The 46,675-nt window shown below is 64.5% G+C and carries 45 protein-coding genes, 1 tRNA gene and 1 pseudogene (1 of these 47 cut by a window edge); 26 read left to right on the top strand and 21 right to left on the bottom strand.

All coding sequences use genetic code 11. From position 1 onward, the window contains the following. Window positions 1-127 precede the first annotated feature (127 nt). The 5 genes and pseudogenes from F9K20_RS12445 to ribB all read left to right on the top strand — a co-directional run. Window positions 128-1,108 (top strand): annotated as a pseudogene (locus F9K20_RS12445) (APC family permease); the annotation flags it as partial. A gap of 123 nt (window positions 1,109-1,231) precedes the next feature. Next, the gene (locus F9K20_RS12440; protein WP_291002001.1) at window positions 1,232-2,359 is read left to right on the top strand and encodes an aminomethyltransferase family protein; all 1,128 of its coding nucleotides are present in this window, start codon (window positions 1,232-1,234) and stop codon (window positions 2,357-2,359) included. Window positions 2,360-2,462: 103 nt separating this feature from the next. Beyond that, window positions 2,463-2,714 (top strand): hypothetical protein, encoded by a 252-nt coding sequence (locus F9K20_RS12435; RefSeq protein ID WP_291001999.1) that lies wholly within the window; start codon window positions 2,463-2,465, stop codon window positions 2,712-2,714. Window positions 2,715-3,002: 288 nt separating this feature from the next. Beyond that, the gene (locus tag F9K20_RS12430) at window positions 3,003-3,575 is read left to right on the top strand and encodes a GTP cyclohydrolase II (RefSeq protein ID WP_291002013.1); all 573 of its coding nucleotides are present in this window, start codon (window positions 3,003-3,005) and stop codon (window positions 3,573-3,575) included. 99 nt (window positions 3,576-3,674) lie between these two features. Next, window positions 3,675-4,799 carry a 3,4-dihydroxy-2-butanone-4-phosphate synthase gene (gene ribB / locus F9K20_RS12425; protein WP_291002010.1) on the top strand — a complete coding sequence of 375 codons (1,125 nt, stop codon included), beginning with the start codon at window positions 3,675-3,677 and terminating at the stop codon, window positions 4,797-4,799. Between the two features lie 27 nt (window positions 4,800-4,826). On the opposite strand, the gene F9K20_RS12420 is transcribed toward ribB, so the two are convergent. Further along, complete coding sequence (locus tag F9K20_RS12420) at window positions 4,827-5,621, bottom strand: type 1 glutamine amidotransferase (protein WP_291001996.1); 795 nt, start codon at window positions 5,619-5,621, stop codon at window positions 4,827-4,829. Window positions 5,622-6,016: 395 nt separating this feature from the next. Here F9K20_RS12420 and F9K20_RS12415 point away from each other — a divergent pair, with 395 nt between their 5' ends. The 3 genes from F9K20_RS12415 (at window position 6,017) to F9K20_RS12405 (ending at window position 8,339) form a co-directional block, all read left to right on the top strand. Then, a complete protein-coding gene (locus F9K20_RS12415) occupies window positions 6,017-6,736 on the top strand; it encodes a FadR/GntR family transcriptional regulator (protein WP_291001993.1) in 720 nt (239 codons plus the stop codon). Window positions 6,737-6,810: 74 nt separating this feature from the next. Continuing rightward, window positions 6,811-7,236 (top strand): GFA family protein, encoded by a 426-nt coding sequence (locus tag F9K20_RS12410; RefSeq protein ID WP_291001990.1) that lies wholly within the window; start codon window positions 6,811-6,813, stop codon window positions 7,234-7,236. Between the two features lie 272 nt (window positions 7,237-7,508). Continuing rightward, window positions 7,509-8,339 (top strand): TorF family putative porin, encoded by an 831-nt coding sequence (locus F9K20_RS12405; protein ID WP_291001987.1) that lies wholly within the window; start codon window positions 7,509-7,511, stop codon window positions 8,337-8,339. Between the two features lie 199 nt (window positions 8,340-8,538). Here the strand turns inward: F9K20_RS12405 and F9K20_RS12400 are convergent, their stop codons facing one another. Then, window positions 8,539-9,063, bottom strand: a complete 525-nt coding sequence (locus F9K20_RS12400) for a hypothetical protein (RefSeq protein WP_291001984.1) — start codon at window positions 9,061-9,063, stop codon at window positions 8,539-8,541. A gap of 533 nt (window positions 9,064-9,596) precedes the next feature. Here F9K20_RS12400 and F9K20_RS12395 point away from each other — a divergent pair. The 5 genes from F9K20_RS12395 (at window position 9,597) to F9K20_RS12375 (ending at window position 15,055) form a co-directional block, all read left to right on the top strand. Continuing rightward, on the top strand, window positions 9,597-10,904 hold the full coding sequence (locus F9K20_RS12395; protein WP_291001980.1) for an efflux RND transporter periplasmic adaptor subunit: 1,308 nt from the start codon (window positions 9,597-9,599) through the stop codon (window positions 10,902-10,904). 7 nt (window positions 10,905-10,911) lie between these two features. Further along, the gene (locus F9K20_RS12390) at window positions 10,912-11,631 is read left to right on the top strand and encodes an ABC transporter ATP-binding protein (RefSeq protein ID WP_291001977.1); all 720 of its coding nucleotides are present in this window, start codon (window positions 10,912-10,914) and stop codon (window positions 11,629-11,631) included. Further along, complete coding sequence (locus F9K20_RS12385; RefSeq protein WP_291001974.1) at window positions 11,631-12,836, top strand: ABC transporter permease; 1,206 nt, start codon at window positions 11,631-11,633, stop codon at window positions 12,834-12,836. Before F9K20_RS12390 ends, F9K20_RS12385 begins: the two co-directional genes overlap by 1 nt. A 379-nt stretch (window positions 12,837-13,215) precedes the next feature. Further along, the gene (gene dusA / locus F9K20_RS12380) at window positions 13,216-14,211 is read left to right on the top strand and encodes a tRNA dihydrouridine(20/20a) synthase DusA (protein WP_291001971.1); all 996 of its coding nucleotides are present in this window, start codon (window positions 13,216-13,218) and stop codon (window positions 14,209-14,211) included. A gap of 13 nt (window positions 14,212-14,224) precedes the next feature. Then, window positions 14,225-15,055: a sulfite exporter TauE/SafE family protein gene (locus tag F9K20_RS12375; protein WP_291001969.1), complete on the top strand. Its 831-nt coding sequence runs from the start codon at window positions 14,225-14,227 to the stop codon at window positions 15,053-15,055. A 3-nt stretch (window positions 15,056-15,058) separates the two neighbouring features. Here the strand turns inward: F9K20_RS12375 and F9K20_RS12370 are convergent, their stop codons facing one another. The 7 genes from F9K20_RS12370 to F9K20_RS12340 form a co-directional block, all read right to left on the bottom strand. Then, the gene (locus F9K20_RS12370; RefSeq protein WP_291001967.1) at window positions 15,059-16,258 is read right to left on the bottom strand and encodes a CHASE2 domain-containing protein; all 1,200 of its coding nucleotides are present in this window, start codon (window positions 16,256-16,258) and stop codon (window positions 15,059-15,061) included. A gap of 44 nt (window positions 16,259-16,302) precedes the next feature. Beyond that, window positions 16,303-16,479 (bottom strand): hypothetical protein, encoded by a 177-nt coding sequence (locus tag F9K20_RS12365; RefSeq protein ID WP_291001964.1) that lies wholly within the window; start codon window positions 16,477-16,479, stop codon window positions 16,303-16,305. 112 nt (window positions 16,480-16,591) lie between these two features. Continuing rightward, a complete protein-coding gene (locus tag F9K20_RS12360) occupies window positions 16,592-18,097 on the bottom strand; it encodes a phosphomannomutase/phosphoglucomutase (protein WP_291001961.1) in 1,506 nt (501 codons plus the stop codon). 118 nt (window positions 18,098-18,215) lie between these two features. Next, window positions 18,216-18,794, bottom strand: a complete 579-nt coding sequence (locus F9K20_RS12355) for a TIGR02281 family clan AA aspartic protease (RefSeq protein ID WP_291001958.1) — start codon at window positions 18,792-18,794, stop codon at window positions 18,216-18,218. 68 nt (window positions 18,795-18,862) lie between these two features. Continuing rightward, window positions 18,863-19,573, bottom strand: a complete 711-nt coding sequence (locus tag F9K20_RS12350; RefSeq protein WP_291001955.1) for a TIGR02281 family clan AA aspartic protease — start codon at window positions 19,571-19,573, stop codon at window positions 18,863-18,865. Then, a complete protein-coding gene (locus F9K20_RS12345; protein ID WP_367238277.1) occupies window positions 19,570-19,776 on the bottom strand; it encodes a DUF1289 domain-containing protein in 207 nt (68 codons plus the stop codon). Before F9K20_RS12345 ends, F9K20_RS12350 begins: the two co-directional genes overlap by 4 nt. A gap of 51 nt (window positions 19,777-19,827) precedes the next feature. Beyond that, window positions 19,828-21,495, bottom strand: a complete 1,668-nt coding sequence (locus tag F9K20_RS12340) for a HAMP domain-containing sensor histidine kinase (RefSeq protein ID WP_291001952.1) — start codon at window positions 21,493-21,495, stop codon at window positions 19,828-19,830. A 285-nt stretch (window positions 21,496-21,780) separates the two neighbouring features. Here F9K20_RS12340 and F9K20_RS12335 point away from each other — a divergent pair, with 285 nt between their 5' ends. After that, a complete protein-coding gene (locus F9K20_RS12335; protein ID WP_291001947.1) occupies window positions 21,781-22,524 on the top strand; it encodes an MBL fold metallo-hydrolase in 744 nt (247 codons plus the stop codon). Window positions 22,525-22,644: 120 nt separating this feature from the next. Further along, window positions 22,645-23,169, top strand: coding sequence for an Lrp/AsnC family transcriptional regulator (locus F9K20_RS12330; protein ID WP_291001944.1), 525 nt, complete (start codon window positions 22,645-22,647; stop codon window positions 23,167-23,169). Here the strand turns inward: F9K20_RS12330 and F9K20_RS12325 are convergent. The 5 genes from F9K20_RS12325 to F9K20_RS12305 all read right to left on the bottom strand — a co-directional run bounded on the left by F9K20_RS12325 (window position 23,137) and on the right by F9K20_RS12305 (window position 27,067). Continuing rightward, entirely contained in the window at window positions 23,137-23,535 is a 399-nt protein-coding gene (locus F9K20_RS12325) for an MAPEG family protein (protein ID WP_291001941.1), read from the bottom strand. The genes F9K20_RS12330 and F9K20_RS12325 overlap by 33 nt on opposite strands. 56 nt (window positions 23,536-23,591) lie before the next feature. After that, window positions 23,592-24,011, bottom strand: coding sequence for a secondary thiamine-phosphate synthase enzyme YjbQ (locus tag F9K20_RS12320; RefSeq protein WP_291001938.1), 420 nt, complete (start codon window positions 24,009-24,011; stop codon window positions 23,592-23,594). Between the two features lie 18 nt (window positions 24,012-24,029). Further along, window positions 24,030-24,917, bottom strand: coding sequence for an NAD(P)-dependent oxidoreductase (locus tag F9K20_RS12315; protein ID WP_291001935.1), 888 nt, complete (start codon window positions 24,915-24,917; stop codon window positions 24,030-24,032). 143 nt (window positions 24,918-25,060) lie between these two features. Then, window positions 25,061-25,255, bottom strand: a complete 195-nt coding sequence (locus F9K20_RS12310) for a hypothetical protein (RefSeq protein WP_291001932.1) — start codon at window positions 25,253-25,255, stop codon at window positions 25,061-25,063. Window positions 25,256-25,414: 159 nt separating this feature from the next. Continuing rightward, window positions 25,415-27,067, bottom strand: coding sequence for a thiamine pyrophosphate-binding protein (locus tag F9K20_RS12305; protein ID WP_291001929.1), 1,653 nt, complete (start codon window positions 27,065-27,067; stop codon window positions 25,415-25,417). 328 nt (window positions 27,068-27,395) lie between these two features. Between F9K20_RS12305 and F9K20_RS12300 the strand changes: the two genes are divergently transcribed. The 3 genes from F9K20_RS12300 to F9K20_RS12290 all read left to right on the top strand — a co-directional run bounded on the left by F9K20_RS12300 (window position 27,396) and on the right by F9K20_RS12290 (window position 29,265). Then, entirely contained in the window at window positions 27,396-28,571 is a 1,176-nt protein-coding gene (locus tag F9K20_RS12300) for a type III PLP-dependent enzyme (RefSeq protein ID WP_291001927.1), read from the top strand. Window positions 28,572-28,657: 86 nt separating this feature from the next. Then, on the top strand, window positions 28,658-28,891 hold the full coding sequence (locus tag F9K20_RS12295) for a hypothetical protein (RefSeq protein WP_291001924.1): 234 nt from the start codon (window positions 28,658-28,660) through the stop codon (window positions 28,889-28,891). Window positions 28,892-29,004: 113 nt separating this feature from the next. Then, window positions 29,005-29,265: a hypothetical protein gene (locus F9K20_RS12290; protein WP_291001921.1), complete on the top strand. Its 261-nt coding sequence runs from the start codon at window positions 29,005-29,007 to the stop codon at window positions 29,263-29,265. 655 nt (window positions 29,266-29,920) lie between these two features. On the opposite strand, the gene F9K20_RS12285 is transcribed toward F9K20_RS12290, so the two are convergent. The 3 genes from F9K20_RS12285 to F9K20_RS12275 all read right to left on the bottom strand — a co-directional run bounded on the left by F9K20_RS12285 (window position 29,921) and on the right by F9K20_RS12275 (window position 31,318). Next, window positions 29,921-29,995 (bottom strand) — tRNA-Val (locus tag F9K20_RS12285). A gap of 93 nt (window positions 29,996-30,088) precedes the next feature. Further along, on the bottom strand, window positions 30,089-30,367 hold the full coding sequence (locus tag F9K20_RS12280; RefSeq protein ID WP_291001919.1) for a hypothetical protein: 279 nt from the start codon (window positions 30,365-30,367) through the stop codon (window positions 30,089-30,091). A gap of 51 nt (window positions 30,368-30,418) precedes the next feature. Beyond that, entirely contained in the window at window positions 30,419-31,318 is a 900-nt protein-coding gene (locus tag F9K20_RS12275) for a hypothetical protein (RefSeq protein ID WP_291001917.1), read from the bottom strand. A gap of 341 nt (window positions 31,319-31,659) precedes the next feature. Here F9K20_RS12275 and F9K20_RS12270 point away from each other — a divergent pair, with 341 nt between their 5' ends. Continuing rightward, the gene (locus F9K20_RS12270) at window positions 31,660-34,032 is read left to right on the top strand and encodes an MMPL family transporter (RefSeq protein WP_291001914.1); all 2,373 of its coding nucleotides are present in this window, start codon (window positions 31,660-31,662) and stop codon (window positions 34,030-34,032) included. Here the strand turns inward: F9K20_RS12270 and gph are convergent. Then, entirely contained in the window at window positions 34,009-34,701 is a 693-nt protein-coding gene (gene gph, locus F9K20_RS12265) for a phosphoglycolate phosphatase (protein ID WP_291001911.1), read from the bottom strand. The genes F9K20_RS12270 and gph overlap by 24 nt on opposite strands. A gap of 139 nt (window positions 34,702-34,840) precedes the next feature. Between gph and F9K20_RS12260 the strand changes: the two genes are divergently transcribed. From F9K20_RS12260 to F9K20_RS12245, 4 genes are all read left to right on the top strand, one after another. Continuing rightward, window positions 34,841-36,286, top strand: a complete 1,446-nt coding sequence (locus tag F9K20_RS12260) for an NAD-dependent succinate-semialdehyde dehydrogenase (RefSeq protein ID WP_291001909.1) — start codon at window positions 34,841-34,843, stop codon at window positions 36,284-36,286. A gap of 89 nt (window positions 36,287-36,375) precedes the next feature. After that, window positions 36,376-37,098, top strand: a complete 723-nt coding sequence (rpiA, locus tag F9K20_RS12255; protein WP_291001905.1) for a ribose-5-phosphate isomerase RpiA — start codon at window positions 36,376-36,378, stop codon at window positions 37,096-37,098. 16 nt (window positions 37,099-37,114) lie between these two features. Then, complete coding sequence (gene gor, locus F9K20_RS12250; protein ID WP_291001903.1) at window positions 37,115-38,497, top strand: glutathione-disulfide reductase; 1,383 nt, start codon at window positions 37,115-37,117, stop codon at window positions 38,495-38,497. Between the two features lie 26 nt (window positions 38,498-38,523). After that, window positions 38,524-39,279: an SDR family NAD(P)-dependent oxidoreductase gene (locus F9K20_RS12245; protein ID WP_291001899.1), complete on the top strand. Its 756-nt coding sequence runs from the start codon at window positions 38,524-38,526 to the stop codon at window positions 39,277-39,279. Between the two features lie 131 nt (window positions 39,280-39,410). On the opposite strand, the gene F9K20_RS12240 is transcribed toward F9K20_RS12245, so the two are convergent. Next, window positions 39,411-40,544 (bottom strand): carboxylate-amine ligase, encoded by a 1,134-nt coding sequence (locus F9K20_RS12240; RefSeq protein WP_291001897.1) that lies wholly within the window; start codon window positions 40,542-40,544, stop codon window positions 39,411-39,413. A 169-nt stretch (window positions 40,545-40,713) separates the two neighbouring features. Here F9K20_RS12240 and F9K20_RS12235 point away from each other — a divergent pair, with 169 nt between their 5' ends. The 3 genes from F9K20_RS12235 (at window position 40,714) to gltX (ending at window position 45,286) form a co-directional block, all read left to right on the top strand. Next, window positions 40,714-42,114 (top strand): class II 3-deoxy-7-phosphoheptulonate synthase, encoded by a 1,401-nt coding sequence (locus F9K20_RS12235; protein WP_291001894.1) that lies wholly within the window; start codon window positions 40,714-40,716, stop codon window positions 42,112-42,114. Between the two features lie 66 nt (window positions 42,115-42,180). Then, window positions 42,181-43,851, top strand: a complete 1,671-nt coding sequence (locus F9K20_RS12230; RefSeq protein ID WP_291001891.1) for an NAD+ synthase — start codon at window positions 42,181-42,183, stop codon at window positions 43,849-43,851. A 70-nt stretch (window positions 43,852-43,921) separates the two neighbouring features. Then, complete coding sequence (gene gltX / locus F9K20_RS12225; RefSeq protein ID WP_291001888.1) at window positions 43,922-45,286, top strand: glutamate--tRNA ligase; 1,365 nt, start codon at window positions 43,922-43,924, stop codon at window positions 45,284-45,286. Between the two features lie 9 nt (window positions 45,287-45,295). On the opposite strand, the gene F9K20_RS12220 is transcribed toward gltX, so the two are convergent. Both F9K20_RS12220 and F9K20_RS12215 read right to left on the bottom strand, forming a co-directional pair. Continuing rightward, window positions 45,296-45,838 (bottom strand): GNAT family N-acetyltransferase, encoded by a 543-nt coding sequence (locus F9K20_RS12220; RefSeq protein WP_291001885.1) that lies wholly within the window; start codon window positions 45,836-45,838, stop codon window positions 45,296-45,298. Window positions 45,839-45,907: 69 nt separating this feature from the next. Next, window positions 45,908-46,675 carry the 3' portion of a DUF2865 domain-containing protein gene (locus tag F9K20_RS12215; protein WP_291001882.1) on the bottom strand. The gene runs 330 nt beyond the window's last position, so 768 of the gene's 1,098 nt are visible here — the last part of the coding sequence; the start codon falls outside the window, past its right edge; it ends in the stop codon at window positions 45,908-45,910.

The following is a 46,675-nucleotide window of genomic DNA, read 5'->3' as shown; positions in this document are numbered from 1 at the left end:
GCTCGCCAACAGGACGCCGGAGGAGTTCCGAGATCACCATCTGGCCCTTGCCGCAACGACCGGCTCGGGCCAAAACTTCAGCCCAGGACTCTACTCCTGATTGGAGGGAAGTCGGGTCTCAGGTCAGCCGCTGTTGCCGTTAAAGGCCGCCTACGCTCCTGAGGCTGGGGCCTGGGATATTCCTGGGTGGACTTTGGTTCTTGGCGGTTTGTTTATTGCCGCATGGTCGACATACGGCTTCGAGACAGCCGTTTGCTATACTGCCGAGTTCCGCAATCCGGCGAAGGATACGTTCAGGGCGATTTTCTATTCTGGTTTGCTTTGCTTGCTGCTGTACAGCCTTGTGCCGTTCACGTTCCAGGGCGTTCTCGGCCTTGAGGGCATGCTGGCCGCGCCAATTGTGGATGGGTCAGGCGTCGCCGAGGCCATGGCTCGAATGGTGGGCGGAGGCGCGTTCGTGACCAACTTGCTCGTGATGATGATGATCCTCGCGCTCATGCTGTCGATCATGACGGCGATGGCGGGTTCATCGCGCACGCTCTATCAGGCTTCGGTGGACGGATGGTTGCCGCGCTACCTGAGCCACACGAACGAACATGGCGCGCCGACTCGCGCGATGTGGACGGACCTGTGCGTCAACCTGGGCATTCTCGCCATTGCCTGCGCTGATGCAACGAGTTTCTTCTTTATCCTGGCTGTGTCGAACGTCGGCTATATCATCTTCAACTTCCTAAACCTCAACGCAGGATGGATACACCGTATTGACAATGCGCATATCCACCGGCCGTGGAGGGCACCAACAGTCCTTCTCGCGCTCGGGACGATCCTGGCATTCGTCAACGCGGTGTTTATGGGAGCAGGCGCGAAGGTCTGGAACCCTAACGCCTTGTGGGCCGGCCTGTTCACGGCAAGCTTGATCCTGCCTGTGTTCTGGTTCCGACACTACATCCAGGATCGGGGCAAATTCCCTGATCACATGTACGAAGATCTCAATCTTACCCCAGGTCAAATGGCCGTGCGCAAGGCCGGAGTGGCTCCATACTTGGTGCTACTTGCTGGCCTGGCAACAGTGCTCATTGCCAACTGGATCTTCAAAATGCCCAGTTGAGCTTGGAGCGGCTCAACTCGCCGATGCGCTCCACGCGCCTGTTCGAACTTTGTAGTCGAACAGGCGCGTGGGGTGACTCAAATCGCACCCTCTAGAGCACAGCATGGTACGGGAGGCTCAACAATGCTCGACGCACCCAAGGCGCGACACTCGATCCTAAATGATAGACATCGTGCCCTCGGATCGGATCTCTCTACGTCGTGGAACGGCATGCCCGTTCCCCAAAACTACTCTACCTGCCCGTATGAAGAAACTGCGGCCGTTCGATATCGCGCCGGTTTGTTCGATGTTTCGGCGTTGAAGATGATCAATGTTACAGGCCAGGATGCGACGGCGTTTCTGAACCACTTGCTCACCAGTGACGTTTCAAAAGCGGCCCCGGGCGATTCCCATATCAGCAACATTGTAAATGCAGACGGGGCCATAATCGACGATGTCCTCGTGTACGTCGACGGGCCGAACCAATACAGAGTTTCTCATGGAAGTGGTTCATTCGAGGAGGCTGCAGCTTCTGCCCAGAGCAAATTCGCCGTGAGCGTGAAGCATGACGACGATGTTCACATCCTGTCCTTGCAGGGTCCGCGAGCGATTGAAATTCTGGCTGCACATACGCCGATGAATCTCGGCGGCCTCGGATACTTCCAACACCAGAAAACGACACTTTTCGGTAAGCCGGTGGCGATCGCCCGTGGCGGTTACTCGGCCGAGCGCGGGTACGAAGTGTATTGCTCCAGCGCCGATGCGCGGCACGTCTGGGATTCCATCCTGGGCGCCGGCAAGCCAAGGGGTGTGATGGCCGCCTCATGGTCCTGCCTGGATATCATCAGGGTCGAAGGCGGCCTACTATTCTTTCCCTTCGATATGCCCCATGGCGATACGACCCCATGGGAAGTGCGGGCGGATTGGTCAGTTGACCTGACGAAGCCTGACTTTGTCGGCAAGCAGGCGCTCATCGCCAAAAAGGGTAAGGAACGATCCTTTATTACCGGAATTGAGGTGTGGCACTCGGAGACCGTCCAGCCTCTATCCAAGATCACCGCGAACGGCAAAGAAGTGGGCGTGGTGACGAGCTCCACCTATAGCCAGCATCTCATGAAATCGCTGGCCATGGCCCAGATAGACCCGGCCTTTACGAAGCTCGGCACCGAACTTGTCGTGCAGGACGGCGGCGCCCGCAACGCGATCGTTGTGCGCATGCCCTTCTACGATCCGATGCGACTTAGAACTCATCCTGTTCCCGAGCGCACTTAGGGCTCCCCAGAGTGCGTGAACTGGCCGGAGGCGGTGGCCTCCGGCCCTTTTTGGCCCTTCGGTGTTGAAGGTGAAGCTGGGTTAAGGGAGGGATTGGACGAGCATGGAAATGAACCCGGCCGATATCGGCGGCATGATTGGCGTTATGATGCTGCTTTGGGCCTACTTTCTCCTCCAAAGTCAGCAGGTGAAGTTTGACGATTATGCGTTTCTAGGACTAAACGCGACGGGATCGTGTCTAATCGTCATTTCTCTATTGAGGGAATTCAATATTTCTGCATTCCTTATCGAGGTCGCTTGGGTGGCGGTCAGTTTGTATGGCATCTATCGACGGTGGAGGAGAAATGAGGAATAGTATCAATAGGGGTGGCGATAAAAGTGCAGTCAATTGGCGGTCGATCACTCGACACCAATCGGGACCCGTTCAGGCGGCGAGCGAGACGCGGCAAATCAAGAGTCGGGCTTGCATTTCGTATTCTAGTGGCTGCGTGTCATGATGCAGAATTCAAACACGCCGTACTCGGAAACGCAGGAGGGGCGGAAGGTAGACGCTAGTAGGAGTCCTTGCCCTGGAAAGGGTGAACAGGATACATTAGCGGCGCCAGGCTCCGCGCGAGGACCATATTATACGGCTCTCGTTCAACTGCCCGCACTGGTCGATGGCCGAGAGATCGCTTTCCAGGCGCAGGGGTTCCGGTCGCGCATGACCGGCGCGGAGGCTTTATGCCTCACTCATAGGAACGAAAGCAAATCCGGCGAACCACCAATTGTACGGGTGCATTCCGGGTGTGTTACCGGCGACATTTTTCACTCGCTCAGATGTGATTGCCGCGAGCAACTTCAGTGCGCCTTACGGGTCATTGTGGCGGCAGCATATGGCGTCTTGATCTATTTGCCGGCGCATGAGGGACGCGGCATCGGTCTTTTCGAAAAGCTGCGGGCGTACGGTTTGCAGGAGAAGGGCCTCGACACGGTCGATGCGAATCTTGCTCTCGGGGCGCCAGTCGACGCCCGGGACTATACGCTCGCCGCGGAGATCCTTGGCTATCTCGGCCTAACGCGCCTGCGATTACTGTCCAACAATCCGGCCAAAGCGAACGCTCTCAGAGAGAAACAGATCACGATTCTCGAGTGCATGCCGATCGTTGTTGAGAGCAACCATCATAATGAACGATACATGCAAACGAAGCGCGATCGACTTTCACACGGGATTTGAGAGCAGGCGGCCTCACCATTGAATGGATGCAAGAGCATGCCCCTAACTGCTGATCTGGATAGCGACACCAAGTCGGGCAATCGCGCGAGCCGCTTGCGCGTGGGTCAGCTACAAGAACCGTTCGCGCCAACAGAGCAAGTGCTTGACGACCTGCGAAACGGCCGCATGGTCATAATCGTAGATGCGGAAGACCGAGAGAACGAGGGCGACCTTGTAATACCGGCGCAGATGGCCACACCGCAGGCGATAAACTTCATGGCGACGCATGGCCGTGGACTAATTTGCCTTGCAATGACGCGCGCTCGGGCCGAGACGCTTCATCTCAGCCACATGGTAAGAACAAACGGCTCAAGGCACCGGACTGCGTTTACGCAGTCCATCGAGGCGAGAGAGGGAGTGAGTACGGGGATATCTGCCCGAGATCGCGCGCGCACGATAGCGACTGCCATTGATACGACCAAAGGCGCTTCGGACCTCGTCAGCCCCGGCCATGTCTTTCCACTTATCGCGCGCGACGGCGGCGTGCTTGTGCGAGCTGGGCATACTGAAGCTTCTGTCGACCTTGCCCGACTGGCCGGATTGATGCCCGCCGCTGTAATCTGCGAGATCATGAATGCTGACGGTACGATGGCACGCGTACCAGACCTTTTGGCCTTCGCTAGGTATCATCAGCTCAAGGTCGGGACCATTGAAACCCTTATCTCATACAGGCTGAGGCATGAGCGTCTCGTCCGCCAGATCGCGGAGACAAAGGTCAATTCGTGCTACGGTGGAAGCTTCGATCTGAAAGTGTTTGCCACAACGGTCGAACCAGGCGAGCACCTTGCCTTGATCAAAGGGGACCTCTCCCAACCCGGTCCTGTTCTCGTCAGAGTGCACGCGTTCAATCCTATGACTGACCTTATCGGAGGTGGGCTTGAGTCAGGGGCTGACCCTGTAATCGCGAAAGCGCTGAGGGCCATTAGCAGCGAAGGGAGGGGTGTACTGGTCCTGATAATGGATGCCGGACGGGAGAGCATTTCAGAATGGATAGGGTTGCGATCAGATCAAACCTGCCGTGAGGCGAGTGGGCGACTACGCTTGCTGGAGACAGGAATTGGATCCCAGATACTTAAGAGTCTAGGAATCACCAATATGGCGCTCCTGACTAGCTCGGCGCTCCATGATTATGTCGGCGTCGAGGCATTTGGACTGTCAATTGTTGAAACCCGTCAGCTGGAATAGCCCCTCGAGCGTGCGGCGAATACAATTCTACAGGTCTTTGACCGAGCCATTGGTGACTGACCTATCAACTTCGCAGGCCCGCCGCGCGCCGTGTCGGAGCTGGGCGCGGGCGATCTTCATGAAGTTGTCGTAGAGGCGGCGGGAATTTGAATGTAGCTCGGGCATGGCTGCACTAACGTCTGCCTGAAGTCTTGTGGCAGCGGACGGGCCATGGAGACGCTCGAGAAGGGCCGAACTATCCGGATGTTCACACCAGGCGCCTACCGAACGAAGCGTTGCTTCGACGTGGTATTGCACTCCGAATGCGGTGGATCCGACCATGAAGGTCGAGATCGGGCAATCCACGGACGAGCCGAGCACCAATCCATCTTGCGGAAGCGAGATCACCTCTGCTCCATGCCACTGCACCGCACGCTTCTTCGTGCCGAATCCGGAGAATAGTGGGTGCTGTCGACCGGCGTCGCTCAACTCGATTTGAAGGAGCGCGACCTCCGGCTTGACGGCAGGCTCAACTCTTCCACCAAGAGCGTCTGCGAGCAGCTGATGGCCAAGGCAGACGCCGAGGTAAGGCCTATCTAGCTCTCCAACCCATCGACGGATTGCGTCTTTCTCCGCCGCAAGCCATGGATTTTCCGCCTCCTGCCATACGTCCATGGTTCCTCCCATAACCATCAGTATATCGAAGCAATTGAGGTCAGGGATTGCCTCGCCGCGGTTGAGTTCGACCACTTTCGGCTCGATGCCATCAGCGGCTAGATGGTCGCCGAGCGTACCTGGCGGGCAGTAGTGTCCATGCTGAAAGATCAGAACACGAGGTTTCATGGGGCTCCGGTCCGCGGGGGCTGGGCATGCTCGCTCGACACGGAAGCATACCAATTGGTGCCATTGTTGAGACCAACAATGCACCGCATGGCGCCAGATATCAACGTCCCTGAGGTGGAAAAGGGGGCTCAGCCGAGCAGATGGACTAAGCGCATACCGCAACATGGGCTTTGCATCGGGTCTGCCAGGGCGCCAAGACCGAGGGCCGTTGCACTATGAAAGGTCCGCAGATATGTAGTACTTCCTTCTCGGCGGACAAGTTGATCCGAACTCCTCTTGAACGATAGGTTCGAGAATTGGGTACTTTCGAGCCCGGGCGGCTGGTACCCGTCAACTGGAGTTGGCATCCATAAGCTGCCCTAAGTGCCCAATACGGCGTTTCTGCTATTCTAAGTGTGACCAACAACCTGGGTCTGACAATGAGATCTGCCGCTTCCTCCCCGCGGGGTGCGCGTTCCATCGCACGTGAACTCCAGGAAGCCATTACGAACGGCGCTTTTGGTTACCGCGAGCAGCTCCCTACCGAACGTCAGCTCGCTCAAAACTACGGTGCATCGCGGACAACCATCCGCAAGGCTTTGATGTGGCTTGAGGATCAAAGACTTGTCGAACGCAGGCCCGGCAGTGGCACATACGCAAGCTACGAGCCGGAAACGAGTAATCAAGACATCGCGGAGAGAACCAGCCCCCTCGAGCTCATAGAGGTGCGGGCGGCAATCGAGCCGCAGATGGCAAGGCTCGCCGTCCTTCACGCCACAGCGCGCGACCTCGATAAGGTGCAATCGCTATTGAAGGAACTCCAGACTGCCGAACAGGCACTTGACGCCGAGCGATACTCGTCGGCCGATGAGCAATTCCATTTGGCAGTGGCAACCTGCACTTCGAACCCGCTACTGGTCTGGCTGTATAAGCAGATCAACATCATCCGCACGCACGCGCAGTGGGCCGATATGCGAAAGAAGATCCTGACGCGTGAGAACATGCGCATCTACAATGAGCAGCATGCTGCCATCCTGCGCGCTATTCAAATGCGCGATGCCGCCGGTGCAGCCGACGTTATGGTCCAGCATATGGCCAAGGCGCGCGATGACCTAATTGGTGCACACAGCCTGTAGATCTTCACCCGATGTGAGCCTGGTCCAACGCTGACTGCGGCCGGCCTCAAGGAGACTGGAGAGAAATCATTGCGATGCAGCATGAGGTCCTTTCTGGGCGCTGCATGTGCGGCGTTGTGCGTTTTGAACTTGCGCCGCCGATCCGTGGCGTAATCGTCTGCCATTGCAGGCAGTGCGCACGTTGGTCCGGGCATGTGGTCGCAGCAACGGCTGTAGCGGCAGACCGCCTCACGATTCGTGCGGGCGGCGCCGAGATCAAGTGGTTCACCTCCTCATCGAAGGCCGAACGGGGCTTTTGCAGCGTGTGTGGTTCGAGCCTATTCTGGAAGCCGGCGGACTCAACGCGCATTGCCGTACTCGCGGGAACACTCGAACCGCCAACCTGCCTTGCTATCGCTGCGCACGTCTACGTTGGCGACAAATCGGACTATTATGAGATCGGGGATGGCGCCCCCCAGTTCGCCCTGGGCGCGGACAGCGCGATTCTCTTTCCGAAATAGTCACCCGGATCGGGACGGACATCGAATTGTCCCCCGCACACATGCCCCCGTGCCCCTACGCGATAGACCAAAGCCAACCACGAGACAAAAATATCAATAGATTTGGTGGCAGCGTTGCTGACGCGCACCATAACATAGAAATCAATGGCTTAGATTCACGGATCGCGTTGCGGCTTCGATTCGGATGGAGTTTAAGTTCGTGGTCCACATACGGTCCACAAGTGGTCCGCATTTAGATCACGCGCTTTGCCAGGGGATGGGGGAGTTCGAGGATGAACATAAAGAGTCGTCTAGCACTGATCACAGCCGCAGCTCTCATGGCCGCTGCCGTTGCAGCGAGTTCCGACGCGCGCGCCGACGGTTACGAGGTCGTCAAGTCTGCGCCGGCCGAAGAGAGCAGGAAGTTCACCTACTCTTTCACGCTCACTGGAACCTCGGACTACGTGTTCCGCGGTATTAGCCAGACAGACAACGATCCCACCGTGCAGGGCTCGATCGATATTGGCTACGGGATCTTTTACGCCGGTGTCTGGTCCTCGGGTCTCGACCTTGAGGCGGTGGGGAGCCCTGCGCAGGTTGAGATCGACTATTACGCTGGGCTTAAACCCGTTTGGGGGCCCGCAACGTTCGACTTTGGCATTCTCTATTACAGCTACCCCGGGCAGAACTGGAATCCGGGTATCGACCTTCCCGGGATTGGCTATTGGGAATTAAAGGCCGGTGCCACTGTGGCGCCCGTCACGAATATGACCGTGGGCGGCACCGTCTATTACGCCTGGGATTACTCAGTCGGAACCGGGCCGGTCTGGACGCTTGAAGGCAACGCGGGCTACACGTTCCATGCCGTTGGTCCCTTCACGCCGACCGTTAATGCAGTCGTCGGCTATCAGACAGCCGAGGACAATGCCTTCCTAGTCGCCAATGGCTTCGACAACTATTGGTACTGGAACGCCGGACTTTCCCTCGGGGTCGAGAAGCTCACCTTCGACTTCCGTTACTGGGACACGGATGGCGCGTCCAACCCACTCTCGGACACTTTGACTTGCATCAATTCGCACTGCGACGAGCGGTTCGTATTCAGCGCCAAGGTAACTCTCCCCTGATGGAGAACGGGACCCCGTACCCGTCCGGGGCTCGCTTCGGCGTTAGGGCATTCGTGGAACCGCTTTCGCTTTCCGAGAAGGAAACTGGGCCCGACAGCCGTCGGGCCCAGTTCGAGCCACGGAAAGTTCGATGTCGGTCAATGTGCAGTCTTGATCACGATCAAACCGAGAGCGACGAAGGCGAGGGCCGAGGCACGGATCAACGCGGGCATGCTACCGTTGAGCGTGGGAGGGTGCATTCTGCCCGTCGATTGCTGCGCTCCAGAAAGTGCCTGCCCGCGATGTCCGCAAGGCGTCGCCGCCATCCCGGATAGATTCGCCAACCGCACTTCTCGCCTGGCAGCATGATGCGTGCCCAACGGGCGATATCGAATTCGACCTCGTGCGAGACGATGATGCCATCTCTGGTGATCAGGTGCGCTTCTACCTCCAAGCGCTCCCGCTTCCGCGCATTCTCGCGCCTAGCACGGAGTGTAACGCGAATTCTTGATGAGCGGAGACCGACATCTTCGACAGCGTATTCCGCATCGAACTGGCGCAACGTTGCAAATAGTCTGTGAAGAAACGTCGTCAGCCTCGACCCCGACAAGCATCCGAGCACGGGATCGATGAGACGCGCGTCCGCTGCATACAGGCTGAGGAATCCCAAGGCATCACGCCGCTGTGCGTGAATAAAAAGACCATCGATGATCCTCCTATTCGCACTCAGTTCATCGTCGATCATTTGACCCATCCGAATGTAGTGAAACCTGATGCAGACTAAAGGGCCGGATGGGAACTCCGGTGCGGCTGAATTGGGGCCTAAAGCCGCTGAATTGTAACGGAGTATCTCGGCGAGCGGTCTATCCTGCGCATGCGGAGCGTAGAAATGTTGCGCACGTCCACGCAAGGCATCTCAGCAATGACCGTGGTATCGCTTCTCGCGCATGCAATCTCGCATTCCGGGCCCGTCATAATCGACCGGTGATGCGCATTGGCTCACTGCGACGGGAAACCTTATGCAATAAGATTTCTCCGTTCGGTCACAGGGCGGCGTCCCGACGCAGCAAAAACCGATTTCCACCACTGTAGTCTCCGGTAAGGGACGTCCCCGGTGCTCGACATTGCCAGCAGGCAGACACTCAAAGCACGCCGAGTGTGGAGTCCGGTCTAGGACTGCTCCGGGGCGCCTGGCAGCAACGTTTCGACACAAACCGGCCACAGGGGGAAATGTTTGGAAACAGAATGTTGTAACCGGGAAACCGGGTGCCCCCACTCTTGCAGCATCACCTGATCGCCAATGGCCGATTGATGAGCAAGCCGGAGCAGCGACGCCTCCCTACCGATATCGACGCTCTCCTGGCCACTTCGGCGCGCGCACGTCAACTTTTCCCGCGAGCGCTGAAATGGTCTGCATTGCTGGGGATCTTAGGGCTTGCTGTCTGGGCCGCCGCATTGTTGCGCAGCAGTCCCGAAGATACCAGTTACGTCACCGATCCGGCAACGCGCGGCAACCTGCTGGTCACCGTCACGGCGACAGGGTCTGTGCAGCCCACCACCAAGGTCGACATTTCGAGCGAACTCTCGGGCACGGTGCGCAAGGTCAACGTCGACTACAACGACGCCGTCACCGCCGGTCAGGTCCTGGCGGTGCTCGACACTGACAAGCTGAAGGCGAGCGCTGACAATTCACGCGCCAAGTTGGCGTCGGCCAAAGCGAAGGTGACCGAGGCTCAGGCAACGGTCACGGAAAAAGAGCGTGAATTTTCACGCAAACGGGCGCTCGCCGAAAAGCATGTCGCGTCGATCCAGGACCTCGATGCTGCGCAGGCTGCCCTTGATCGGGCCAAGGCCGCGCTGGACAGCACGCGTGCCGATGTCGGCATCGCGGAGGCAGACCTCGCCCTCAACGAGACGAACTTGACCAAGGCGACGATCACCTCGCCGATCACGGGCATTGTGCTCAATCGGAATATCGATCCCGGCTCAACGGTCGCCACTACGCTGCAGGCCTCGACCCTCTTCACCATCGCCCAGGATCTGAAGAAGATGGAGCTGCAGGTCGACATCGATGAGGCAGATGTGGGTAAGGTGATGGCTGGCCAAAAAGCAACGTTCTCCGTTGATGCATATCCTGACCGTAAGTTCCCGGCTGTTATTCGCGACGTCCGTTTCGCTTCCGAAACTGTGTCGGGCGTCGTCACCTACAAAGGCGTTCTCACAATTGACAACGCCGAACTGTTGCTGCGTCCCGGCATGACGGCGACGGCCGAAATCAAGACTGCGGAGATTCAGGATGCGCTTCTTATTGCCAATTCCGCGCTTCGTTATTCGCCTCCGGCCTCGTCTTCCAGCGAGCAGAGAAGTTTGCTCAATCGCTTGATGCCAGGTCCCCCTGCCATGCGCCGCGTCAGCGCCCGCGAGGAAACCGGTCCCAACCGCACTGTGTGGGTGTTGCGCGACGGCGCACCCCAGAGTGTCGAGATCGTTATCGGCTCGAGCGACGGCAAGCGCACTGAGGTGCTCGGCGACGAGTTGCACCCGGGCGATCCCGTGATCGTCGATAACATCCAATCGACAAAGTGACGGGGCCATGCTGCAGAAGGCCCCTGCCGATCCGGCGCTCATCGAGTTCCGCAAAGTGACGCGGACATTCGGAATTGGAACTGGTGCTGTCCACGCGCTGGCTGGCGTCGATCTTCAAATCGCGACGGGAGAGTTCGTCGCGATCATGGGGCCTTCCGGTTCAGGTAAGTCGACGGCGATGAACATTCTTGGCTGTCTCGACGCGCCGAGCAGCGGTGATCACCTGTTCCACGGCCGCGAGGTCGGACGCCTACCGCGCGATCAGCGGGCCTTAATACGACGCTACTTCCTCGGGTTTGTGTTCCAGGGATTCAACCTTCTGCCCCGCACGACGGCGCTGGAAAACGTCGAGCTTCCTCTCGTCTACCGGGGAATTACATCCGGTGAAAGACACCGGCTCGCGGCCAAAGCTCTCGAACAAGTGGGCTTGGCCCACCGCGGCAGTCATACGTCAGCCGAGTTGTCGGGCGGCCAGCAACAACGGGTCGCCATCGCCCGTGCCATCGTCACCTCGCCGGAAGTGCTGCTCGCCGATGAGCCGACCGGCAACCTCGATACGCGGACCAGCATCGAGATTATGGAACTCGTCACCAGCCTCAACCGAAACGACGGCATTACGGTGGTAATGGTCACTCACGAGCAGGATATCGCCGCCTACGCTCAGCGCGTCATCCGTTTCGTAGATGGTCGCATCGAAAGCGATGTCCTCAACAAGCAAAGCGTGTGATGCTTCTCGAAATGCTTCGGCTGGCAGTTCAGGCGCTTGGGCGAAATGCCCTGCGCTCCCTGCTGACTGTGCTGGGTATCGTGATCGGCGTCGGTGCGGTAATCGCCATGGTCACAATAGGCAATGGAGCCACGGCCAAGGTCTCCGCGGATCTCGCAAAGCTCGGTTCTAACCTTCTCATGGTCAATCCCGGCCAATTCGGCCCCGGGCGCGTGAGTTCGGACGCCAAGCCGTTTAACAGCCGCGATATCGACGCCATGAAGAACCAGCTCTCAGGCGTCAAGGCAGTCGCGCCACTGGCCCAACAGTCAACCACCGTCGTTGCCGCAACGGAGAACCGCATCGTATCGATCTCGGGCACCGACAATGACTATTTCATCGCACAAGACTGGGCACTGGACGCGGGCCGTACGTTCGTCGATGGCGAGATCAGGGGTGGACGCGCTGCATGCATCATAGGCACGACCGTTCGAACGAAGTTGTTCGGGGGCGGCAATCCCATCGGACGCATTATCCGCGTCGGGAAGGTATCCTGCGAAGTGACCGGCCTCCTGGAAGCCAAGGGCCAGTCGAGCTTCGGGACGGACCAGGACGATACGGTGCTGATGCCGTTGCGCACGTTTCAGAGGCGCATCGCCGGCAATACCGACATCGCTCGCATTATGGTTTCGGCGAACGACGGCGTCGACATGGCGAGGTTGCAGGCAAATATCGAAGCGCTGCTGCGCGAGCGCAGAAACATCACGTCCGGCAAAGAAGACGACTTTTCAGTAGCTGACATGAAGCAGATCGTGCAGGCCACGACTGGCACCGCCTCAATATTGACGGGCCTCTTGGGGGCGGTCGCAGCAGTCAGTCTGATCGTCGGCGGAATCGGCATCATGAATATCATGCTCGTGTCCGTGACAGAACGGACGCGCGAAATAGGCATTCGCCTTGCGATCGGCGCCCTGGAACGGCAAGTGCTGGCGCAATTTCTCGCCGAGGGGATCGTGCTGTCGCTGTTCGGAGGGGTGATCGGCATCATCCTGGGGCTAAGCCTTGCCCTGCTCGGCACTACGATCTTGCAGGTACCGTTCACTGTCGACCCGAGCATCGTGCTGCTTGCATTTACGTTCTCGGCCCTAGTCGGCATCGTGTTCGGCTACTTCCCCGCCCGTCAGGCCGCACGACTGAACCCGATCGAGGCGCTCCGGCATGAATAGCTCTTGTCGGTAGCCACCGAGAACGATTCCCTACGGCGTCGGTAATTCGATGATGAAGCTGAAAGTCGTCGTGGGATCGACCACGACCCATCGACACTTTTGCCGCGGCTGATCTTGCCCTCGGCCTCAGTGATCCAGGCCTCCGCTTCCGACTTGAGCCGGAAGGTGCGCGAGGCATGTTGACCCTTGCGACGGACCTGCGCTCGCCAACGCCCCGAGGGTAGCTTATCGAAGGCTGCCAAGGCGGATAAGTTGGGTTCCGGCGGGCGTGCACAAATCGTGCCCACGGAAGATGCGAAAAGGTGGGTAGAGATGAGAACGGATGCGAACAAATTAGTGCATGTTCTCGTCCGTGCACACTGAGAGAAGAGAGAAGCACGTGGCCTATCAGCCGCACAGGTTCTGCGTCGCTCCGATGATGGACTGGACAGACCGGCATTGCCGCGTCTTCCACCGCCAGCTGACGCGGCATGCGCTGCTCTATACCGAGATGGTCACCGGCCCGGCGATCCTCCATGGTGATCGCACGCGCCTGCTCGGCATGAGCGATATCGAGCACCCGGTCGCCCTGCAACTCGGCGGCTCCGACCCCATCGCGCTCGCCGAGGCCGCCGCCATCGGCGAAGGCTTCGGCTACGACGAGATCAACCTCAACGTCGGCTGCCCCTCGGACCGTGTACAGGAGGGCCGCTTCGGCGCCTGCCTCATGGCGGAGCCGGAGCTGGTTGCCGCCTGCATCGCGGCCATGCAGGACCGCGTCAAAGTCCCGGTCACCGTCAAGTGCCGCATCGGCATCGACGAGCAGGACAGCGAAAGTGACCTGCAGCGCTTCGTCGAAGTCGTAGCCGGCGCCGGGTGCCGCACTTTCATCGTGCACGCGCGCAAGGCATGGCTGCAGGGGTTGTCGCCGAAGCAGAACCGCGAGGTGCCGCCGCTCGACTATGCGCGCGTCTATCGCCTCAAGGCGGCGCGACCAGAGCTGACCATCGTCATCAACGGCGGCATTACCGACCTCGACGCGGCGGCCGCGCATTTGCAGCATGTCGACGGCGTGATGCTCGGGCGCGCGGCGTATCAGACGCCGTACATCCTCGCCGAGGCCGACCGCCGCTTCTTCGATGCCAGTGCCGAGGTGGTAACGCGGCGGCAGGCGATCGAGAGGATCATCCCCCACATCGAGCGCCACCTCGCCGCCGGCGGCCGGCTCAACAACGTCGTCCGCCACGTGCTCGGGCTCTATCACGGCGAGCCGCGCGCCCGCGCCTTTCGCCGGCACCTGAGCGAACATGCGCCGCGCGAAGGTGCCGGGCTGGCGACGCTGCTCGAGGCCGCTTCAATCGCCGAGCCGGCCTGGCGCTCGCTGGCGGCGGAATAGGAGCCGGCAAGCGATGGACCTCGGTCTTCCCGTGGGCGAGGTCGCGCTGCTCATCATCGCACTGCTCGCGGCCGGGGTCATCGCCGGGTTTCTTGCCGGGCTGCTCGGCATCGGCGGGGGTGGCGTGCTCGTCCCCGTCCTCTACGAAGTATTCCGCGTGCTCGACGTCGAGCCCGGCGTGCGCATGCATCTCGTGCTCGGCACGACGCTCGCCATCATCGTGCCGACCTCGCTCAAGTCGTTCGCGGGGCACCGGGCGCGCGGCTCGGTCGACCTGCCGCTGTTGAAGCGGGTGGCCCCGTTCGTCGTCGCCGGCGTCGTCATCGGTGCCCTCACGGCCAAGGTGTCCAGCGGCGATGCCCTCAAATGGGTATGGGTGATCGCCGCATCGCTCATTGCCGCCAAGATGGCGTTCGGGCGTGAGGATTGGCGGCTCGGCGATCATGTGCCGCCGTTTCCATGGCCGGAACTGGCCGCTCTGCTCATCGGTCTCATTTCGACTCTGATGAGCATCGGCGGCGCCACGTTCGTCGTGCCGCTGCTCACCCTCTATGGCAAGCCGATCCTGCAGGCCGTTTCGACGGCGAGCGGGGTGGGCCCGCTCATTGCCTTACCGGGCGTCATCGGATTCGCTTGGGCGGGTTGGGACGCGGCAGGGTTGCCGCCGTTGTCGCTCGGCTACGTGAACCTGCTGGGGATGGCCATCGTCGCCCCCTTGAGCGTCCGGGCGGCGCCCTACGGCGTACGCGTTGCCCACAAGATCCCGCGCCGCACGCTGGAGCTGGCGTTCGCCGCCTTCCTGGCCAGCGTCTCGCTCCGCTTCCTGATTGATCTGCTGTGGTGAGCCTCAGGCCGTCTGCGGCACGGGAGCCGTGGCGCGGCCGCGCGCCCACAGGGCGAGCTTGCGCAAGTGCCGGCCCGCGAGGGCGCCGATGAACCATACGCTCAGCATCAGCGTGAACGGCAGCACCAGCCGCAGGCTCAGGTAGCAGAGCGCGTCGATACCGACGAGAACCGCCGTTGCGACGCCGAGATTCAAAAGGCGGGCGTACGTGTCGCGCAATGCCCAGCCGAGGATGACGCCACCGAGACCGACGGCAAGCAGCACGATCAGCTCGCTGCGGCCATCGAGCTCGGAGTAATAACGGCCATCGAGGAGCTGGGCGAGGATGTGGGCGTGGATGATGGCGCCGAACATCTTGCGCTCGGTCCACACGGAGAGCGCGGTGTCGTGCTCATCGGAGTTGCGCATGGCAATGCCGGTGATCACGATGTTGCCCTTGACCCGCTGCGCGATTTCCTGCCGGCGCGTCTCGTCGGCGCCGGGCAGCAGATCCCTGGGCGAAACCCTGAAGAAAGGCTCCGTGTCGTTGTCGGGTCCCTTGAGCCACGCGATGGGCATCGACGCCGACGAGCTTCCCGGCCCGGCGGGCTCTGCGCCGGCGGCCATGGCAATCTGGCGTGCAAAGCTTTCCTGGAAGGGCGAGTCCGCCAGCGGTGCGGAGGTCCGCCGCACGACGTGGCCGGGACCGTAGTCGAGGGCGAGGTAGCCCACTGGGCGTCCGGCGTCGGCAAGGAAACTCTTTTGATAGGCGAGCTGCCTTTGGTCGAACTCGGTCGTGTGATGGTCGACGCCACCGAGCACGATGGGGCGCTCGATCTTATGCAGCGCATCGAGCATCGCCGCGTCCTTGGCCTCACCCTGGGAGGCGACGAAGTAGAAGTCGAGGCCGATGGCGGCCGGCTGCATCGCCGCGAGGCCCCACAGCACCTGCGCGTGCATGTCGCGCGGGATGGGGGAGACGACGCCGCCGTCGAAGGTGGCCGGATCGAAGAGGACAAGGACGATGCGCGGATGCTTGCCTGGGGTGCTGTCGGCGAGCAGCACCGTGCGCCAGTCGGCCGTCCAGTACTCGATCTTGTAGAGCTTGCTCCTGATCGGTGTGTAGAGCAAAGCCAGCGCGGCAAGCGCGGCAAGGATGCACACGAGCAGCGAGTAGACGGGAAATCTGCCCCGTCCCCTTCCCTCGGTGGACACGACCGTCATGGTCTCACCGTCCTGCCGCCCCCGCCGCGCTAACGCCTGCGAGCTTATTCCTGGCCCGAACCACCGCCGGTGCCGCTGCCGCCGTCCGTCGTGCCGCTGCCGCCGCCGGTGCCGCTGCCGTCGGACGAGGCGTCATCGCCGGCGAACGCTGGCGCGGTCATAGTGGTGAGGCCGCAAGCGAGGAGGGCGCCCAATAGCGCCAGTGCGATCTTGGATTTCATGTCTATCCCCTAGGCAATCGATGAGCACAACGGGCGCAGTATCGCATTTCCGCGCTAGAGGCGGCAAACGCGAAAGCCGATTGAAACTACGATGGAAAATTCTGCGATGCGCCTAGGCCACGATCTTCTGGTTATAGGCGCCGACTTCGGGGAACCGCGCCAGGAGGCGGTCGATGTCGGCGAAGATCGCCTTCATGTTCGCTTCCGAGGTCGGGCTTTCGACGACGATGACGAGCTCCGGCTTGTTGGAGGAGGCGCGCACCAGCCCCCACGTGCCATCCTCGAGCGTGACGCGGATGCCGTTGACGGTCACCAGATCGCGGATCTTCTGGCCGGCGACCTTGCCGTCGTCGGCGGCGAGCTTCTGGTAGTGTGCCACGACGGCATCGACGACGCCGTACTTCTTCTCGTCGTCGCAGTGCGGCGACATGGTCGGCGACTGATAGGTCTTGGGCAGCTCGCGCTTCAGATCCGCGAGCGTCTTGCCGGGCGCGCGATCGAGCATGTCGCACACGGCGAGCGCGGCGACGAGCCCGTCGTCGTAGCCGCGTCCGAGCGGCGGCTGGAAGAAGAAGTGGCCGCTCTTCTCGAAGCCGACCAGCGCCTTCTGCTCGAAGGTGTAGCGCTTCATGTAGGAATGGCCGGTCTTCCAGTACAGCGTCTTGGCGCCGTTGGCCTGAAGCACCGGGTCGGTCATGAACAGGCCGGTCGATTTCACGTCGGCGATGAACACCGCATCCTTGCGCTGGGCCGAAATATCCCGCGCCAGCATGACGCCGACGGTGTCGGCGAAGATCTCCTGCCCCTCGTTGTCGACCACGCCGCAGCGGTCACCGTCGCCGTCGAAACCGAACCCGACGTCGGCCTTGTGCTTGACCACCGCCTCGGCCATGGCATGCAGCATCTTCATGTCTTCCGGGTTCGGATTGTAGCGCGGGAAGGTGTAGTCGAGCTCGGTGTCGAGCGGCACCACCTCGCAGCCGACGGCTTCCAGCACCTGCGGCGCGAAGGCGCCGGCCGTGCCGTTGCCGCAGGCGGCGACGACTTTGAGGCGGCGCCTGAGCCTGGGGCGGTCGGTGAGGGCGCGCATGTAGCGCTGGGCCATGTCGGTGACGTAGATGTAGCGGCCGCCGTCGGCGGGCTTGTAAGCGCCCGACAGCACGATCTCCTTCAGGCGGCTCATCTCGTCGGGGCCGAAGGTGAGGGGGCGCGCCAGCCCCATCTTGATGCCGGTCCAGCCGTTGTCGTTGTGCGAGGCGGTCACCATGCCGACGCATTCGACGTCGAGGTCGAACTGCGCGAAGTAGGCCATCGGCGACAGCGCCAGCCCGATGTCATGCACCTCGCAGCCGCCGGCCAAGAGGCCGTTGATGAGCGCTTGCTTCACCGAGGCCGAATATGCGCGATAGTCGTGTCCGGTGACGATCCGCTTTTTTACGCCGTGCTCGGCGAACAGCGTCGCCATGCCGAGCCCGACGGCGGTGAGGCCGAGGAGATTGATCTCCTGCGGGAACAGCCAACGCGCATCGTACTCGCGAAAGCCGGTCGGCTTGACGAGCGGGAAGCGCTCGAAGTCGGCGGTGTTGGGCTTCAGATCGGAGCGTGGAGGCGGCAGCATGGAAATTCCCTTGGCGGCCGAAGGACTGTTCGGCAGGTGTAAACGCCGGGCGGCGGGGAGTCGATCCTGCGGCGGTCGGCCGTAAGGACGCACGCCATACTGCGGAAGTAGGAGGCCGCTATTGCTGTAGCACGAGACGCCCCGAACGCATGTCGAAGCGCGACAGGCGGGAGAGGAAGCTCATGCCCAGCAGCGACGTTTTGAGGCGTCCCCGCTCGGCCACCGCGGCCGGAACGTCGCGCACCGTGATGCTGCCGATGGAGACGCGGTCGAGCGTGACGGGCGCCACGCGGGCGACGCCGTTGGCAGTTGAGACGGCGCGCGTGAAGTCCTTGTCATTGAGCATCAGGCCGGCGCGCTCGGCGTCCTCGTAGGAGAGCGCCACCATGGTCGCGCCGGTATCGATCATCACCTCGATGGGGCGCCCGTTGATGTCGGCCTCAGTATTGAAGTGCCCGTTCTTCTCCGCCTCGATCTCGACGATGGAGCCGAGGCTCGCCGTCTTGCCCCCCGGTTGCGCGGGCCGCTGGGCGCGCTGCGCGTCGGCGATGTCGGCCGGCGTCGGCAGGCCGAGCATGCGCTCGGCGCCCGTTTTCAGGGTCTCGAAGTGGGTAAGAGCGGCGACGCCGATAACGGCGACGACACCCCAGCTCGCCACTTCGCGCAATAATTGTCTGGTGCCCGGCGTCAAAGCCATGATTTCAGGTGCGTCTTGAGATGCGGCCGTTGCCCTTGGGTCGCAGCCACGGGCCTTGCGGCGCGGCGCTAGCCCCTCAGCGTCAAGTAGTCCTTGGCGAATTCATACGACCGCAATCGCCTTAAGAAACTCATACCAAGCAAGTTTTCCTTAACGCTGCCAGGGCGTGCGACGAGCGCGTTGACGTCGTGCACGACGAGCGGGCCGATGGACAGCGAGCGCAGCCGCACCGCCGCCGTAAAGGTGGTGCCATTGGCGGTGTCGACCGGCACCGTATAGGAGAGCCTGTCGAGATCGATGCCCGCCCGCTCGGCATCCGCCGGCTTCAGCACCACCGATGAGGCGCCCGTATCGACCATCAGCGTCATCGCCTGGCCATTGACGGCGGCGCGTACGGCGAAGTGTCCATCGAGCCGCCGGCGCACGCGCACCGCTCGCTCGCCCTCTGCATTCGTCTCCACCGATAGGATCTGTCCGGAGGGGAGTAGCTCATTCGTCACGCGGCTGGCGACCATCGACAGCTCTTCGCGATAGGAGTAGCCGGCGACGAGGCCGAACCCGAGCGCCAGCCAGATGAGGACGTAGCGGATGGCCTGCAGCGGCCGCGTGCGCTCGTCGCTGAACAGACTGAAGATGTAGACGGTCACCAGCACCAGGCCGGCGGCGAGAGAGACGATCTCACCAGTGCCGAGATCGGAGAGCAGCTCAGCACCGCCGCCACGAGACAACAGGAACACACCAGCCGCGATCAGCAAGGCCAGGACGACCCACGCCTTCATTGGCTGCCGCTCCCCAGATTCGCCGCTAGGCGGGCCGGCAACTCGGCCATAATGCGGCGCCGCTCAGTTCCCGATAGCGACGACCAGCCAGCGATCTCGGCGAGCGTGCGTCCGCACCCCCGACAAAGGCCGCTGGGGCGGTCGATGTCGCAGACCTTGACGCAGGGGGATTCGATGGCGGTGCGATTTTGGATGTTGCTCACCCGCCGTATGTAGCGCTCGCCCGAAGCGAGCACAACGCGCCGCCGCCGCCGCTAGTTCGGCGCGGCCGAGTCGCCATTGCCGGCGAGCGACTTCTTGGCGCGCAGGCGTGCCGGGCGCGGCGGCCGCGGCGCGGCCCCCTTCAAGCGGTGCGTCTCATGTCCCAGCGGCTGCAAAGGAGCCATCGCGCGCAGCACGCGGTAGCCGGGCAGAATCACCTTGGCCTCGGTGCCTTTGCGCAGCTCGGAATTGAGGACGAGGCTGCCTCCGTGCAGCTCGATGAGGTTCTGCACGATGGCTAGCCCTAAGCCGGCGCCGCCTTCGGCCGTCTGCTGCGCCAGCGTCCCCTGGCCGAACGCCTGCAGCACCTTGGGGATCTCGTCCTCGGGGATGCCCGGTCCGGTATCGCGCACGGCGAGGTACTGTCCACCGTCCGGCATGGGGCCGACGCTCAACGTGATGCGCCCGCCCTTGGGCGTGAACTTGAGCGCGTTCGACATCAGGTTGAGGCAGATCTGGCGCATGGCGCGCTGGTCGGCCCACACGACGGGCAGGTCAGGATTGCATTCCTCCACGACCTCGATGCCCTTGCCGTCGGCGCGCAGCTTCAAGAGCCGGTGGCACTCGTCGGTTACGTCGGCGAGCCGCAGCGGCTCCTCGTGCAGCTCGTAGCGGCCCGATTCTATACGCGTCAGATCGAGGATCTCGTTGATGAGGTGCAGAAGGTGCCTGCCGCTCTCCAGGATGTTGCCCGCGTACTCTTGGTACTTCGGATTGTCGAGCGGGCCGAACATCTCCGCCTTCATGACCTCGGAAAAGCCGAGGATGGCATTGAGCGGCGTGCGCAGCTCATGGCTCATGGTGGCGAGGAAGCGCGACTTGGCGCTGTTGGCCGCCTCGGCGCGTCGCCGCGCCTCGTCGGAAACCGACTTCTGCTCCTCGAGCTCGGCGATGAGCGCATCTTTCTCGGTGCGGTACTCGAGCATCGCGAGGGCGGTGGAGCGCAGGCCGCGGGCGAGGAACAGGAAATAGAGATGGATGCCCACGGCCATGGTCGCGAGCGCGAAATAGAACGAGTTGTCGAGTAGCAGGAGCCGCGCGACCACGGCAATCGTCATCGGTACGGTGCCGGCATAGAGGATGGCCGGAATCGTCGCCGCAAACATCGTGCGTATGGCGAGCACGACGATGAGGGTGGCGAAGATGAAGACGTGCGAGGAGAAGATCATCTCCGTCGGGGCGCCCAGCGTCTCCCGCACCCCCACCAGCGCGAAGCAGGCGAAAGCAAAGCCGTTGAACAGCTCGGCGAGCACGAAGCGGTGCTTCCAGGCTCCGACGTTGACCTGCGCCGGCGGCAACATCAGGAAGCGGCGCCCCTGGTCGAGCAGAATGACCTTGGCCCCGATGACGATGATCAGCCAGACGATGGCATCGACGGTCGGCGCCCAGAACATGCAGGCGAGCGCGAACAGGGCGTAGAGCGCCGGCATGGTAACGGCCGCACCGAGCTCGTTGCGCACGAACATGGTCAAGAGCTCGTACTCGAACTCCGGCTTCAAGGAGGTGCCGGCGGCGAGCCGCGCGCGCGTTTCCTTGAGGTCGTTGGCGGCGCGCACGCGGGCGTCGTGGCGGCTGCGTCGCCGCGTGACTTCCTCAGGTATGGCGCTCATCGACATGGTTGTGGCAGGGCAGGGCTCGAGCGGCCGCAGGGAGCGGTCCACAATGTTATTCCTAAATCTCGGCAGGATTTCCTAACTAAGTGTTTAGTAATGAACTTTTTGCTAACGTCGGTAGCTGCAACCAGCGCTGAGCGCGGGAAAATCGCGTTTGCAGGGCATTGTCGGGATCGGGCACGGCCGGTAGGTTCCTGCCCCCATGCGCAACATCCACTCGCTCCGCCGGCGGCCCTACTGGGCGCACATGCATCTCAAAGCGCGCACGCTTGCCGGCGCAGCCGCTGGCTCGTACCCGGCGCCGCGCCGTGCCGACCGGGCGATGAGGCAGCCATGAAGCTCACCATCGTCGGCTCCGGCGACGCCTTCGGCTCCGGTGGGCGGCTGCAGACCTGCTATCACGTCGCCGTGCGCGGCGAGGAGTTCCTCATCGATTGCGGCGCCACGGCGCTGATCGGCATGCAGCAACTCGGGCTCAATCCCGACCGGGTGTCGAATATCCTCATCTCGCATTTGCATGGCGACCACTTCGCCGGGCTCGCTTGGTTCCTTCTGCACGCGCATTACGTGAGCAAGCGAACCGCGCCATTGACGATTGTGGGTCCGGTCGGCGTCGCGCAGCGCTTTGCCGCCGCCGCAGAAGCCCTGTTTCCGAACTCGACGCAGATCGAGCGGCGCTTCGAGATGAGGTTCCTGGAGCACGCCGAGCGCGTCCCCCTCGACATTGGCGCCGTGCGCGTGACGCCGTTCGAGGTGTCCCATCCGTGCGGCGCGCCACCCTATGCGCTGCGGGTGGAGGGTAACGGCAAGGTGCTGACCTTCTCGGGCGACACCAAGTGGGTGGATAGTCTGCTGCCGGCTGCCAACGGCGCCGATCTCTTCATCACCGAATGCTTCAGCTTCGGCGAAACGGGTGGGTACCACATGACGTGGCGTGACATCGAGCGCAACATCGACCGCCTCGGGGCGCGCCGGGTGCTCCTGACGCACATGGGCGTCGACATGCTCGCCAACCGCCACCAGGTGCATGATGTGCGCGTCAGCCTGGCTGAGGACGGGATGCGGATCGACGTCTGACCGGCGGAGTTTTTCCCGTTGTTAGAAATCGATTACACAAACGTGCCTTGACGCGGATAATGTTGGCGCGCCTATTCGCGATTGCGCTGTGATCCGGAACAGTTTTTCAGCAGGCCAGCGATGCTCGATGACATGGACGTGAAGATCCTGCGCATCCTGCAGGAGGACTGCACCCGCCCCGTAGCCGACATCGGCAAGGAGGTCGGCCTTTCGACGACGCCCTGCTGGCGCCGCATCCAGAAGCTCGAGGAGGCGGGCGTGATCCAGCGGCGCGTCGCGGTTCTCGACCCGCACCAGGTCAACGCCGGCGTCACCGTCATCGTGTCGATCAAGACCGATCAGCACAGCCTCGGCTGGCTCGAGCGCTTCCACAAGGCGGTGGCGGACTTTCCCGAGGTGGTCGAGTTCTACCGCATGTCAGGGGACGTAGATTACCTCTTGCGCGTCGTGGTGCCCGACATCGACGCTTATGACGCGTTCTACAAGCGGCTGATATCGCGCATCGAGATCGCCAAGGTGTCCTCGGCCTTCGCCATGGAGCAAATCAAGTACACCACGGCGCTGCCGCTCCAGTTTGCGCGCGGCAACGCCGGCGAAGCCGCAGTCGCCGGCTCAGACGGCGAGGAAAAGCGCCGAAAGCGATAGACAGATCAACGCCGCCAGACCAAGCGCGGTGAACGTCAGCCACATTCCATAGACGCGGTAGCGCAGGATTCCCGGCGTCTGCGAGACGCCGTAGGCGTGCAGCAGCCGCCCGGCGATCAGCAACAGACCGGCGAGATGCACGAGCAGGTCCGGCGGGGCCATGCTCTCGGCCAGCGCCATCAGCAGCAGCGTGAAGGGGACATACTCGGCGAAGTTCGCGTGCACGCGCATGCGGCGCAGAAGCTCGGCATCCTCGCCGTGCCCGAGCTCAACCCGCTGCTCCCGGCGCCAGCCGATCACACGCACGCTGAGCACCAGGAACAGCACCGCGAGCAGCGCGGCATAGAACGCGGTGATCGACAGCATCGCAGCCTCCCTCAGGCGCCACCCACTGCAAGTCTAGCAGGAGTTTCCGGCACCGTTCACGCACCGATGATCTTGACGAGAACGCGCTTCTTCCGCCGCCCGTCGAACTCGCCGTAGAAAATCTGCTCCCAGGGGCCGAAGTCGAGCTTGCCGCCGGTGACGGCGACGACGACCTCGCGCCCCATCACCTGCCGCTTCAGGTGCGCATCGGCGTTGTCCTCGCCGGTGCGGTTGTGCTGGTACTGCGAGATGGGTGCGTGCGGGGCGAGTTTCTCCAGCCACACCTCGTAGTCGTGGTGCAGTCCGGGCTCGTCGTCGTTGATGAACACCGAGGCGGTGATGTGCATGGCGTTGACGAGCGCCAGGCCCTCCTTGATGCCGCTGTCACGCAGGCATGCCTCGACGTCGGGCGTAATGTTGACGAACGCCCGGCGGGTCGGAACGTCGAACCACAGCTCCTTGCGATAGGACTTCATCGCCGCGCCTCGGAGCGTTCACTCTGCCGTCGGCTTGCGCGCCTTGAGCAGCGCGATAAGGCTCGAGGTGTCCCAGCGGCCGCCGCCCATGCGTTGCACCTCGGCATAATATGTATCGACCAGCGCCGTCACCGGCAGCCGGGCGCCGTTGCGTTGCGCCTCGCCGAGGCAGATGGCGAGATCCTTGCGCATCCAATCGACGGCAAAGCCGAAGTCGAACCTGCCCTCGTGCATGGTGCGCCAGCGGTTGTCCATCTGCCAGGACTGCGCGGCGCCTTTGGAGATCGTCTCCATGACGAGGTCGAGATCGAGCCCCGCCGCCTCGGCGAAGGCGATGGCCTCCGAGAGGCCCTGTAAGAGCCCCGCGATGGCGATCTGGTTGACCATCTTGGTGAGCTGGCCGGCGCCCGATGGTCCAATGCGATTGACCGCGCGCGCGTAAGCGGCAATCAGCGGCTTGGCGCGCGCGAACGGCTCCTCCTCGCCCCCGACCATGACGGTCAGAGTGCCGTTCTGCGCCCCGGCCTGGCCGCCCGATACGGGCGCGTCGAGGAATGCAATCCCGCGCGCGCGCCCGGTGGCATGCAGCTCCCGCGCCACCTCCGCCGAGGCGGTCGTGTGATCGACGAACACAGCTCCGGCGCGCATGCCGTGGAAGGCGCCGTCCTTACCCGTCGTCACCGCGCGCAAATCGTCGTCGTTGCCGACGCAGCAGAGGACGAAGTCGGCGGACAATGCCGCCGCGGCCGGAGTCGCGGCGGTATGTCCGCCATGCTTTTCCACCCAGGCCTGCGCTTTGGCCGAGTTACGATTGTAGATGGTGACGTCGTGGACGCCCTTGGCGAACAGATGCCCGGCCATGGGATAGCCCATCACGCCGAGCCCGATCCACGCCACTCTCGCCATGCGTCCTCTCCGTTTTTGCGTTGCCGAGCGCTTAGCATCGGCCGCGCCGGCGGGCACCCAGAAAAAAGGCCCCGGGTCCGTGGGGAGCCGAGGCCGAGGAGATCAGACTTTTCTGGGGAGAGTGCCGTGTTGGAGCGACTGGCTCAGCCGGCCGCCGTGAGTTGGTGAAAAACGGTGATGCCGGTGCCGGCCTGCAGCAACGCGCCCGAAGCATGGCCGCGGGTGGTGGTCAGCGACGCTACGAGGAGGATGCCGGTAACCAGGAAAAGGATGAGGGCGCCGGTGCGGGCCCAGGCCCACTTGGCGCCGTAGTGCGCTTTGACGGTCTGCAGGTCCATGTCAAACCCTCGAGGGGTAGAGTCTGCGATCGAATTGAGAGTTCTGTAACCGATAAGACCTCGTTAGTCTAACCGGATATTGGAGAGATGGCTAATGCAGCTACTGTAGATTTAACGAAGTATTTACCAAGTGGGTTGGCGGTGCGCGTGCTTGCTCGTCTACGGTGATTTGCCGCGGATCTGCGACAGCGTGCGCCGCACGCTGATGGCCTCCGGATCGATACGCAGCTCGATCAGCGCCGGTCCCTCAGCCGCCAAGGCGCGCTTCAGCGCCGGCAGGAACGCTGCCGTGGCTTCGACGCGCTCGGCGACGACACCGAAGCTGCGGGCAAAGGCGACGAAGTCGGGGTTAACCAGCGTCGTCCCCACGACCCGTCCCGGGTACAGGCGCTCCTGATGCATGCGGATGGTGCCGTACATGCTGTTGTTGGCGACGATGACGACGATGGGGAGCCCGTACTGCGTGGCGGTGGCCAGCTCCTGGCCCGTCATTAAAAGGCAGCCGTCGCCGGCCAACGCGATGACCGCGCGTTCGGGAAATGCCAGCTTGGCGGCGATCGCCGCCGGCAGCCCGTAGCCCATGGAGCCCGAGGTCGGCCCAAGCTGCGTCGGCCAGCCCTTGAATTGAAAGTAGCGGTGCAGGAAGCCGGCGTAGTTGCCGGCGCCATTGGTGACGATGGCGTCGTCGGGAAGCTCGCGCGACAGCGTTGCGATTACCTCCTCGAGCCGCACGCTGCCGGGGGTAGGTACCGGCTTCAGCGAACGCTCGTAGGCGGCGCGCAGGTCGCGACGCAGCCGGCTCCAGCGCTTCTTCACCGGCGGCTTGAGGCGCGCGAGTGCCTTGGCGAAGGCCTCCGGCGCCGCAATGATCGGCAGATCGGTTCGGAACACGCGCCCGATGGCGTCCGGTGAGGGATGCGCGTGCACGAGATACTGCGTCGGGTCGGGCGGCGCGATGAGCGTATAGCCGCCGGTGGCGATGTCGGTGAGGCCCTCGCCGATGACGAGCACGAGATCGGCGCCGCGCAAGGCGGTGGCGAGCTTGGGGTCCATGTCGATGCCGGCATGGCCGACAAAGCAGGGGTGGCGGTTGTCGAGATGATCCTGGCGGCGGAACGTCGTGGCCACCGGCATGTCGAACGTGGCGGCAAACTTGGCGATCTGCGCGGCTGCCTCGGCGCTCCAGCCACCGCCGCCGAGCAGCACCAGCGGCCGCTCGGCGGCGCTGAGCTTGGCTTTGAGCTTGGTCATCTCGCTCGCCGATGGGACAGGCGAGGAGACCCGCAGTGGCGCCCCGTTCGCGACGGCCGCCGAAGCGGACAACACATCCTCTGGGAGGCCAAGCACGGAGGGCCCGGGGCGCCCGGAACGGGCGGCCTGAAACGCGCGCGCCACGAACTCGGGGATGCGCCCCGTCTCGCGCACGACGTCGACCCAGTTCGCGACCGAGCCGAACATCGCCCGCAGGTCGATCTCCTGGAATGCCCCGCGCCCCTCGTGCGCGCGCTCGATCAGTCCCACCAGCAGCACCATGGGCGTTGCGTCGTGGTGGGCGACGTACACCCCGCTCGCCGCGTTGGTCGCTCCCGGCGCGCGGGTGACGAAGGCGACGCCGGGCACCCCCGTCAGCTTGCCTGTCGCCTCGGCCATCATCGCCGCGCCACCCTCGTGGCGGCAGACGACGGTGCGGATGGCGCTCTCGTCGAACAGCGCATCGAGCGCGGCGAGGAAGCTCTCGCCCGGCACCGTGAACAAGGTACGGCAGCCCTCACCGACGAGCTGGTCGATCAGGATCTTGCCCCCAGTACGCATTACAGACGCATCACCGCGGCTAGGCCGTTGTTGAGGTTCATAAGCTGTTTTAGGCAGGCGCAGGCGCCGCGGAACAGCCCTAAGCGGCGGTTCGGTTACGATTGTAGCTCGCCGCGCGAGGGCTTTGCGAAGGTTGACGGATCAAGCGCTCCGCGGACATGGGCGTCAGCGCCGCAAGGAAACCGCATCCCCCGCATGCCGGTTGTCACAAGAAAGCTCTTTACAGGGGGGTGAGCGGACCCTAAATGCAGCGCTCTTTGCGAGTTCTGCGGTCTCTGCTTTTGGCTGAAGACCCGCGTTCGCCCGCGGGCGGTGGAGGTCCTATGCGATGGAGAAGCTCTCCTCGGCATCTGCGCTGATCGACAAGTGCCGGCCCGAGCGGCCGGTACGCGGCTTGAGGCCGCATGCCGCCGGTCGCGCCGCGCGCTGGTTCCTCGACAAGTTTCCCGGCGACGTCGCCTACGCCTATAAGGCGAACAGCTCCGTCTTCCTCATCGGCGCCCTCTACGGTGCCGGCATCCGCCACTTCGACGTCGCCTCGCTGCCCGAGATCGAGGACGCGGCGACCATCCCCGACGCGCAGCTGCACTTCATGCATCCGGTGAAGTCGCGCCACGCCATCCGCCGCGCCTACGACCTCGGCGTGCGCTCGTTCGCCCTCGACGGCGAGGACGAGCTCGACAAGATCATCGAGGCGACGGGTGGCGCCCGCGACCTCCTGCTCTGGGTGCGAGTCGCCGTGCCGGCGATCAACAGCCGCATCCCGCTCGAGCGCAAGTTCGGCGTCTCCGGCCAGAAGGCGGCCAAGCTCCTGGTCAAGACGCGCCAGTCGGCCGCCGAGCTCGGCCTCACCTTCCACGTCGGCTCGCAGACGACGACGCCGGACGCCTTCGTCACGGCGCTGGGCGAGGTGCACCGCATCATCGTCAAGTCGGGCGTCATGATCGACCGCCTCGACATCGGCGGCGGCTTCCCTTCTCGCTATCCCGATTCCGACCCTGCTCCGCTGCAGGACTTCATGGACGTCATCCTCGCCGGCATCGAGGCGCTGCCGGTGAAGGAGAACATCAAGCTGATGTGCGAGCCGGGCCGCGCGCTCGTCGCCGAGGCCGAGAGCCTCATCGTGCGCGTCGATGCGCGGCGCGGCAACAACCTCTACATCAACGACGGCTCCTACGGCATGCTGTTCGATGCCGCCCACCTCGGCTTCGTCTTCCCCGCGCGCCTCATCTCGCGCAGCGTCGATGCCTCCGATCCGCTGGTGCCGTTCGAGCTGTGGGGCCCGACCTGCGACTCGATCGACTACATGAAGGGGCCGTTCATGCTCCCCGACACGGTCGCCGAGGGCGATTACATCGAGATCGGCAACATGGGCGCCTACGCGCGCGCCATCGCGGGGCGCTTCAACGGCTATGGCGAATACGATGAGGTGATCCTCCTCGATGCGCCGATGCTGAGCATGTACGAGGCCGAGAACGCCGAGGCCTCCGCCGCCCGGCGGTGACCGCGCGGCCCCTTTTCCACAGGCCGTCCACAATCCGCCACATGCATGGGGACAGTCGCGGATCAGCCAATTCCGCAGGAGGGCCCATGTCCGCCGGAAATCTGTTTTCCCTCAGCGATCAAGCCGCACCCACCGACAAGCGTGCACGACTGCAGGCTGAGGCCGATGCGGCGCTGGCCGAGGCCGAGTACGAGTTCTACGCCATGCGGGCGCAGCTGCAGGCGGCGCTCGACGTCCCGCTGCGCCACCGCGCCGTCAAGGCTTCTGTCGAAAGTACGCCGGAGGCTGTGTGCGTCGTCGACAAGGCAAATGCCGCCTAGCGGCATATCGGCGGACCGCGTCAGGCGACAAGCGGCGGCTCGGCGCCTCTCTTTGACTTGCGCCGCATAGACCCCACCTTGAGGCTCTGACCATCAGCGAGCCGAGGTGTGAGATGTATCGATCGATATTGGCGGCCATAGGATTCGCCGCGCTGGCAGCTTCTGGTCCGGCCCTCGCCGGCGGCGTCACTGAAGGGGCCGAGCTGGAGCACGCGCGTGCCAATGCGCGGGCCGGCGGTCCGGTGAGCGAGCGCGATGCGGAGCTGCTGGAGCGTTATGGCTGCTCGAGCGGGACGCGGAGCAGCTTCTGCCGCGACCAGGCCTATGGTGTGCGCTGGTATCGGTCGCACCGCCGCGCGCGCCGCCATTACTGATCGGCGCCGAGCTCCGCGGCTAGCACGACGGCTGAAAAGGTGACGGCACGGGTGGTTGAACCTGTGCCGGCAACATCGAACGGGGCGTTATGTAAGGTAGAGGCTTAATGGCCGCGGCCGATTCAGCGGCCCCAGCGGTCGTCGTCGAAATCGCCCAGGCGGTCGAAGCAACGCTGCAACTCGACGGAGCGGTTGCGCTGCTTCCTCGGCGATGCGCCGCCGCGGCACGTACCGGCACCATTGGAAATGCGGCCTTAGATCATCGGTCCAGGCCGGACCTCTCAAGCCGCAGCGGAAACGCCGGTTGGCGTCCGCCTGGACGACAGCAATGCGCGCATAGACCTCGCACGAGGCACGCTTGCCTTCGACATCGCCGCGGCGGTCGTCGCGGCCAAAGCGGAACGAGAAGCCGCCGTCGCGATCGATGCGAATGGATTGGGCCGTCGCCGCGCCGGCAACGAGAACGAGAATTGAGCTAGCCAGAATAGCCTTGGAGATGCGCATGGAATGCTGCCTCGATTGCGATAGCCAAGGCAGACAAGCACGTGAATGTGGCGGCTTGATCGCGACACTGAGGATTGATTTCAGCGCCGGCGTTACAGAGGCCGGCGACCGAGGGTGCTCAGCGAAGACCTATGTCTGCGAATTGGAATTATGGTGGGCGGTATAGGGATTGAACCTATGACCCCACGCGTGTGAAGCGTGTGCTCTACCGCTGAGCTAACCGCCCGCCGTGCCGGAGATGTCGTTAAGCCGGGCGGCCGTTATGCGAGGCCGCGCCCTTGACTGTCAAGGCTGTCGCCCGCAGCCATGTGAGCCGCTATCAGGCTGGCTTGGCTTCGCCCGCCCGCAGCTTGATGGAATCGATCTCGGCCGCCGACAGCGCCCGCACCACGCGCATCGCCGCCTCGTCCGAGGCCCCCGCCTTCTTGCGCGCCGCCTCCACCGCCTTGTCGGGTGCGCCGACGGCGACGTTGAAGAACTGGAAGGTCGGCGCTGTAGTCTCCGCCGGGCGCCACTTGGCGCCCTCGACCGGCGGCTTGGGGACGCCGGGGATCGTCAGTTGAACAACCCATCCGGCCGCGGCTGTGTTCTGATTCATGCGCCGCACTATGGGCTGCGCCGCCGCCGTGCGCAATGGATCTGCGGCGCTTTAGGGCATTAGCGCGAACGAGTGGGCGATTTTGGGAAACTCGCCGGCAATTTGCGCCACGTCCTCGGGTGTCGCGATGCCGATCAGCCGGAAATAGCCGCCATCCTTGCCGAGCAGCATCGCCTGGTAGAGGTGGATCGGCTTGCCGTCGTCCTCGTCGGTTGCCTCGGCCTCGACCTCGACGCCGTCGAGCCCACCGATGTTGATCGCCCGCGGCTCGCCGGGCTTGAAATCCTTGTAGCCGGGCAGGCTCGCCAAGAGCGCCACCGATTGCTTGTCCGGCTCGGTCACCGGGCGCTTGTCGAGCGACGGCGCCACCATGAACGCCGAGCGCGTCTCGCCGGCGCGCTCCGGCTCCAGCCGTCCATCGAGCGTATAGACTTTGCTGGTGCCGACCAGGCGACCTGCCTCCTTGAACGGGCCGAGGTACGACAGGGAATAAAGATCGCGCACCGCCCGCTTCTCGGTCGTCTTCGCGCTCGCCAGAACGCGCTCGATATCCTCGGGCTTCACGGCCCCGTCATCGATCGAGCGTTGCGGCACGTTGACGGAGACGAGCACGGTCTGGTCGGCGGTGCGGAACAGCACGAAGAACTTGGCGTAGGCGCCCGCTTCCGACTTCTGCACCGCGCGCATGTAGACGTGGGGATCGGTGCGCGGCAGGTTGCCCTTCTGCACCTGGGTGATGCCGCGCTTGGCCAGATCCTCGGCGGTGAAGCCGTGCGCCATCTTGTCGTACTCCCCGACCGGAGCTTCGAGGATGACGTACGACACGCCCGAGGCATCGTCCTGAAAGCCCGAGAACAGCGGGGAAGGGACGTAGCCCGGCGGCAGGTCCAGCACCACGCGGCTGTTGGGCGCCTGCTGCGGCGTCGCCTGAACGACTGCCGGGGCGCTCATCCCCATCAGCGCCGTGAGCGTCAATGTGGCCACCGAGTGGCGGAGGCACCTGCCAGCCCGCCGCATGGGGCCCGCGTTCGTCGGCTTCGGCGCAATCGGCAGCGGCATTGGCGATATTCCGGGCGTGTGAAGAAGCGGCGAAGGGAGCCACCACTTGCGGCCATATTGGGGCATGCGGAGCGATCTCAAAGCCCCTGTTGCCGGCACTTCACAGTCGGCGCGGCAAATGCAACGATCCGCCCGCGCCGCCCGATTCCGCGTGGCGCGCGGCCGACTTTTCGTGGGACAACGAAGCGCGGCGCCGCGAACAAAAACCCAAATGATGCGCCGACGGGGGAGCCATGGCCAACGATAGGGATGAGCGGCGCCGTTCGTTCTTATTCTCGTTCGGCCTCGACCGCCTCGGGCTCGTGGCGCTGAAGGCGCCGCATCTGTCGGCGCTCGTCATCTTCGTCCTGACGGTGCTTGCTGCATGGAGCGCCATGCACATCAAGGTCGACGACTCGCTGTCGGAGCTGTTCCGCACAAATAGCGAGGAGTTCCGCCGCTACGAGGAAATCGACCGCCGCTTTCCGTCGAGCGAATACGATGTTCTCGTCGTTGTCGAGGGCAAGGATCTTCTGCAGCGCAAGCAGCTCGAGACGTTCGCCAGCCTGACGACGGAGCTGCAACTCGTCGACGGCGTATCGGGCCTCGTGTCAATGCTGTCGGCGCGCGACAAGCCCGACACCTCCGGCTATGCGCCACCGCTGGTGCCCGATGAGATGCCGGCGGACGGCCCCGCCTTCGACGCGATGCTGGCGGCGCTCAAGTCGAACGACATCGTCAAGGGCAAATTTCTCTCCGACGACGGACAGCTGGCGCTCATCGTCATTGCGCTCGACCGCAACGTCGTCGCCGAGCGCAGCGCCCGGACGGTGATCGGCGAGATCAACGAGGCGGCGACGCGCGAACTGCAAGGCAGCGGGCTGACCGCCCAACTCACCGGGGCGCCGGTGATGCAGCTCGAAATCCGCAACGCCGTGGAGCGCGATCGCCTCGTCTACAACGGGCTCGGCTTTCTGGTCGGCATCGGTATCGCCTACCTGTTCTTCCGGCGGTTGTCGCTGACGCTGATTGCGGTGGCGGGCCCCGCCATCGCCATCTTGTGGACGCTCGGCATGATCGGGGCGATGGACTTCCGCCTCAACCTGTTCATCAACGTCATTACGCCGCTCATCCTGGTCTCCGGCTTTTCCGACTCCATGCATCTCGTGATGTCGATCCGGCGCGACGTGCTGGCCGGCGTCAACCGCTTCGAGGCGGCGCGGCACGCGGTGCTCGACGTGGCGCCCGCCTGCCTATTGACGGCGATGAACGCGGCCCTCGCCATCGTCTCGTTCCAGTTCGCCGACTCGGCCCTGATCCGCACCTTCGGCAAGGCGGCGCTGATGGCGGTGGGTATCTCCTACATCGCGGTCGCCGTGGTCGTGCCGACGCTCGCCGCCCTGCTGGTGCGCGAAGAGAAGGCCGCCGCTGTCGACCCGCGCGTGCAGGAAGAGGGGGGCGTCGGGGTCTTGCAGCGCATCACGGATGCGATCGTGCGTACCGTGGCGGCCAACGCGACGGTGTTCTTCGTGCTCTCGGTAATCGCCGTCGCCCTGTGCGGCATCGCCTACACGCAGCTCAAGCCGCACTACCGGCTCGCCGACCAGGTGCCGGACAAGGAGCAGGCGCTGGCCGCGACGGGGCGCATCGACCAGAAGCTGACCGGCGCCAACCCCGTGCACGTCATGATCCGCTGGACCGGCAGCCAGTCGCTGTACGACCCGCCGACGCTGTCCGCCATCGCCCAGGCGCACGACGTGCTCGAGCAGCGCGTAGGGCTCGGCAACGTGTGGTCGCTGGAGAGCCTGCGGCGCTGGTTGGCGGCGGCGGGCGATGCCAGCGTGGAGAACGTGAAGCACTACGTCGGCGTTCTGCCCGAGCATCTCGTGCGGCGCTTCATCGCCGGCGACGAAAAGGCCGTGCTGGTGACGGCGCGTCTGCCCGACGTCGATGCGAGCGAGATCCTTCCCGTCGTCGACAAGCTCGACAAGGAGCTGGAGCCGATACGCAAGGCCAACCCGGACTACGAGATTTCGGTCACCGGGCTGCCGGCGATCGCGGCGCGCAACTCCGCCGAGCTGATCTGGGAGCTCAACTGGGGCCTCGTCGGCGACATGTTCGTGATCTTCATCTTCCTCGGCATCGCGCTGCGGTCGGTGCTGGTCGGCTTCGCCAGCATCATGCCGTCGCTGTTCCCGATCTTCGCCACCGGCGCGATCCTGTGGGCCACCGGCCAGGGCCTGCAGTTCGCCTCCATCGTGGCGATCACCGTCGCCTTCTCGCTGGCCATCGACTCGACTATCCATTTCCTCAATCGCTTCCGCCTCGAGGAGGACCGCTTGGGGCCCGACGCCACGCCGCATCAGGTGTTGATGCGCTCGGCGCACTACATCGGACCGCCCGTGGTTCTAACGACCATCGTGCTGGCACTGGGTCTCGGCGTGACCATGCTCTCGCACCTGCCGTCGCTGCGCCTGTTCGGCCAGCTCGCTGCGGTGTGCCTGTTCGCCTCGCTGATCGGCCAGCTCGTCATCCTGCCTGCTGTGCTGGTGGTGGGGCGGCGGCTGCTGCCGCGGCGCGATGTCGTCAAGCCGGAAGTGGTGTCATCGGGCGCCGTCAATACGTGAGGGCGCGAGCACGCTGGCGATGGCCGGCTCGAGCTCGCGGTAGTGATCGATGACCGCGTCGGGGGCGAACTCAGCGACCGGCGTCTCCGTATAGCCGAAGCTGACGCCGATCACCGGCACGCCCGCCGCCTTCGCCGTGGCGACGTCGACGCCGCTGTCGCCGATCATGACGGCGCGCGATTTGTTGCCTCCTGCCATCCTGATGGTGCCGAGGAGCGCCTCGGGGTGCGGCTTGGCCGTACGCAGCGAATCGCGGCCGGCGACGGCCACGAAGTAGCGGCTCATGTCGAGCGCGTCGAGCAGGAGCCGCGACATGGCCTCCATCTTGTTGGTGCATACCGCGAGCTTGACGCCTGCGGCCTGGAACTTGGCAAGCAATGGGAGCAGCCCCTCGAACGGCCGGCTGCCATCGGCGATGTGGCTGCCGTAGTAGTCGAGGTAGCGGGCGAGAAGCGCCTCGTGCTGGGCCGGAGTCATGCGCTCGGCAGCGGGCCCAACGGCGCGCTCGATCATGTGCCGGGCGCCGTGCCCGACGAACGGGCGCAAGGTGTCGGCATCGACCCGCGGCAGCCCCAGGTGGTCGAGCACGTGGTTGGTCGAGGCAATGAGGTCGGGCGCCGTGTCGACGAGCGTGCCGTCGAGGTCGAAGACGAGGGTCAAATCGCGCATAGCGCCTCGAATAGCGCACGAAAAAGGCCGCGGCAGGAGCGGACGCAGCGCCGCGGCCCGGGTTATGTACCTTGAAACCGGGGGGTGTGCACCTTAGACAAGGGCTGCCGAGCTCCGCCCCATCTAACCCGGTGCCACCATGGACAAAAAGCTCATCACGCTGCTCAAGACGCAAGCCTTTATCGACGGGGCCTGGGTCGGCGAGCCGCGCATGGCCGTCACCGACAAGGCGACCGGCGAGGAGATCGCCCGCGTGCCGGCGATGGGCGAGAAGGAGACCAACGCCGCCATCGGGGCCGCGCACCGCGCCTTTCCCGCCTGGTCGAAGCTGCTGGCCAAAGAGCGCTCGAAGATCATTCGCCGCTGGTACGAGCTGATCGTCGAGCACGCCGACGAGCTGGCGCTGCTGCTCACCAAGGAGCAGGGCAAGCCGCTCGCCGAGGCGAAGGGCGAAATCCTCTACGGCGCCGCCTTCGTCGAGCTGTTCGCCGAGGAAGCAAAGCGCGTCTACGGGGAGACCATCCCCACCCACAAGGCGGACGCGCGCGTCGTCATCATGAAGCAGCCGATCGGCGTCGTGGGTGCCATAACGCCGTGGAATTTCCCCTCGGCGATGATCACCCGCAAAGTATCGCCGGCGCTGGCGGCCGGCTGCACCGTCGTCGTCAAGCCGGCGGAGGATACCCCGCTCTCGGCTTTGGCCCTCGCCGAGCTGGCGCAGCGCGCCGGCGTGCCGAAGGGCGTCATCAACGTCGTCACTGCCAAGGACCCGGTTCCCGTCGGGCGTGCGCTCACCGACAGCCCGCTGGTGCGTATGATCACCTTCACCGGCTCCACCGAGGTCGGCAAGATCCTCATGCAGCAGGCGGCGCGCACCGTGAAGCGCGTCGGCATGGAGCTGGGCGGCAACGCGCCGTTCATCGTCTTCGACGATGCCGATCTCGACCGCGCGGTCGCCGGGGCGCTCGCCTCCAAGTACCGCAACGCCGGACAGACGTGCGTGTGCGCCAATCGCATCCTAGTGCAGGACGGCGTCTATGACGCGTTCGCCGACAAGCTCACCGCGGCGGTGCAGAAGCTGAAGGTCGGCGCCGGCACCGAGGCAGGGGTCACCGTCGGCCCGCTGATCAACAAGGACGCACTCAAGAAGGTGGAGGAGCACGTCGCCGATGCCGTGGCGCACGGGGCGACAATCGTTGTCGGCGGCAAGCCATCGCCACTCGGCGGCACGTTCTACGAGCCGACCGTGCTGACCGGCGTCACGCCCAAGATGCTCGTGTCGCGCGAGGAGACGTTCGGTCCGGTGGCGCCGCTGTTCCGCTTCAAGACGGAAGAGGACGCCGTGCGCATGGCCAACGATACCCCGTTCGGCCTCGCCGCCTATTTCTTCACCCGCGACCTGGGGCGCTGCTGGCGCGTCGCCGAGGCGCTGGAATACGGCATCGTCGGCGTCAACGAGGGCATCACCTCGACCGAGATCGCCCCCTTCGGCGGCTTCAAGGAAAGCGGCATCGGGCGCGAGGGCTCGCACCACGGCATCGAGGAATTCCTCGAGACCAAGTACACGTTGATGGGCGGACTGTAGCCGATCCTCTAACCTCGCTCTTGCGTCCGGCGTGCGGTGCGCGTACGGCAGCGCATTCGTACCGGCCAAGGTAGCGGGGAATACCAGCCATGAGCCAAGACGCCCTCAAGGTCGCAGCCGCCGAGCGCGCGCTCGAGTTCGTCGAGAACGGCATGCGCCTCGGCCTCGGCACCGGCTCGACGGCGGCGAAATTCGTCGACCTTCTGGGGAAAAGGGTGGCCGGCGGTCTCGATGTTACGTGTGTCGCCACCTCGCACGCGACGCAGGCGCAAGCCGAAGGGCTCGGCATCCGCATGTCCACGCTCGACGAGACGCCATTCCTCGACCTCACCGTCGACGGTGCCGACGAGATCGACGGCGAGCTGCGGCTGATCAAAGGTGGCGGCGGCGCACTGTTGCGCGAGAAGATCGTTGCCACCGCCTCGGGCCGCATGATCGTAATCGCCGATGCCTCCAAGAAGGTGGAGACGCTCGGCGCCTTCCCGCTGCCGCTCGAGGTCGTTCCCTTCGGCCTCACGGCGACGCGCAACATGATCACCGCGCTGGCGGCCGACGTCGGCTGCGAAGGCGACCTCCGCGTGCGCATGCTGCCCGGCGGCAAGCCCTTTCTCACGGACGGCGGCAACCTCCTTCTGGATTGTCACTTCGGACGCATCGAGGCGCCGGAGGAGTTGGACGAGGCGCTGAAGCTCATCCCCGGCGTGGTCGAGAACGGCTTGTTCATCGGCATCGCCGATCTTGCCATCATCGCCGGCGAGGGTGGCATTACCCTGCTCGGCGTCGAGGACAGCGAGGGCGCCATCGTGCGCTGAGGCTCAAGACCCGAGCATGGCAAAATACGACTACGATCTGTTCGTGATCGGCGCTGGCTCGGGCGGCGTGCGGGCGGGGCGCATCGCCGCCGGTTATGGTGCCAGGGTCGCCATCGCCGAGGAGTACCGCGTCGGCGGCACGTGCGTGATCCGCGGCTGCGTGCCCAAAAAGCTACTCGTCTATGCTAGTCGTTTTGCCGACGACTTCGAGGACGCGCGCGGCTTCGGCTGGACGGTGGGCGAGACGCGTTTCGATTGGGGAACGCTCATCGCCGCCAAGGACAAGGAGCTCTCCCGGCTCGAGGCTGCCTATCGCACGACACTCGGCAAGGCCGGCGTCGAGTTGCTCGAGGAGCGAGCCATTGTCGTCGGGCCTAACGCCGTGCAGCTCACGCGGTCGGGGCGCACGCTGACGGCCGACAAGATTCTCATCGCCACCGGTGGCAGCCCGTCACTCGGGCCGGAGATCCCGGGCCGCGAGCACCTCATCACGTCCAACGAGGCGTTCGAGCTAAAGCGCCTGCCGAAAAGCATCATCGTCGCCGGCGGCGGCTACATCGCCATGGAGTTCGCCGGCATCTTCTCGCACCTCGGCGTCGAGACCACCATCGTCTACCGCGGCGACAAGGTGCTGCGCGGTTTCGACGAGGACCTGCGCAACCGCATCACGGCAGCCTATGCGAAGCAGGGCATTCGCTTCGTCCTCGGCCACGTCTTCACCCGCATCGAGAAAGCCAGCGCCGGTCTCGTCGGCCACCTGTCGAACGGGACGACGCTGCAAGCCGATGCGATCATGTTCGCGATCGGCCGCACGCCGAATACGGCGGGGCTCGGGCTCGACAAGGTCGGCGTTGAGCTGGGTTGGAACGGCCATGTCGTTGTCAACGCGTACTCGAAGTCGTCGGTTGACAGCATCTTCGCCGTCGGCGACGTCACCGACCGCGCCGCCCTGACGCCGGTCGCCATCCGCGAGGCCCACGCCTTTGCCGACACCGAGTTCGGCGGCAAGCCGCGCATGATCGAGCACACGCTGATCCCGACCGCGGTGTTCGCGACGCCGGAGATCGCCAGCATTGGCCTGCCCGAGCACCTGGCACGCGAGCGCTGCACCAAGCTCGACGTCTACAAAGCCGATTTCCGGCCGATGAAGGCGACGCTGTCGGGGCGCGACGAGCGCATGTTCATGAAGCTGCTGGTCGACGGCGAGAGCGGCAAGGTCGTCGGGTGCCACGTGCTCGGCGAGGATGCCGCCGAGATCATCCAGATGGCGGCCGTGGCGCTGCGCCTCGGCGCCACCAAGGCGGACTTCGATGCCACTATGGCATTGCATCCGACCGCGGCCGAGGAATTCGTCACCATGCGCGAGAAATGGATCATGCCGACGGAAGCGGCCGGTTGAACGTAGGAAGTTGACTGGAGAGTTGAATGCCTCGGTTGCATGACAAGATCGCGCTCATCACCGGCTCGGCCGCCGGCATCGGACTGGCTACGGCGCAGCTTTTCGCGGCAGAAGGCGCTCATGTCTACATCACCGATGTCGACGGGGCGGGTGCCGAAAAGGCGGCGGCAGAGCTGGCCGCCAAAGGCCTTAAGGCGACGGCGATGACGGTCGATGTCTCGCGCGGCCAGGACGTCAACGCGCTGATGCGCGCCATCGAACAGCAGCACCGCCGGCTCGACGTCGTGGTCAACAATGCCGGCATCAACATCCGCACCGACTTCCGCAACATGTCGGACGCGGATTGGACGAAGCTGCGCGAGGTGAACCTTGATGGCATCATCCGCGTCGCGCGTGACGCCTTCCCGCTGATGAAGGCCTCGGGGCGTGCTTCGCTGATCAACCTCGCCTCGATTATGGGGCATCGCGGCATGCGCACGCTCGCCGCCTATGGCGCCACCAAGGGTGCGATCTCGGCGCTGACGCGCGGGCTCGCGGTCGAGTATGCACCCTACAACATAAGGGTGAACGCGCTGGCGCCGGGCTTCATAGAGACGGCGCTGACCGAGCGTGTTCTGCGCGTCAAGGCGTTCTCCGATGCGCTTCTGAGCCAGACGCCGCTGGGGCGCTTCGGCACCTCCGAGGATGTGGCGCAGGCGGCGCTATTCTTTGCCTCCGACGAATCCGCCTTCATTACCGGCGCCGAGCTGGCCGTCGACGGCGGCATGCAAGCCACACTCTAGGGCACTCATGTGTCATCCTCGGGCTTGTCCCGAGGACCCAGTTCTCGCCTGGCTCCATCGCTCCGGCACGTGCTTCACGATGGATCCTCGGCATAAAGCCGCGGATCACAAAGATGAGCCGTCGTTGACGGTCAAGTGCCGGCGACGGTCTCGGCGATGAGCTGGTCGACGACGCCGATGAGGGCCTCATCGACGCTCGCGCCGCCGGCAATGAGCTTCGCATAGCGCGCCACCTGCCGGTCGGCGCTGGTGCCGCCGGTGGCGATGTTGAGCGCGTGCTTGACCTCGCGCTCGCAGCCGAGCACGGCCGCATCCTCGGCGACGAGGTCGATGAGCTCGTCGATCAGCGACGGGAACGGAACGAGCTTGCCCTTGCCGAAGTCGAACAGCGTGTCGCGCACGCCGTAGCGCTGCGCGCGCCAGCGGTTCTCCTCGATGAGGAACGCCGGGTAGGAGCGCCACTTCTGGTTGGAGGTGCGCAGCCGGTAGAGCATGCGCAGGGTGCAGGCGAAGATCGCCGCGATGGAGACCGCGTCGTCAATGCGCGTGCATACGTCGGTGACGCGCATCTCCAGGGTCGGGAAGCGCGCCGACGGGCGCAGATCCCACCAGATCTTGGTGGCGTCCTCGATGACCTTGTTGCGCACCAGGACGTCGACCGTGCGCTGATATTCACCGAAGCTCTCGAAACGCTGCGGCAGGCCGGTGCGCGGCAGCTCGTGGAACACGGCGAGCCGGTAGCTCTTGAGCCCGGTATCCTCGCCCTGCCAGAAGGGCGAGGAAGTCGACAGAATGAGGAGGTGCGGCAGGAAATAGCGCGCCTGGTTCATCAGATCGATACGCAGCTCGTCGTCGTCGATGGCGACGTGCACGTGCATGCCGCAGATGGCGAGGCGGCGACCGATGCCGGCAAAGTCCTTGGCCAGGGCCTGGTAACGGGCTTTCGGGGTCGTCTCGAGCGTCGAGCGGTCGGCGAAGGGATGCGTCGAGGCGGCGATTGGGGCCATACCGTATTTGCCCGTTATTTCGGCAATGGTCCGCCGCAACCCGGCGAGCTCCCGCCGGGCCGCCTTGAAGTCCTTGTGTGGGCTGGTGCCGACCTCGATCTGCGAGCGGAAGAACTCGGGCGCCACCTGCTTGCCGAGGGCCGACTCGCATTCCTTCATCAGCTCGGCCGGGGCGGACGCGAACCCCCGGCTTTCCAGGTCGACGAGGTGGTATTCCTCCTCGATACCGAAGGTGAAGGACGGTGCCCTGGTGCCCATTGGCTTCGCCTCTGGCCTATGCAACCTTCCGGCGCCGGGAGCGCTGGCCATGCCGGCCGAGGTAGCTTATATGCTGCGACAAATGGCATAATGCCCTGAAAACGATGCGCTTGCGTTACCGCGCCGGACGGCTTTCGGCCCCGCACGGCGCGCCGATGGAGTGTTCGAGATGGCGGTAGCGTGGTCCCCGGACAGCTGGCGGTCGAAACCGATCGTCCAGGTCCCGGATTATCCAGACAAGGCAGCACTGAGCGAGGTGGAGGCCAAGATCGCTTCCTTCCCGCCGCTCGTCTTCGCCGGCGAGGCCGACAAGCTGAAGCGCTCGCTGGCCGACGTCGCTGCCGGCAATGCCTTCCTGTTGCAAGGTGGCGACTGCGCCGAGAGCTTCGCCGAGCACGGCGCCAACCACATCCGCGAGCTGTTCCGCGTCTTCCTGCAGATGGCCGTCGTCCTCACCTATGCCGGCGGCGTGCCGGTGGTGAAGGTCGGGCGCATCGCGGGCCAGTTCGCCAAGCCGCGCTCCTCGCCCACCGAGAAGCGGGACGGCGTCGAGCTGCCCAGCTACCGCGGCGACATCATTAACGGCGGCGGCTTCTCGCAAGCTGAGCGCATTCCCGATCCGCAGCGCCAGCTCGAGGCCTACCGCCAGTCGGCGGCGACGCTGAACCTTTTGCGCGCCTTCTCCGAGGGCGGCTATGCCAGCCTCGACAACGTGCTGCGCTGGCTCCTCGACTTCGAGCACAAGAGCCCGTTCGGCAAGAAGTACCGCGAGATGGGCGAGCAGATTCAGACGGCGCTGCGCTTCATGCGCTCGTGCGGCGTGACGGCGGATACCGTGCCGGCGCTCGGCCGCACCACCTTCTATACGAGCCACGAGGCGCTGCTGCTCGGCTACGAGCAGGCGCTGGTGCGGCGCGACGAGGCGGGCGGCACGCAGGCGCCGTACGCCACCTCCGGCCACATGCTGTGGATTGGCGACCGCACGCGCCAACCCGATCATGCGCACGTCGAGTTCCTTCGCGGCATCCGCAATCCCATCGGCATTAAGGTTGGGCCTTCGCTCGATGCGGACGGGCTCTTGCGCCTGATCGACATCTTGAACCCCACCGACGAGCCGGGGCGCCTGACGCTGATCTGCCGCTTCGGCTCCGACAAGGTGGAGAAGGACCTGCCGGGGCTTATCAGAGCCGTCACGCGCGATGGGCGCGTCGTCGTGTGGTCGTGCGATCCCATGCACGGCAACACCATCAGCGCGGCGAACGGCTTCAAGACGCGCCCCTTCGAGCGCATCCTCAAGGAGGCGGAGTCGTTCTTCGACATCCACCGCGCCGAGGGCACGCATGCGGGCGGCATCCACGTCGAGATGACGGGCTCGCCCGTCACCGAGTGCACGGGCGGGGTAGCGGCCAACATCTCCGAGGCGCAATTGAAGGATCGCTACGACACGCTATGCGATCCGCGTCTCAACGCCGATCAGGCCCTGGAGCTGGCTTTCCTGATCGCTGAGCGCCTGAAGCAGGAGCGCGAGGAGGCCGCACGCGCGCCGGCGCCGATTACCGCCTTCGGCTGATCGGCCAAGGCCGCTTCGCGTCGCGCCAATACTGGAGCCCCTCGCAGGAGCCCCGCACAGCAGCCCATGTCGCAACCCGCCCCCTCGCAGCTCAAGATCGCGCTCGCCCAGGCGAACCCCACCGTGGGCGACATCGACGGCAACATAGCGAAGCTGCGTCAGATGCGTGCGCGGGCGGCCTCGCTCGGCGCCGACGTCGTGGTGTTTCCCGAGCTGTTCGTCACCGGCTATCCGCCCGAGGATCTCGTCTTGAAGCCGGCGTTTCCCGCGGCGGCACGGGCAAGCGTCGAGGCGCTGGCGGCCGATCTCGGTCCGGGTCCGGCGGTGCTCACCGGCACCGTGTGGCCACAGGACGGCCACGTCTACAATGCGGTCGTGCTGCTCGATAACGGCGCCGTCGAGGCGGTGCGCTTCAAGGTCGATTTGCCGAACTACGGGGTGTTCGACGAAAAGCGCGTGTTCATGTCCGGCCCGCTGCCGGGACCGGTCAATTGCCGCGGCGTGCGCCTCGGCGTGCCGATCTGCGAGGACATCTGGGGCTCCGATGTCGTCGAGTGCCTGGCCGAGTGTGGGGCCGAGATTCTCATCACGCCCAACGGCTCGCCTTTCGACTGGACGAAGCCCGACGTGCGCATGAACATCGCCGTCGCGCGCGTGGTCGAAAGCGGACTGCCGCTCGTCTACGTCAATCAGGTGGGCGGCCAGGACGAGCTGGTATTCGACGGCGCCTCCTTCGTGCTCAACGCCGACAAGAGCCCCGTCGTGCAGCTGCCCGCCTGGGAGGAAAAGCTCGCTCTCACCGAGTGGCGGCGGGGCAACAACGGGTGGCTGTGTGCAACCGGCGAGCGCGCCGCTATCGAGCACGGGGACGCGGCAGCCTACCAGGCGTGCATGCTGGGCGTGCGCGACTACGTCGACAAGAACGGCTTTCCGGGAGTCATCTTAGGGCTTTCCGGCGGCGTCGACAGCGCGCTGGTGGCGGCCATTTCCGTCGACGCGCTGGGGCCGGCGCGGGTGCGCGCCGTGATGATGCCCTACCGCTACACATCCGAAGCAAGCGTGCGCGATGCGAGCGCGTGCGCCAAGGCGCTGGGGCTGAATTTTCAGACGCTGCCTATCGAGGAGGCGGTGGCCGGCATTACCAGAAGCCTCGCGTCGGCGCTTGTCGGCACGCAGCCAGATACCACGGAAGAGAACATCCAGGCGCGGGCCCGCGGCGTCATCCTCATGGCGCTGTCGAACAAGTTCGGCGGCATGGTGATCACCACCGGCAACAAGTCGGAGATGTCGGTCGGCTACGCCACCCTCTATGGCGACATGAACGGCGGCTTCAATCCCGTGAAGGACCTCTACAAGATGGAGGTCTATCGTCTGGCGCGCTGGCGCAACGCGCACGTGCCGAAGGGCGGCAAGGGGCCGGCAGGGGAGGTGATCCCGGAAGCGATCATCACCAAGGTGCCGACGGCGGAGCTGCGTCCCAACCAGACGGATCAGGATTCGCTCCCGCCGTACGCGGTGCTCGACGACATCCTCGCCTGCCTGGTCGAGAAGGAGATGCCGCTCGCCGATATCGTGGCGCGCGGGCACCCGGTGGAAACGGTGAAGCGCATCGAGCGGCTGCTGTATCTTGCCGAGTACAAGCGCCGCCAGGCGCCCCCCGGCGTCAAGATCTCGTCCCGCAACTTCGGGCGCGACCGCCGCTATCCCATCGTCAACAAGTTCCGCGAGCCGCTCTGAGTTTTGACGGCCTCGCGCGCCGGCCTTATAGGGTTGCAGCCTTTCTCATTCCTGATCGTCGTCTCTCCCCATGGCCGTCACCGTCCGCTTCGCGCCGAGCCCCACGGGGCGTCTTCACGTAGGCAACGTGCGGACCGCACTGCTCAACTGGCTGTTCGCACGCCAGGCGGGCGGTGCCTTCCTCTTGCGCCTCGACGACACCGACGTGCAGCGCTCGAGCGAAGAATTCGCCGCCGGCATTCGCCGTGATCTCGAGTGGCTGGGCCTCGCCTGGACGCGCGAGGAGCGCCAGTCGGCGCGCACCGCTCGCTATGCCGAAGCGGCCGAGCTGCTGAAAGAGCGCGGCCGGCTCTACGCCTGCTACGAGACGGAGGACGAGCTCGACCGTAAGCGCAAGCGCCAGCTCGCGCGCGGGCTGCCGCCCATCTACGACCGCACCGGCCTCAAGCTCAGCGCCGCCGAGCGGGCGGCGCTGGAGGCCGAGGGCCGCAAGCCGCACTGGCGCTTCCGCCTCGCCAATGCCGAGGACGATCTCGTCCCGCTGCCGACCATCGTGTCGTGGAACGATCTCATCCGCGGCGACCAGACGGTCGATGTCGGCTCGCTGTCGGATCCTGTCGTCATCCGCGCCGACGGCACGTTTCTCTACACGTTCACGAGCGTGGTCGACGACGCGGATTTCGGCATCACGCACGTGATCCGCGGCGAGGATCACGTCACCAACACCGGCGTGCAGGTGCAGCTGTTCGAAGCCTTGGACAAGGAGCCGCCGGCCTTCGGGCATCACAGCCTGCTGATCGGCGCCGACGGTCAGGCGCTGTCGAAGCGCCTAGGGGCACTGTCGATCAAAAGCCTGCGCGAGGCCGGTATCGAGCCCTTGGCGCTGGCCAGCTACACGGCGCTGATCGGCACCTCCGACGCCATCGAGCCGCAGCACAGCCTCGATGACCTCGCGCGCCACTTCGCCTTCGAGAAGATCTCCACCGGACCGGCCCGCTTCGACCCCGAGGAGCTGAAGGCGCTCAACGCGCGGCTTCTGCATACGACCCCCTACGAGCAGGTCTCATCGCGGCTGCAGCAACTCGGCATCGGCGGTGGTGCTGAATTCTGGACCGCCGCGCGCGGCAACCTCGCGGTGCTGGGCGATGCCGCCGATTGGTGGCGCATCGTCAGCGGCGAGGTGCAGCCGGTCATCGAGGATCGCGAGCTGACCGAGAAGGCGGCGGCGCTGTTGCCGGCAGAGCCGTGGGGCGAGGCAACCTGGGATGCATGGGTCGCGGCGCTCAAGTCCGCCAGCGGGCGCAAGGGCCGGGCCCTGTTTCACCCGCTCCGACTGGCGCTTACGGGTTGTGAGGACGGTCCCGAGCTGAAGCTGCTGCTGCCGCTGATCGGGCGCGCCAAGGCACAGGCGCGGCTGCTCGGGCGCAGCGCGTGATGACGCGCCTCAGTGCATGATGTCCGGGCGGCGGGCATCGATCTTGCGCATGAACGCGATCGGCATCTCGCGCCCCGAAGGCAGCCCCCAGGCGCCGCGCCGCGTCTCGAGATAGCCGAGGCGCTCGAAAAGCGGAGCGGCATTGAGGGTCACGCTCGCTTCCACCGCGCTGTAGCCGGCGGCGCGCGCCTCGTCCTCGAGGTACTCGACGAGCCGTGAGCCGATGCCGTCGCCGCCGAACAGCGGATGCACGAACACGGCTAGAATACGCGCCGTCGGGCTCTTCGCCTCGCCGAGGCTCCAGGCTGCCACACCCACCATCTCCGCGCCGATGAAGGCGCCGTAGGCGCGGTTGCCGAGCAATACGTCGCTGTAGTGGGGGCTGCGCACGAACTCGGCGAACGCCTCGATCTGCGGCCCCGAGTAGTGCTCTGCCGCGCCGCGGGCGAACGCGGCGCCGACGACGTAGCGCGCGGTCGACAGATCATCGACGCTCAAGGGGCGGATCTCGAGCATATCGAGGAGGCTGTCGGCGTTGTCGGAGACGTACATCTTTGGCTTTCGCGATGCTCTTATCCGTAGCGGGTGTACGCTAAACGAGTGACAGGCGCCCGCGTGCCCTTAGCGTTGGTTCTGCGCCTCGATCTCCGAACGGGCCTCCCATCCGGTCGTCGCGCCGGTGTCGGCGCGCTTGCCGTCCCCGGCCGGTGCATCCGCTGGGACGTACTCCGCCTCCTTGCACGAGCAGCCCTTCACCAGCTCCTTGCGATAGCGGAATGCCGTCTTGAGGCTGGTGTAGGGCTCCTGCGTGCGGAAGGCGATCGACTGATCCATCGCCGCGCCGGGGTTCTGGTAGTAGTAAAGCTCCGCCGGTGCGGCGCACTTCGACTGGCACGCCTCGGCGTCCTGCTCGAAGTGGCTGGGCAGCGTCGAGAAGCTCACCGGGAAGTAATAGCCGTCGCACAGGCGCACGCACACGGTGCGGTAGGTGGCCGATGAATGCGTGCCGCTGAACGGATTCCACGGGCTGGAGAAGCTACTCTCGCCCTCGTCCTGCCAGATCGACGATTCGCGGTCGCGATCGTAGCGGCGTGCCTCCTGCACGTAGTTGGCGCCGCAGTTGTTGCGGGCCAGCTCGCGCACGATGTCGTCGCGATACGAGCGCTCGCCGGAGCTGACGATCTGCTGGCGCTGCGCCTCGAGCTCGGAAAGGCGCCGCCGGGCATCCTCGCCCTGCTGCGCGAGGTCGACGCAGCGCCGCGAGCGCCGCAGCGTCTTGGAGAAGATGAAGTACTCGTAGCAGTCGAAGCGCTCGAGGTCCGACCGGCTCTGCTCGTAGGCCTGCTCCGCCTGCTGCATCTGAGCTTCGATGGCCGGCAGTCGGTCGCG

The sequence above is a fragment of the Hyphomicrobium sp. genome (assembly GCF_009026145.1).
GTDB lineage: Bacteria > Pseudomonadota > Alphaproteobacteria > Rhizobiales > Hyphomicrobiaceae > Hyphomicrobium_A.
This window is presented reverse-complemented; position numbering and strand designations above follow the sequence as displayed.

Excerpts from the sequence above, each read along its gene's own strand:
- F9K20_RS12280 (WP_291001919.1), bottom strand. The coding sequence starts at position 30,367 with ATGAATCAGAACACAGCCGCGGCCGGATGGGTTGTTCAACTGACGATC.
- F9K20_RS12365 (WP_291001964.1), bottom strand. The coding sequence starts at position 16,479 with ATGAAATCCAAGATCGCACTGGCGCTATTGGGCGCCCTCCTCGCTTGC.
- F9K20_RS12220 (WP_291001885.1), bottom strand. The coding sequence starts at position 45,838 with ATGTACGTCTCCGACAACGCCGACAGCCTCCTCGATATGCTCGAGATC.
- F9K20_RS12410 (WP_291001990.1), top strand. The coding sequence starts at position 6,811 with ATGCAGCATGAGGTCCTTTCTGGGCGCTGCATGTGCGGCGTTGTGCGT.
- F9K20_RS12320 (WP_291001938.1), bottom strand. The coding sequence starts at position 24,011 with ATGAAGTCCTATCGCAAGGAGCTGTGGTTCGACGTTCCGACCCGCCGG.
- F9K20_RS12275 (WP_291001917.1), bottom strand. The coding sequence starts at position 31,318 with ATGAGCGCCCCGGCAGTCGTTCAGGCGACGCCGCAGCAGGCGCCCAAC.
- F9K20_RS12295 (WP_291001924.1), top strand. The coding sequence starts at position 28,658 with ATGTCCGCCGGAAATCTGTTTTCCCTCAGCGATCAAGCCGCACCCACC.
- F9K20_RS12330 (WP_291001944.1), top strand. The coding sequence starts at position 22,645 with ATGCTCGATGACATGGACGTGAAGATCCTGCGCATCCTGCAGGAGGAC.
- F9K20_RS12390 (WP_291001977.1), top strand. The coding sequence starts at position 10,912 with ATGCTGCAGAAGGCCCCTGCCGATCCGGCGCTCATCGAGTTCCGCAAA.
- F9K20_RS12240 (WP_291001897.1), bottom strand. The coding sequence starts at position 40,544 with ATGGGCACCAGGGCACCGTCCTTCACCTTCGGTATCGAGGAGGAATAC.
- F9K20_RS12440 (WP_291002001.1), top strand. The coding sequence starts at position 1,232 with ATGCTCGACGCACCCAAGGCGCGACACTCGATCCTAAATGATAGACAT.
- F9K20_RS12235 (WP_291001894.1), top strand. The coding sequence starts at position 40,714 with ATGGCGGTAGCGTGGTCCCCGGACAGCTGGCGGTCGAAACCGATCGTC.
- F9K20_RS12305 (WP_291001929.1), bottom strand. The coding sequence starts at position 27,067 with ATGCGTACTGGGGGCAAGATCCTGATCGACCAGCTCGTCGGTGAGGGC.
- F9K20_RS12385 (WP_291001974.1), top strand. The coding sequence starts at position 11,631 with ATGCTTCTCGAAATGCTTCGGCTGGCAGTTCAGGCGCTTGGGCGAAAT.
- F9K20_RS12270 (WP_291001914.1), top strand. The coding sequence starts at position 31,660 with ATGGCCAACGATAGGGATGAGCGGCGCCGTTCGTTCTTATTCTCGTTC.
- F9K20_RS12405 (WP_291001987.1), top strand. The coding sequence starts at position 7,509 with ATGAACATAAAGAGTCGTCTAGCACTGATCACAGCCGCAGCTCTCATG.
- F9K20_RS12300 (WP_291001927.1), top strand. The coding sequence starts at position 27,396 with ATGGAGAAGCTCTCCTCGGCATCTGCGCTGATCGACAAGTGCCGGCCC.
- gor (WP_291001903.1), top strand. The coding sequence starts at position 37,115 with ATGGCAAAATACGACTACGATCTGTTCGTGATCGGCGCTGGCTCGGGC.
- F9K20_RS12375 (WP_291001969.1), top strand. The coding sequence starts at position 14,225 with ATGGACCTCGGTCTTCCCGTGGGCGAGGTCGCGCTGCTCATCATCGCA.
- rpiA (WP_291001905.1), top strand. The coding sequence starts at position 36,376 with ATGAGCCAAGACGCCCTCAAGGTCGCAGCCGCCGAGCGCGCGCTCGAG.
- F9K20_RS12335 (WP_291001947.1), top strand. The coding sequence starts at position 21,781 with ATGAAGCTCACCATCGTCGGCTCCGGCGACGCCTTCGGCTCCGGTGGG.
- F9K20_RS12360 (WP_291001961.1), bottom strand. The coding sequence starts at position 18,097 with ATGCTGCCGCCTCCACGCTCCGATCTGAAGCCCAACACCGCCGACTTC.
- gph (WP_291001911.1), bottom strand. The coding sequence starts at position 34,701 with ATGCGCGATTTGACCCTCGTCTTCGACCTCGACGGCACGCTCGTCGAC.
- F9K20_RS12260 (WP_291001909.1), top strand. The coding sequence starts at position 34,841 with ATGGACAAAAAGCTCATCACGCTGCTCAAGACGCAAGCCTTTATCGAC.
- F9K20_RS12435 (WP_291001999.1), top strand. The coding sequence starts at position 2,463 with ATGGAAATGAACCCGGCCGATATCGGCGGCATGATTGGCGTTATGATG.
- F9K20_RS12325 (WP_291001941.1), bottom strand. The coding sequence starts at position 23,535 with ATGCTGTCGATCACCGCGTTCTATGCCGCGCTGCTCGCGGTGCTGTTC.
- F9K20_RS12420 (WP_291001996.1), bottom strand. The coding sequence starts at position 5,621 with ATGAAACCTCGTGTTCTGATCTTTCAGCATGGACACTACTGCCCGCCA.
- F9K20_RS12370 (WP_291001967.1), bottom strand. The coding sequence starts at position 16,258 with ATGACGGTCGTGTCCACCGAGGGAAGGGGACGGGGCAGATTTCCCGTC.
- F9K20_RS12230 (WP_291001891.1), top strand. The coding sequence starts at position 42,181 with ATGTCGCAACCCGCCCCCTCGCAGCTCAAGATCGCGCTCGCCCAGGCG.
- F9K20_RS12310 (WP_291001932.1), bottom strand. The coding sequence starts at position 25,255 with ATGGACCTGCAGACCGTCAAAGCGCACTACGGCGCCAAGTGGGCCTGG.
- F9K20_RS12245 (WP_291001899.1), top strand. The coding sequence starts at position 38,524 with ATGCCTCGGTTGCATGACAAGATCGCGCTCATCACCGGCTCGGCCGCC.
- F9K20_RS12315 (WP_291001935.1), bottom strand. The coding sequence starts at position 24,917 with ATGGCGAGAGTGGCGTGGATCGGGCTCGGCGTGATGGGCTATCCCATG.
- F9K20_RS12355 (WP_291001958.1), bottom strand. The coding sequence starts at position 18,794 with ATGGCTTTGACGCCGGGCACCAGACAATTATTGCGCGAAGTGGCGAGC.
- F9K20_RS12290 (WP_291001921.1), top strand. The coding sequence starts at position 29,005 with ATGTATCGATCGATATTGGCGGCCATAGGATTCGCCGCGCTGGCAGCT.
- F9K20_RS12400 (WP_291001984.1), bottom strand. The coding sequence starts at position 9,063 with ATGATCGACGATGAACTGAGTGCGAATAGGAGGATCATCGATGGTCTT.
- gltX (WP_291001888.1), top strand. The coding sequence starts at position 43,922 with ATGGCCGTCACCGTCCGCTTCGCGCCGAGCCCCACGGGGCGTCTTCAC.
- F9K20_RS12350 (WP_291001955.1), bottom strand. The coding sequence starts at position 19,573 with ATGAAGGCGTGGGTCGTCCTGGCCTTGCTGATCGCGGCTGGTGTGTTC.